At 60.4% G+C, this 56,357-nt stretch carries 56 protein-coding genes (1 of these 56 running past the window's edge); 21 read left to right on the plus strand and 35 right to left on the minus strand.

The genetic code is table 11. The annotated features are described in order from the left end of the window. Positions 1-270: 270 nt before the first annotated feature. From PMI30_RS08730 to PMI30_RS08715, 4 genes are all read right to left on the minus strand, one after another. Positions 271-1,674, minus strand: a complete 1,404-nt coding sequence (locus tag PMI30_RS08730; protein ID WP_008012092.1) for an LLM class flavin-dependent oxidoreductase — start codon at positions 1,672-1,674, stop codon at positions 271-273. Beyond that, positions 1,674-2,111, minus strand: a complete 438-nt coding sequence (locus tag PMI30_RS08725) for an acyl-CoA dehydrogenase (RefSeq protein WP_008012094.1) — start codon at positions 2,109-2,111, stop codon at positions 1,674-1,676. Before PMI30_RS08725 ends, PMI30_RS08730 begins: the two co-directional genes overlap by 1 nt. 10 nt (positions 2,112-2,121) lie before the next feature. Beyond that, positions 2,122-3,324 (minus strand): SfnB family sulfur acquisition oxidoreductase, encoded by a 1,203-nt coding sequence (locus tag PMI30_RS08720; RefSeq protein WP_008012096.1) that lies wholly within the window; start codon positions 3,322-3,324, stop codon positions 2,122-2,124. Positions 3,325-3,480: 156 nt separating this feature from the next. Continuing rightward, positions 3,481-4,044 carry a helix-turn-helix domain-containing protein gene (locus PMI30_RS08715; protein ID WP_008012097.1) on the minus strand — a complete coding sequence of 188 codons (564 nt, stop codon included), beginning with the start codon at positions 4,042-4,044 and terminating at the stop codon, positions 3,481-3,483. Between PMI30_RS08715 and PMI30_RS08710 the strand changes: the two genes are divergently transcribed. The 7 genes from PMI30_RS08710 (at position 4,039) to PMI30_RS08680 (ending at position 11,386) form a co-directional block, all read left to right on the plus strand. Then, positions 4,039-5,064 (plus strand): DMT family transporter, encoded by a 1,026-nt coding sequence (locus PMI30_RS08710; RefSeq protein ID WP_032835788.1) that lies wholly within the window; start codon positions 4,039-4,041, stop codon positions 5,062-5,064. The two genes, PMI30_RS08715 and PMI30_RS08710, sit on opposite strands and share 6 nt — an antisense overlap. A gap of 246 nt (positions 5,065-5,310) precedes the next feature. Continuing rightward, positions 5,311-8,241, plus strand: coding sequence for a monovalent cation/H+ antiporter subunit A (locus tag PMI30_RS08705; protein WP_008012100.1), 2,931 nt, complete (start codon positions 5,311-5,313; stop codon positions 8,239-8,241). Next, positions 8,241-8,585, plus strand: coding sequence for a Na+/H+ antiporter subunit C (locus PMI30_RS08700; RefSeq protein ID WP_007895429.1), 345 nt, complete (start codon positions 8,241-8,243; stop codon positions 8,583-8,585). The genes PMI30_RS08705 and PMI30_RS08700 overlap by 1 nt, the downstream gene beginning before the upstream one ends. Next, positions 8,582-10,267 carry a monovalent cation/H+ antiporter subunit D gene (locus tag PMI30_RS08695; RefSeq protein ID WP_008012103.1) on the plus strand — a complete coding sequence of 562 codons (1,686 nt, stop codon included), beginning with the start codon at positions 8,582-8,584 and terminating at the stop codon, positions 10,265-10,267. Before PMI30_RS08700 ends, PMI30_RS08695 begins: the two co-directional genes overlap by 4 nt. Further along, a complete protein-coding gene (locus tag PMI30_RS08690; RefSeq protein ID WP_008012105.1) occupies positions 10,264-10,752 on the plus strand; it encodes a Na+/H+ antiporter subunit E in 489 nt (162 codons plus the stop codon). Before PMI30_RS08695 ends, PMI30_RS08690 begins: the two co-directional genes overlap by 4 nt. Continuing rightward, positions 10,749-11,027, plus strand: coding sequence for a K+/H+ antiporter subunit F (locus PMI30_RS08685; RefSeq protein WP_008012107.1), 279 nt, complete (start codon positions 10,749-10,751; stop codon positions 11,025-11,027). Before PMI30_RS08690 ends, PMI30_RS08685 begins: the two co-directional genes overlap by 4 nt. Further along, on the plus strand, positions 11,024-11,386 hold the full coding sequence (locus PMI30_RS08680; RefSeq protein ID WP_008012109.1) for a Na+/H+ antiporter subunit G: 363 nt from the start codon (positions 11,024-11,026) through the stop codon (positions 11,384-11,386). Before PMI30_RS08685 ends, PMI30_RS08680 begins: the two co-directional genes overlap by 4 nt. Positions 11,387-11,489: 103 nt before the next feature. On the opposite strand, the gene PMI30_RS08675 is transcribed toward PMI30_RS08680, so the two are convergent. The 4 genes from PMI30_RS08675 to PMI30_RS08660 all read right to left on the minus strand — a co-directional run bounded on the left by PMI30_RS08675 (position 11,490) and on the right by PMI30_RS08660 (position 13,965). After that, positions 11,490-11,927 carry a DUF3995 domain-containing protein gene (locus PMI30_RS08675; protein WP_008012111.1) on the minus strand — a complete coding sequence of 146 codons (438 nt, stop codon included), beginning with the start codon at positions 11,925-11,927 and terminating at the stop codon, positions 11,490-11,492. 228 nt (positions 11,928-12,155) lie between these two features. Then, positions 12,156-13,172, minus strand: a complete 1,017-nt coding sequence (locus PMI30_RS08670) for an ABC transporter substrate-binding protein (protein ID WP_008012112.1) — start codon at positions 13,170-13,172, stop codon at positions 12,156-12,158. Positions 13,173-13,291: 119 nt separating this feature from the next. Next, a complete protein-coding gene (locus tag PMI30_RS08665) occupies positions 13,292-13,495 on the minus strand; it encodes a hypothetical protein (protein ID WP_008012114.1) in 204 nt (67 codons plus the stop codon). Then, positions 13,495-13,965, minus strand: coding sequence for a hypothetical protein (locus PMI30_RS08660; RefSeq protein WP_007907879.1), 471 nt, complete (start codon positions 13,963-13,965; stop codon positions 13,495-13,497). The genes PMI30_RS08665 and PMI30_RS08660 overlap by 1 nt, the downstream gene beginning before the upstream one ends. A 410-nt stretch (positions 13,966-14,375) precedes the next feature. Between PMI30_RS08660 and PMI30_RS31760 the strand changes: the two genes are divergently transcribed. Together PMI30_RS31760 and PMI30_RS08655 are read left to right on the plus strand one after the other, a co-directional pair. Then, positions 14,376-14,624, plus strand: a complete 249-nt coding sequence (locus PMI30_RS31760; RefSeq protein ID WP_008012115.1) for a hypothetical protein — start codon at positions 14,376-14,378, stop codon at positions 14,622-14,624. Positions 14,625-14,781: 157 nt separating this feature from the next. Further along, the gene (locus tag PMI30_RS08655) at positions 14,782-15,012 is read left to right on the plus strand and encodes a hypothetical protein (protein ID WP_008012117.1); all 231 of its coding nucleotides are present in this window, start codon (positions 14,782-14,784) and stop codon (positions 15,010-15,012) included. Between the two features lie 75 nt (positions 15,013-15,087). Here PMI30_RS08655 and PMI30_RS08650 read toward each other — a convergent pair whose 3' ends face one another. Both PMI30_RS08650 and PMI30_RS08645 read right to left on the minus strand, forming a co-directional pair. Then, a complete protein-coding gene (locus tag PMI30_RS08650) occupies positions 15,088-15,666 on the minus strand; it encodes a hypothetical protein (protein ID WP_008012119.1) in 579 nt (192 codons plus the stop codon). Then, the gene (locus tag PMI30_RS08645; protein ID WP_008012120.1) at positions 15,659-16,291 is read right to left on the minus strand and encodes a hypothetical protein; all 633 of its coding nucleotides are present in this window, start codon (positions 16,289-16,291) and stop codon (positions 15,659-15,661) included. Before PMI30_RS08645 ends, PMI30_RS08650 begins: the two co-directional genes overlap by 8 nt. Before the next feature lie 271 nt (positions 16,292-16,562). Between PMI30_RS08645 and PMI30_RS08640 the strand changes: the two genes are divergently transcribed. Continuing rightward, complete coding sequence (locus PMI30_RS08640; protein ID WP_008012122.1) at positions 16,563-16,802, plus strand: DUF2789 domain-containing protein; 240 nt, start codon at positions 16,563-16,565, stop codon at positions 16,800-16,802. A gap of 125 nt (positions 16,803-16,927) precedes the next feature. Here the strand turns inward: PMI30_RS08640 and PMI30_RS08635 are convergent, their stop codons facing one another. From PMI30_RS08635 to PMI30_RS08570, 15 genes are all read right to left on the minus strand, one after another. After that, entirely contained in the window at positions 16,928-18,532 is a 1,605-nt protein-coding gene (locus PMI30_RS08635; protein WP_032835790.1) for a methyl-accepting chemotaxis protein, read from the minus strand. Positions 18,533-18,744: 212 nt separating this feature from the next. Beyond that, positions 18,745-19,149 (minus strand): TraR/DksA family transcriptional regulator, encoded by a 405-nt coding sequence (locus PMI30_RS08630; protein ID WP_007907888.1) that lies wholly within the window; start codon positions 19,147-19,149, stop codon positions 18,745-18,747. A 327-nt stretch (positions 19,150-19,476) separates the two neighbouring features. Then, positions 19,477-20,499, minus strand: coding sequence for an ABC transporter permease (locus PMI30_RS08625; protein ID WP_008012126.1), 1,023 nt, complete (start codon positions 20,497-20,499; stop codon positions 19,477-19,479). A gap of 56 nt (positions 20,500-20,555) precedes the next feature. Next, positions 20,556-22,121 (minus strand): sugar ABC transporter ATP-binding protein, encoded by a 1,566-nt coding sequence (locus PMI30_RS08620; RefSeq protein WP_008012128.1) that lies wholly within the window; start codon positions 22,119-22,121, stop codon positions 20,556-20,558. Positions 22,122-22,190: 69 nt separating this feature from the next. Next, positions 22,191-23,117: a sugar ABC transporter substrate-binding protein gene (locus tag PMI30_RS08615; protein WP_007907891.1), complete on the minus strand. Its 927-nt coding sequence runs from the start codon at positions 23,115-23,117 to the stop codon at positions 22,191-22,193. Between the two features lie 52 nt (positions 23,118-23,169). After that, positions 23,170-23,340: a hypothetical protein gene (locus tag PMI30_RS31540; RefSeq protein ID WP_007907892.1), complete on the minus strand. Its 171-nt coding sequence runs from the start codon at positions 23,338-23,340 to the stop codon at positions 23,170-23,172. Positions 23,341-23,484: 144 nt separating this feature from the next. Then, positions 23,485-24,537 carry a Gfo/Idh/MocA family protein gene (locus PMI30_RS08610; RefSeq protein WP_008012130.1) on the minus strand — a complete coding sequence of 351 codons (1,053 nt, stop codon included), beginning with the start codon at positions 24,535-24,537 and terminating at the stop codon, positions 23,485-23,487. A gap of 214 nt (positions 24,538-24,751) precedes the next feature. Further along, the gene (locus tag PMI30_RS08605) at positions 24,752-25,612 is read right to left on the minus strand and encodes a sugar phosphate isomerase/epimerase family protein (RefSeq protein WP_007939382.1); all 861 of its coding nucleotides are present in this window, start codon (positions 25,610-25,612) and stop codon (positions 24,752-24,754) included. A 123-nt stretch (positions 25,613-25,735) separates the two neighbouring features. After that, positions 25,736-26,761 carry a Gfo/Idh/MocA family protein gene (locus tag PMI30_RS08600; protein WP_008012132.1) on the minus strand — a complete coding sequence of 342 codons (1,026 nt, stop codon included), beginning with the start codon at positions 26,759-26,761 and terminating at the stop codon, positions 25,736-25,738. Positions 26,762-26,793: 32 nt separating this feature from the next. After that, a complete protein-coding gene (iolD, locus tag PMI30_RS08595; protein ID WP_008012135.1) occupies positions 26,794-28,725 on the minus strand; it encodes a 3D-(3,5/4)-trihydroxycyclohexane-1,2-dione acylhydrolase (decyclizing) in 1,932 nt (643 codons plus the stop codon). 147 nt (positions 28,726-28,872) lie between these two features. Continuing rightward, on the minus strand, positions 28,873-29,694 hold the full coding sequence (locus PMI30_RS08590) for a TIM barrel protein (protein ID WP_008012137.1): 822 nt from the start codon (positions 29,692-29,694) through the stop codon (positions 28,873-28,875). Between the two features lie 26 nt (positions 29,695-29,720). After that, positions 29,721-31,223, minus strand: coding sequence for a CoA-acylating methylmalonate-semialdehyde dehydrogenase (locus PMI30_RS08585; protein WP_008012140.1), 1,503 nt, complete (start codon positions 31,221-31,223; stop codon positions 29,721-29,723). A 30-nt stretch (positions 31,224-31,253) separates the two neighbouring features. After that, positions 31,254-32,063, minus strand: a complete 810-nt coding sequence (gene iolB, locus PMI30_RS08580; RefSeq protein ID WP_008012142.1) for a 5-deoxy-glucuronate isomerase — start codon at positions 32,061-32,063, stop codon at positions 31,254-31,256. Next, positions 32,063-32,953, minus strand: coding sequence for a myo-inosose-2 dehydratase (gene iolE, locus PMI30_RS08575; RefSeq protein WP_008012144.1), 891 nt, complete (start codon positions 32,951-32,953; stop codon positions 32,063-32,065). Before iolE ends, iolB begins: the two co-directional genes overlap by 1 nt. A 167-nt stretch (positions 32,954-33,120) precedes the next feature. After that, the gene (locus PMI30_RS08570) at positions 33,121-35,058 is read right to left on the minus strand and encodes a bifunctional 5-dehydro-2-deoxygluconokinase/5-dehydro-2-deoxyphosphogluconate aldolase (RefSeq protein ID WP_008012145.1); all 1,938 of its coding nucleotides are present in this window, start codon (positions 35,056-35,058) and stop codon (positions 33,121-33,123) included. A 311-nt stretch (positions 35,059-35,369) separates the two neighbouring features. Here PMI30_RS08570 and PMI30_RS08565 point away from each other — a divergent pair, with 311 nt between their 5' ends. Together PMI30_RS08565 and PMI30_RS08560 are read left to right on the plus strand one after the other, a co-directional pair. Next, positions 35,370-36,290: a MurR/RpiR family transcriptional regulator gene (locus tag PMI30_RS08565; RefSeq protein ID WP_007907898.1), complete on the plus strand. Its 921-nt coding sequence runs from the start codon at positions 35,370-35,372 to the stop codon at positions 36,288-36,290. An 88-nt stretch (positions 36,291-36,378) separates the two neighbouring features. After that, the gene (locus PMI30_RS08560) at positions 36,379-36,990 is read left to right on the plus strand and encodes a glutathione S-transferase (protein ID WP_008012147.1); all 612 of its coding nucleotides are present in this window, start codon (positions 36,379-36,381) and stop codon (positions 36,988-36,990) included. Between the two features lie 250 nt (positions 36,991-37,240). Here PMI30_RS08560 and hcnC read toward each other — a convergent pair whose 3' ends face one another. From hcnC to PMI30_RS08535, 5 genes are all read right to left on the minus strand, one after another. Next, entirely contained in the window at positions 37,241-38,500 is a 1,260-nt protein-coding gene (gene hcnC, locus PMI30_RS08555) for a cyanide-forming glycine dehydrogenase subunit HcnC (protein WP_008012149.1), read from the minus strand. Then, positions 38,493-39,902: a cyanide-forming glycine dehydrogenase subunit HcnB gene (gene hcnB / locus PMI30_RS08550; protein ID WP_008012152.1), complete on the minus strand. Its 1,410-nt coding sequence runs from the start codon at positions 39,900-39,902 to the stop codon at positions 38,493-38,495. The genes hcnC and hcnB overlap by 8 nt, the downstream gene beginning before the upstream one ends. Further along, positions 39,899-40,213: a cyanide-forming glycine dehydrogenase subunit HcnA gene (gene hcnA, locus PMI30_RS08545; protein ID WP_008012154.1), complete on the minus strand. Its 315-nt coding sequence runs from the start codon at positions 40,211-40,213 to the stop codon at positions 39,899-39,901. Before hcnA ends, hcnB begins: the two co-directional genes overlap by 4 nt. A gap of 393 nt (positions 40,214-40,606) precedes the next feature. Then, positions 40,607-41,557 (minus strand): hypothetical protein, encoded by a 951-nt coding sequence (locus PMI30_RS08540; protein ID WP_008012155.1) that lies wholly within the window; start codon positions 41,555-41,557, stop codon positions 40,607-40,609. Between the two features lie 182 nt (positions 41,558-41,739). Then, positions 41,740-42,042: a hypothetical protein gene (locus PMI30_RS08535; protein WP_008012157.1), complete on the minus strand. Its 303-nt coding sequence runs from the start codon at positions 42,040-42,042 to the stop codon at positions 41,740-41,742. A 182-nt stretch (positions 42,043-42,224) separates the two neighbouring features. Here PMI30_RS08535 and PMI30_RS08530 point away from each other — a divergent pair, with 182 nt between their 5' ends. Together PMI30_RS08530 and PMI30_RS08525 are read left to right on the plus strand one after the other, a co-directional pair. Continuing rightward, positions 42,225-42,908: a response regulator transcription factor gene (locus PMI30_RS08530; RefSeq protein ID WP_008012159.1), complete on the plus strand. Its 684-nt coding sequence runs from the start codon at positions 42,225-42,227 to the stop codon at positions 42,906-42,908. Beyond that, on the plus strand, positions 42,886-44,280 hold the full coding sequence (locus PMI30_RS08525; RefSeq protein ID WP_008012161.1) for a sensor histidine kinase: 1,395 nt from the start codon (positions 42,886-42,888) through the stop codon (positions 44,278-44,280). Before PMI30_RS08530 ends, PMI30_RS08525 begins: the two co-directional genes overlap by 23 nt. A gap of 154 nt (positions 44,281-44,434) precedes the next feature. Here the strand turns inward: PMI30_RS08525 and PMI30_RS08520 are convergent, their stop codons facing one another. Continuing rightward, positions 44,435-44,941, minus strand: coding sequence for a DinB family protein (locus PMI30_RS08520; RefSeq protein ID WP_008012164.1), 507 nt, complete (start codon positions 44,939-44,941; stop codon positions 44,435-44,437). A gap of 215 nt (positions 44,942-45,156) precedes the next feature. Next, on the minus strand, positions 45,157-46,266 hold the full coding sequence (locus tag PMI30_RS08515) for an NAD(P)/FAD-dependent oxidoreductase (RefSeq protein ID WP_008012166.1): 1,110 nt from the start codon (positions 46,264-46,266) through the stop codon (positions 45,157-45,159). A gap of 442 nt (positions 46,267-46,708) precedes the next feature. Here PMI30_RS08515 and PMI30_RS08510 point away from each other — a divergent pair, with 442 nt between their 5' ends. The 6 genes from PMI30_RS08510 to PMI30_RS08485 all read left to right on the plus strand — a co-directional run bounded on the left by PMI30_RS08510 (position 46,709) and on the right by PMI30_RS08485 (position 53,426). Further along, on the plus strand, positions 46,709-47,005 hold the full coding sequence (locus tag PMI30_RS08510) for a hypothetical protein (protein WP_008012168.1): 297 nt from the start codon (positions 46,709-46,711) through the stop codon (positions 47,003-47,005). 299 nt (positions 47,006-47,304) lie between these two features. Next, on the plus strand, positions 47,305-50,025 hold the full coding sequence (gene mgtA, locus PMI30_RS08505) for a magnesium-translocating P-type ATPase (protein WP_008012169.1): 2,721 nt from the start codon (positions 47,305-47,307) through the stop codon (positions 50,023-50,025). 195 nt (positions 50,026-50,220) lie between these two features. Next, positions 50,221-51,876 (plus strand): Na/Pi cotransporter family protein, encoded by a 1,656-nt coding sequence (locus PMI30_RS08500; protein WP_008012171.1) that lies wholly within the window; start codon positions 50,221-50,223, stop codon positions 51,874-51,876. Beyond that, entirely contained in the window at positions 51,864-52,217 is a 354-nt protein-coding gene (locus PMI30_RS08495) for a DUF2493 domain-containing protein (protein ID WP_008012173.1), read from the plus strand. Before PMI30_RS08500 ends, PMI30_RS08495 begins: the two co-directional genes overlap by 13 nt. Positions 52,218-52,254: 37 nt before the next feature. After that, positions 52,255-53,028, plus strand: a complete 774-nt coding sequence (locus tag PMI30_RS08490) for a hypothetical protein (protein ID WP_008012175.1) — start codon at positions 52,255-52,257, stop codon at positions 53,026-53,028. 101 nt (positions 53,029-53,129) lie between these two features. Beyond that, positions 53,130-53,426, plus strand: coding sequence for a DUF2388 domain-containing protein (locus PMI30_RS08485; RefSeq protein ID WP_008012177.1), 297 nt, complete (start codon positions 53,130-53,132; stop codon positions 53,424-53,426). Between the two features lie 65 nt (positions 53,427-53,491). Here PMI30_RS08485 and PMI30_RS08480 read toward each other — a convergent pair whose 3' ends face one another. Further along, complete coding sequence (locus PMI30_RS08480) at positions 53,492-54,424, minus strand: pyridoxal-phosphate dependent enzyme (RefSeq protein WP_008012178.1); 933 nt, start codon at positions 54,422-54,424, stop codon at positions 53,492-53,494. Positions 54,425-54,677: 253 nt separating this feature from the next. Here PMI30_RS08480 and PMI30_RS08475 point away from each other — a divergent pair, with 253 nt between their 5' ends. After that, positions 54,678-55,337: a methyltransferase family protein gene (locus tag PMI30_RS08475; RefSeq protein WP_008012180.1), complete on the plus strand. Its 660-nt coding sequence runs from the start codon at positions 54,678-54,680 to the stop codon at positions 55,335-55,337. 117 nt (positions 55,338-55,454) lie between these two features. Here PMI30_RS08475 and PMI30_RS08470 read toward each other — a convergent pair whose 3' ends face one another. Further along, on the minus strand, positions 55,455-56,123 hold the full coding sequence (locus PMI30_RS08470; RefSeq protein WP_008012182.1) for an HAD-IA family hydrolase: 669 nt from the start codon (positions 56,121-56,123) through the stop codon (positions 55,455-55,457). A 130-nt stretch (positions 56,124-56,253) separates the two neighbouring features. Further along, positions 56,254-56,357 carry the final stretch of a response regulator gene (locus PMI30_RS08465; protein WP_008012183.1) on the minus strand. Its footprint extends 304 nt past the window's final position, so the window shows 104 of its 408 coding nt (coding positions 305-408); the start codon falls outside the window, past its right edge — the gene reads right to left on this strand; the stop codon is at positions 56,254-56,256.

Genomic DNA, 56,357 nt, shown 5'->3' on the forward strand with positions numbered 1-56,357 from the left:
GTGACAGACAACATCGATGTTGGATGTACTGACCTCATCGCGAGCAGGCTCGCTCCCACATTGGATCTTCGCCAGGCGCTGTATTTGTGTACGACCTCAATTACCTGTAGGAGCGAGGCTTGCCCGCGAAGGCGGTGTGACAGACAACATCGATGTTGGATGTACTGACCTCATCGCGAGCAGGCTCGCTCCCACATTGGATCTTCGCCAGGCGCTGTATTTGTGTACGACCTCTTCCCCCTGTGGGAGCGAGCCTGCTCGCGATGGCATCTAGGCGGACGCCACTTTCTTCTCCTGCTGACGCAACCCCACCAGGTCTCGATAACCGGCACCCGGATGGCTATCCGGCAATCGCGCCCCTTCGCCAAACAACTTCTCGCGCAAGGTCCCCGGCGCATAGTCGGTCTTGTACGCCCCACGCTTCTGCAACTCCGGCACCAGCAACTCCACGGCGTCGATGAAGGTTTCGTGAGTCAGCGCATAAGCCAGGTTGAAACCGTCCACATCGGTCTCCTCGACCCACTCCTGCAGCAAGTCGGCGACGGTCTCGGGGCTGCCGACAAACAGCGGTCCGAAACCACCGATCCCGACCCAATCGGCCAGCTCGTTCGGCGTCCAGACCTTGTTCGGGTCCGCCGTGGAAAACGCCTCCACCGCCGATTGAATGGCATTGGTGTGCACGTGCTTGAGCGGTTCATCCGGTTTGAACTGGCTGAAGTCGATCCCGGTCCAGCCCGAGATCAACGCCATGGCGCCCTCATAACTGACCCAGGTTTTGTATTCTTCAAACTTGGCTTTGGCCTTGGCGTCGGTCTCGCCGAGGATCACCGTTTGCAGGTTGAAGATCAGGATTTTCGACGGATCACGCCCCGCCTCCGCCGCCCGGCGACGAATGTCGGCCACGGTTTTCTTCAGCAGCACTTTCGACGGCGCGGCGACAAACACGCATTCGGCATGTTCGGCGGCGAACTGCTTGCCGCGACTCGAGGCGCCGGCCTGATACAGCACAGGCGTGCGTTGCGGCGAGGGTTCACAGAGGTGAATCCCTGGCACCTGGAAGTGTTTGCCGACGTGCCGGATCTCGTGGATTTTGCTCGGGTCGCTGAAGATCCGCCGCTCGCGATCCCGCAGAATCGCGCCCTCTTCCCAGCTGCCTTCCCACAGCTTGTAGCAAACCTCCAGATACTCTTCGGCGAAGTCATAACGGGCGTCATGTTCGGTCTGGGCTTTCTGGCCGAGGTTCTTCGCACCGCTTTCCAGGTACGACGTAACAATGTTCCAACCGGCGCGGCCCTTGGTCAGGTGATCGAGGGTCGACAGGCGCCGGGCGAACGGGTACGGATGTTCGAAAGACAGCGACGCGGTCAGGCCGAAACCCAAGTGCTCGGTGACCAGCGCCATCGGCGGGATCAGTTGCAATGGATCATTGACCGGCACCTGCGCCGCCTGACGAATCGCCGCGTCACCGTTGCCGTTGTAGACGTCATAAATGCCCAGCACATCGGCGATGAACAAACCGTCGAACTTGCCGCGCTCAAGGATTTTCGCCAGATCGGTCCAGTACTCAAGATCCTTGTACTGCCAGGATCGATCACGCGGATGCGCCCACAAACCCGGCGACTGGTGGCCGACGCAGTTCATGTCAAAGGCGTTGAGACGAATTTCACGGGCCATCAAACGACACTCCGAACGCTTGGGGGATGGATGCCGTTGAGGCGGAAGTTGCCAATGAGATGGAGTTTCCAACGCAACGGATCATCCAGCGATCCAGGCAACGCGGTGCGTTGGCCGGTGAGTTCGAATTCGGCATTGCTGACGGCATTTAAAGCATCCGCGCTGGCCAGGCGCGACTCGGCGATGGCGACGCTGATTTCCGTGTCGTCATCAACGCTGTGCAGAAAGTCTTCGGCGCGTTCGAGCAGCGCGGCGGCGACTTCGATGCGGATGTGCAAGTCGCCAAAGCGGCTGATGACGTAAGGATCATCCGTGGCTTGGGTCTGCTGCCGGACGAAACGCAACGTCGCATCGAGCAAGCTGCGAGCGTTGTGCAGGTCGTGCTGAGGCTTGGCCAGGGGCTGTCCGGTAACAATCGGTTGGGTCAAGGCGTTCATGGGTTGCTCCTCAGTTCCAGGCGTGGCGCGCAGGCTTCACGCCGTTGAGCAGGTAGTTGCCGATCAAGTGATATTTCCAGCGCGCCGGGTCGTGCAAGGTGTGCGTCCGGGCGTTGCGCCAGTGGCGGTCGAGGTTGTACTTGCCGAGCACCGAGCGGGTGCCGGCCAGTTCGAAGAGTTTGCTGCTGGTGAGCAAGGCGATTTCGGCAGAGAGGACCTTGGCTTGGGCGACCACGACCGAGGCGTGAGCCACAGTATTTTCACTGGGCTTGAGCAACGCCTGGTCGATGGCCTGGCCGGCCTTTTTGAGGATGGCTTCGGTACCGTGGACCCGCCATTCCAGATCGCCGATCGCGGCGATGCTGAACGGGTCCTGCCAGCCGTGATCCTGCTGGCTGTCGATCCATGGCCGGGCTTCACGGGCGTAGCGCTTGGTTTCTTCCAGGGCACCGACGGCGATGCCGGTGTCCACGGCCGCCTGAATGATTTGCGAGATCGGGCCGTCGGCGGTGGGTTCGTCGAACGCCTTGTGGGCCGGGATCACCGCGCTCAAAGGCACGTTCACCGCCTCCAGAGTCACGCCGCCGCTGGCCGTGGTGCGCTGGCCGAAACCGTCCCAACTGTCGATAACGGTCAAACCGGGTGTGTCGCGCTCGATGAAGGCGATGAAAGCCTTGTTCTCTTCATCGACCGCCACCGCCGGCACAATGTGCGCGAACAAGGCGCCGGTGCAGTAGAACTTCTCGCCGTCGATTTGCGCAGAGTCTTTATCGAAGCGGATACGGGTTTCAAAAGCGCCGGCATTCTTGCTTTTCGATTCGGAGAAGGCGTTGCCGAAACGGTAGCCCTGCAGGACTTTGCCGAAGTAATAGCGCTTCTGCGCTTCAGTGGCGGTTTGCAGCAGGATGTCGAGCACGCCCAGATGGTTTTGCGGGATCTGGCCGAGGGACGGGTCCGCAGCGGAAATGATCTTGATTACTTCGGCGACTGTCACGTAGGACACGCCGGCACCGCCGTATTCCTTGGGAATGGTGATGCCCCATAAACCACTGGCGGAGAACTCGTCGAGTTCGGCAACCGGCAAACGTCGCTCGCGATCACGAGCGCTGGCCTCGATAGCGAAGCGTGCGGCGAGCTTGTGAGCGACGGCGATGGCCTCGGCGTCCGAGTGGATCACATGGGCGGTGCGAGGGGGTTGGGCTGAGGCTGTCATGGGCCGACTCCGGGATTCTGGTGAATGCCCCAGAGCTTTTGCAGGAGTCGTGCCTGAAACTAAATTTGTTTTATTTCAATAACTTAATTAACTATCCGAGAAACACTTGCAGCTTCAAAACAGCAAAGTGCTTATCCAGTGTTGGTCGGTAAACAGTCAGATCACCACATTACGCACAAACCGCGCCGCCACTTCCCCATCGTTGCGATAGGAATGCGGCTGATTACTGGCGAACATGAAGAACTCACCGGCAGCGATTTTCTGCGGCTGATCGCCGAGCATCAGAGTCAGGCAGCCTTCGAACACGTAGATCTGTTCGCTCCAACCCTCCGCATCCGGTTGCGACGGGTAAATTTCGCCCGGTTGCAGGCACCATTCCCATTGTTCCACTTCACGGGTGGCGGTGGCTTTTGACAGTAAAACGGCTTTGCTGCCGGGGATCGTTCCAGCCCAGGCCACTTCGTTGATGCGGCTGGGGTCGCGGGCATCCGGGGCCTGGATCAGGTCGCTGAAGGCGACGTCCAACGCTTCGGCCACGCGGTCGAGGGTGGTCAGGCTGACGTTTTTCTCACCGGCCTCGATGGCCACCAGCATGCGGCGACTGACCCCGGACTTTTCGGCCAGGGCGGTCTGGCTCATGTCGGCGGCGTGGCGCAGACGTCGGACGTTCTGGCTGACGTGCTGGAGGACCGAAGCCCGTTGGGTGGAATCTTTGTGCACTATATTGCTCACTGGGTGGTGTTGCGCAGTATACTGCCCAACTTCCGGCGCATTGTGCGTCTCCCTCAGGTAGCGCGCAAGGTCATGACGTCGATGAACTCCTCCCCTGCTTCCTCCCGCTTCTCACGGTTCAGCAAAGCTGAGTGCGTGTTGGTGCTGATCACCATGGTCTGGGGCGGGACCTTTTTGCTGGTGCAACATGCGATGACCGTCAGCGGGCCGATGTTTTTCGTCGGCCTGCGTTTTGCGGCGGCGGCGAGCATCGTGGCGCTGTTCTCCTGGCGTCATTTACGTGAACTGACCCTGTTCGAACTCAAGGCCGGGGCGTTTATCGGCGTGGCGATCATGCTCGGTTACGGCTTGCAGACCGTGGGTTTGCAGAGTATTCCCAGCAGTCAGTCGGCGTTTATCACCGCGCTGTATGTGCCGTTCGTGCCGTTGCTGCAATGGCTGGTGCTGGGGCGGCGGCCGGGGTTGATGCCGAGCATCGGGATCATGCTGGCCTTCACCGGGTTGATGTTGCTGTCGGGACCGGCCGGTGCGTCGTTCAATTTCAGCCCTGGTGAAATCGCCACATTGATCAGTGCCGTGGCGATTGCGGCGGAGATCATTCTGATCAGCACCTATGCCGGCCAGGTCGACGTACGCCGGGTGACGGTGGTGCAACTGGCGGTGACGTCGGTGCTGGCGTTTCTGATGGTGGTGCCGACTCAGGAAGTGATTCCGGGGTTCTCCTGGCTGCTGTTGTGCAGCGCATTGGGTCTGGGCGCGGCGAGTGCGGCGATTCAGGTGGCGATGAACTGGGCGCAGCAGAGTGTTTCGCCGACTCGGGCGACGTTGATCTATGCCGGTGAGCCGGTGTGGGCCGGGATTGTCGGGCGAATTGCCGGGGAGCGGTTGCCGGCAATTGCGTTGGTGGGCGCGGGGTTGATTGTCGCGGCGGTGATTGTCAGTGAGTTGAAGACCAAGGGTAAGGTTGCTTCGCCTGAAGAAGAGTTGGAGCAGGAAGCACAGGGTTAAGCCGCATTATCTGCGTTGCTTGATAGACAGCCATCGCGAGCAGGCTCGCTCCCACATTTGGAACGCATTACCCCTGTGGGAGCGAGCCTGCTCGCGATGGCGTCCGACGGGTTGACCTCCGTCCATTGAAACAACATGAATCCGGATTTTTCCGTCTATCTTGTAGGATTCTGCGACAGCTTGGCGTTTGGTGATCTGGGGGCTGGCACGTATGATGCTTCACAAACTTCCGCAGATTAGAAGCCTATGTCTCTGATAGTTCTACTGCTTCTGCCTTTTATCGGCAGCTGTCTGGCAGCCTTGCTGCCGCACAACGCGCGTAACACCGAATCGCTGTTGGCTGGCCTGGTTGCCCTTATCGGCACCGTCCAGGTCGCCCTCTTGTACCCGCAAATCGCCGATGGCGGCGTGATCCGCGAAGAGTTCTTCTGGCTGCCAAGCCTGGGCCTGAACTTCGTTCTGCGCATGGACGGTTTCGCCTGGCTGTTCTCGATGCTGGTGCTGGGCATCGGCACGCTGGTTTCGCTATACGCCCGCTACTACATGTCGCCGGACGATCCGGTGCCGCGTTTCTTCGCGTTTTTCCTGGCGTTCATGGGCGCCATGCTGGGGTTGGTGATCTCCGGCAACCTGATCCAGATCGTGTTTTTCTGGGAGCTGACCAGCCTCTTTTCATTCCTGTTGATCGGCTACTGGCACCACCGCGCCGATGCGCGACGTGGCGCCTACATGGCATTGATGGTCACCGGTGCCGGCGGCTTGTGTTTGCTGGCGGGGGTCATGCTGCTCGGGCATGTGGTGGGCAGCTATGACCTGGACAAGGTCCTGGCCGCCGGCGAGCTGATTCGCGCACATGCCCTCTACCCTATTCTGCTTCCCCTGATCCTGATCGGCGCCCTGAGCAAAAGCGCGCAATTCCCCTTCCACTTCTGGCTGCCCCACGCCATGGCGGCGCCGACACCGGTTTCGGCGTATCTGCACTCTGCGACCATGGTCAAGGCCGGGGTGTTTCTTCTCGCACGCCTGTGGCCGTCGCTGTCCGGCAGTGAAGAATGGTTCTACATCGTCAGCGGGGCTGGCGCCTGTACGTTGTTGCTCGGCGCTTACTGCGCGATGTTCCAGAACGACCTCAAGGGCCTGCTGGCCTACTCGACCATCAGCCACCTGGGCCTGATCACTTTGCTGCTGGGCCTGAACAGTCCGCTGGCCGCCGTAGCCGCGGTGTTCCACATTCTCAACCACGCCACGTTCAAGGCCTCGCTGTTCATGGCCGCCGGGATCATCGACCACGAAAGCGGCACCCGGGATATTCGCAAACTCAGCGGCCTGATCAAACTGATCCCGTTCACCGCCACCCTGGCCATGGTCGCCAGTGCCTCCATGGCCGGCGTGCCACTGCTCAACGGTTTCCTGTCCAAAGAGATGTTCTTCGCCGAAACGGTGTTCATCAACGCGACGGCCTGGATCGAGATGACCCTGCCGATCGTCGCGACCATCGCCGGGACGTTCAGCGTGGCCTATTCCCTGCGTTTCACCGTCGACGTGTTTTTCGGCCCGACCGCCACCGACCTGCCGCACACCCCGCACGAGCCGCCACGCTGGATGCGCGCGCCGGTGGAGTTGCTGGTGTTCACCTGTCTGGTGGTGGGGATCTTCCCCGCTCAAGTGGTCGGCCCGTTGCTCGCGGCGGCGGCATTGCCGGTGGTGGGCGGCACGCTGCCCGAGTACAGCCTGGCGATCTGGCACGGCTGGAACGCACCGATGATCATGAGTCTGATCGCCATGTCCTGCGGCATCATCCTCTATCTGCTGCTGCGCAATCAGCTCAAGCGCGGGCGCTTCATGCACCCGCCGGTGATCAGCCACTTCAACGGCAAGCGCCTGTTCGAGCGCAGCCTGGTGATCATGATGCGCCTGGCCCGTCGTCTGGAGCGGCGGGTCAGCACCCGGCGCCTGCAAACCCAACTGTTTCTGGTGGTGCTCGCCGCGGTGCTGGCGGGGTTGATCCCGATGCTGCACAGCAGCCTGAGCTGGGGCGACCGACCGAAGATTCCGGGCTCGATCGTGTTCGTGATCCTCTGGCTGCTGGCGATTGCCTGTGCCCTTGGCGCGGCGTGGCAAGCCAAGTATCACCGGCTCGCGGCCCTGACCATGGTCAGCGTCTGCGGCCTGATGACCTGCGTGACCTTCGTCTGGTTCTCGGCGCCGGATCTGGCGCTGACGCAACTGGCGGTGGAAGTGGTGACCACGGTGCTGATCCTCCTCGGCCTGCGCTGGTTGCCGCGACGGATCGAAGAGGTCTCGCCATTGCCGAGCAGCCTGCGCAAGGCACGCATCCGCCGTATCCGCGACTTGCTGCTGTCGATCGCGGTCGGTGGCGGCATGGCGTTGCTGTCCTACGCGATGCTGACCCGCCAGACGCCCAACCACATTTCCTCGTTCTACCTCAGTCGCGCCCTGCCCGAAGGCGGCGGCAGCAACGTGGTCAACGTGATGCTGGTGGACTTCCGTGGCTTCGACACCCTCGGCGAAATCACCGTGCTGGTGGCGGTGGCCCTGGCCGTGTTCGCCCTGCTGCGACGCTTTCGTCCACCGAAAGAAAGCCTGCAACTGCCGGCCCAACAGCGCTTGCTGGCGCCCGACGTGGTCACCGACCTGGTCAACCCGCGTCATGCCAGCGACACCGCGCTCGGTTTCATGATGGTGCCTGCTGTGCTGGTTCGTCTGCTGCTGCCGATTGCGTTTGTGGTGTCGGTCTACCTGTTCATGCGCGGGCACAATCAACCGGGTGGCGGTTTCGTCGCCGGTCTGGTGATGTCGGTGGCGTTCATCCTGCAATACATGGTCGCCGGCACCCAGTGGGTCGAGGCGCAAATGAGCCTGCGACCGCTGCGCTGGATGGGCACCGGGCTGTTGTTCGCCACGGTCACCGGGCTTGGGGCGATGGCCGCAGGGTATCCATTCCTCACCACCCACACCTGGCATTTCACATTGCCGCTGCTGGGCGAGATTCACATCGCCAGCGCGCTGTTCTTCGACATCGGTGTGTACGCCGTGGTGGTCGGCTCGACGCTGTTGATCCTGACCGCCCTCGCCCACCAATCGGTACGCGGTCATAAAACCAGCGCGCAACCCAAGCCCATGGCCAAAGCGGCTGCCACGCAAGGAGCCATCTGATGGAAGAAGTCATCGCAATCGCCATCGGTGTGCTGGCCGCGTCCGGCGTGTGGCTGTTGCTGCGGCCACGGACGTTCCAGGTGGTCATGGGCCTGTGCCTGCTGTCCTACGGCGTCAACCTGTTCATCTTCAGCATGGGCAGCCTGTTCATCGGCAAGGAGCCAAACATCAAGGATGGCGTGCCGCAGGATTTGCTGCACTACACCGACCCGTTGCCGCAAGCGTTGGTGCTGACCGCGATCGTCATCAGCTTCGCCATGACCGCGTTGTTCCTGGTGGTGCTGCTCGCCTCCCGGGGCCTGACCGGTACCGACCATGTGGATGGCCGGGAGCCTAAAGAATGAATCCGATGGCGCACCTGATCGCAGCCCCCATTCTGCTACCGCTGCTGACCGCCGCGGTGATGCTGATGCTGGGCGAGAAACACCGCCCGTTAAAGGCCAAAATCAATCTGCTCTCCAGCCTTCTGGGGCTGGGCATTGCCGTGATGCTGCTGCAATGGACGCAAACCACCGGCGTGCCCGGCTCCATCGGCGTGTATCTGCCGGGCAATTGGCAGGTGCCGTTCGGTATTGTGCTGGTGGTCGATCGCCTGTCGGCGCTGATGCTGGTGCTGACCGGGATCATCGGCGTCAGCGCCCTGCTGTTCGCCATGGCGCGCTGGGACGGCGCCGGTTCGAGTTTCCACGCGCTGTTCCAGATTCAGTTGATGGGCCTGTACGGCGCCTTCCTGACGGCGGACCTGTTCAACCTGTTCGTGTTTTTCGAAGTGCTGCTGGCCGCCTCTTACGGGCTGATGCTGCACGGTTCGGGCAGGGCGCGGGTGTCGTCGGGTCTGCATTACATCTCGATCAACCTGCTGGCCTCGTCACTGTTCCTGATTGGCGCGGCGCTGATCTACGGCGTCACCGGCACTTTGAACATGGCCGACCTGGCGCTGAAAATCCCGCTGGTGCCGGAAGCCGATCGCGGCTTGCTGCACGCCGGCGCGGCGATTCTGGCGGTGGCGTTCCTGGCCAAGGCCGGTATGTGGCCGCTGAACTTCTGGCTGGTGCCGGCCTACTCCGCGGCCAGTGCTCCGGTGGCGGCGATGTTCGCGATCATGACCAAGGTCGGCGTCTACACCTTGCTGCGTTTGTGGACGCTGCTGTTCTCCGGGCAGGCCGGGGCATCCGCATATTTTGGTGGCGACTGGCTGATCTACGGCGGCATGGCGACCATCGTTTGCGCCGCCGTGGCGATCCTCGCCGCGCAACGCCTTGAACGCATGGCCAGCCTGAGCATTCTGGTGTCGGCAGGCATTCTGTTGTCGGCCATCGGTTTCGCCCAGCCGAACCTGATCGGCGCGGCGCTGTTCTATCTGGTCAGCTCGACCCTGGCCTTGAGCGCGCTGTTCCTGCTGGCCGAGTTGATCGAGCGCTCGCGTTCGGCCAACGAAATACCGCTGTTCGACGACGGCGAGCTGCTGCCACGGCCCCTCGAATCCTTGCAGCCGCCCAAAGGCTTCAACCTCGATGACGAACAGAAAGCCGTGGTCGGACAAGTGATTCCCTGGACCATGGCGTTCCTCGGTCTGAGCTTCATCGCCTGCGCCCTGCTGATCATCGGCATGCCGCCGCTTTCAGGGTTTATCGGCAAACTCAGTCTGCTCAGCGCCCTGCTCAATCCGCTGGGTCTGGGTAATGGCAGCGACGAACCGATATCGAATGGCGCGTGGGCTCTGCTCGCCCTGTTGATCTTGTCCGGGTTGGCCTCGTTGATCGCTTTCTCGCGTTTGGGCATCCAGCGTTTCTGGACCCCGCAAGAGCGGCCGTCACCCTTGCTGCGGCGCCTGGAATGCGTGCCAATCATCGTCCTGCTGGGGCTGAGCATTGCGCTGACGTTCAAGGCCGAACCGCTGCTGCGCTACACCCAAGCGGCGGCCGATGCATTGAACAACCCGCAGCAATACGTGATGGCGGTGCTCGAAACCCGTGTAATTCCAGGCCCGCAAGCCAAGACAGCGCTGCTGGAGGTGCAACCATGAAGCGTCTGTTTCCTGCACCGTGGCTGTCGTTGGCGTTGTGGCTGCTGTGGCTGGTGTTGAACCTGTCGATGAGCCCCGGCAATCTACTGCTGGGCGCCATGCTGGGGTTCTGCGCGCCGTTGATGATGCGCAAGCTGCGGCCGCTGCCGATCCGCATTCGTCGGCCTGGGGTGATCCTGCGTTTGTTCTTGCTGGTCGGGCGCGACGTGATCGTGTCCAACCTCGCCGTGGCCTGGGGCGTGCTCAACGCAGGCCGTCGTGCGCCTCGCTCGCAGTTCATCAAGGTGCCGCTGGATTTGCGCGATGCCAACGGCCTGGCGGCGCTGTCGATGATCTGTACGGTGGTCCCCGGCACGGTCTGGTCGGAATTGGCGCTCGATCGCAGCATTCTGTTGCTGCACGTCTTCGATCTGGATGACGAAAGCCAATTCATCCAGCACTTCAAGACGACCTACGAGCGCCCCTTGATGGAGATCTTCGAATGAGCGCATTGCTGTCGAACGCGATCCTGCTGAGCCTGTTCATCTTTTCGATGGCGATGATTCTGACCCTGATCCGGCTGTTCAAGGGCCCGTCGGCCCAGGATCGGGTTCTGGCCCTGGATTACCTGTACATCATCGCCATGCTGATGATGCTCGCGCTGGGCATTCGTTATGCCAGTGACACTTACTTCGAGGCGGCGCTGCTGATCGCCCTGTTCGGCTTCGTCGGCTCGTTTGCCCTGGCCAAATTCCTGCTGCGTGGCGAGGTGATCGAATGAGGCCTGAACTGTCTTTGTGGGTGGAAATAGCAGTGGCGATTCTGCTGGTGCTGAGCAGCCTGTTTACGCTGATCGGTGCGGTCGGGTTGTTGCGGATGAAGGATTATTTCCAGCGCATGCACCCGCCGGCGCTGGCCTCGACCTTGGGCGCGTGGTGCGTGGCATTGGCTTCGATCATTTACTTTTCGGCGCTCAACTCGGCGCCGGTGCTGCATGCCTGGCTGATCCCGATTCTGTTGTCGATCACCGTGCCGGTGACCACGCTGCTGCTGGCCCGGGCGGCACTGTTTCGCAAGCGCATGGCGGGGGATGATGTGCCGGCTGAGGTGAGTAGTCGGCGCACCGAAAGCGGGAGTTGAATCCATAGGTTTGCGTTGAATTGCAGGACCTCTTCGCGGGCAAGCTTCGCTCCTACAGGTTATGCGCAGACCTTGTAGGAGCGAGGCTTGCCCGCGAAGCTTTTCAGATCCAGGCCACTGCCAGCAATCCAGCCCCCAACACCACACACAACGGCGAATACGCCCACGTATCCAGCCGGGCAAACCTCGAGCCCTTCTCCTGCTTGAAAAACCCCACCAAATTCGAATCGCCAATCGCCCGGGCGAACATCAGCATCGCGATCGCGCTGATCACCCATTGCAGCGACCAGTGATGCACCGTGGGCAGATACAGCCCGACCCGCAGGCACACCAGCATCGCGATCAGCAGTAAACCCACCGCCACCAGCAACGTGGCAAAGCCCGACGGCTTGAACGCAGGCCTTGATGCCTCACCGCCCTCCCCCGGCACGCGCGGCACCGCCGCCTCGCTGCCCCACTTGCCACCTACTGCCCAATACAGGTGGACCAGGCTGATCAATAAAAAGATTGCAGCAATCCATTGCGCGACCAATAGGCTCATATTCAGACATCCAGTGTGAAATGTCGCAGCAGGATGAACTTCCTTGCGCGTTTTTGTAAGGGTATTCGTCATTGACGCAATTCCCCTTGTGGGAGCGGGCTTGCTCGCGAAGACGGCGGCACATCCAACCTGGAGGTGACTGACAAACCGCTTTCGCGAGCAAGCCCGCTCCCACACTGGATTCGCGTCGGCCAGAAATACCGGGATCAATCCAGTCCTCTGCCCCCTCTATTTCAGGGCGGCAGAAACTTTGTCCGCCACATCCTTCGGCACCCAGGCCCGCCACACGTCCGGGTGCGCCTTCATGAACGCCTCCGCCGCTTGACGTGGCGGGGTGTGTTTTTCGCTCATGTCAGCCAGGGCCATGTTCAACGCTTCGATCGGTAAATCGACCTTGGTGAAGAACTCGGCAATCTGCGGGTACTGTTTCTGAAATGGCGTGGACACGCCGATGGACAGCCTCGAGGGCAGCGAGCGAGTCGGTTTCGGATTGGGGTTGTCGGCGTCGGTCAGGGTTTTCCAGGCTTCGGCGTCGAACGGTGGCTCTTGCAACTGAATCAGCTTGAAGCGACCGAGCAACGGTGTCGGCGACCAGTAATAGAACAGGACCGGCTTGCCGCGACGAATCGACGAACTGATCTCGGCGTCCAGTGCCGCCCCCGAACCACTGCGAAAGTTCACGTAGCTGTCGTCCAGCCCATACGCCTTGAGCTTCTGCTTGTTGACCACTTCCGACGTCCAGCCGATCGGGCTGTTGAGAAAACGCCCCTTGCCCGGGGTTTCCGGGTCTTTGAACACGTCCTTGTAGCGTGGCAGATCGCTGACACTGCGCAGGCCCGGCGCCAGCGGCTTGATGCCCTTGGCCGGATCGCCCTTGATCACATACTCCGGCACCCACCAGCCCTCGGTGGCGCCTTTGACCGTGTCGCCCAGGCTCGCAACTTTGCCCTCGGCCTCAGCCTTGACCCAGACCGGGCTGCGACCGGCCCATTCTTCGCCAATGACCTGAATGTCATTGTTGGCCAATGCGGTCTCCAGGGTAATGGTCGTCCCCGGTAAGGTGTCGGTCGGCAAGCCGTAGCCCTTCTCGACGATGATCCGCAGGATATCGGTGATCAGGCTGCCGCTTTCCCAGTTCAGGTCGGCGAAATGGATCGGCGCCTGGGCAGCGAACACCGGAACGGGTGAAGCCAATAAACCGAACGTGGCCAGGGTAGCGGCCAGTAACCGTCGAAATCCCTTCATGCTTTTGCACCTCGTGCTGTTCACAGCAATAGCAGGATGGCCTGACAAAGAAGACCGCAAGCCTCTGGATACTCAGTCAATTGACTGTAGTAGAGGTTCCTGCTTTCGAGGGGACTGGATTACTTTTCGCAAGGTTCCTGCAAGCGCGCAAGCTCTCTTCTGACCATGCTGGCGTACGCCGCCGGACGCAACAGGTAGATCTGTGACGCCACCCAATTCAGCCAGCCCCCCTGCAGAACGGCCTTTTGAGCCAACAGACGCTGCGCCTCGGCGTGGGCACTGGCCTGGTTCTGTTCGTGGAAATCGGCGCGGGTCAGGGTCATTACTCGCTGGCCTTGAAGGTCACCAGTTCGCCCTTGCGCCACTTGGCGGCCTTGGCGGTCACGGCTTTCAGGGTTTTGGTCAGGCCTTCCTGCAATTGTTGATGGGCCGCAAACACCATCACCACGCTATGACCTTCCTTGAACACAATGCCGTGGCCATCGGCGGTGGTCACGAACGCGTAATCCCCCAGCCCGTACACCGTCAGCTTGATTTCGCGGAACTTGATGTCCAGCTTGCCGCCTTCGCGACTGGGCAATACGGAGGCGCTGAAATGATCGCCGACCTTGAGTTTAAGCCCTGGTTTGTCATCCACCACCAGCGCTGATTCAGTGTCGAGCTCGGCAATGTAGATGCCTTCAGCGTTCTGTTCGGTGATGTAGACGAAACGTGACTGGAACTGTTTAACCAGCTTTGCGCGCAAATCACCCAGTACGAACAAAGCATGCATATCGAGATTACTTACTGCCAAGGAAACATCCCCACATCTGAAAATGACGCCGTACGCGGGAAACGCGCACAGCAGAAAAAAGCGGCAATGCCGAGGTGTAGCCAAATGACCCGGGTCGAATCCTGGAATGAGCAGAGGGCCCATTCATCGCGAGGTTTGAGAAGATTACTGGAACATCCCTCACGTCGTCTTGCCTGGCGGTCGTCAGATGTTGAAGGAAAACGCCCTTCTGACGGCCAGATAAAACCGGATTACCAACTTTAGGGAAAATTCTCTTTAAAAAAAGCACTTTTCCGACATATCGCCAGTAAAAAATTGCTTTAGATGGGCACCAATCGCCAACCATTGATGGCGATTCTAGAGCAGCCATGCTCACCGAGACTACCCATAACAACGTACACACGTCGGTAAAACCACGAAAAGGACTTCATATGTGCACACTGACTCACTTTGCCCAGGCTCATACTCGGCACACAAACGGCTCGTCACCTCTGCATTCGATGGTGCTTTGCCAGCAAGACTTCCTGCCCGAAGAGCGTCTGCTTCCACGTTTTCAGGTGGTATTGGCCGGAAACGCCTTTTTTCACATCAGGGAAATATCCACCGGACGTGTAAGAGGTTTCCGCGGCAATCATAACGAAGCCTGCGCCCTTGCCCGTTCACTCGAGGCACGCAGCTGAGGCACCTGCCGCTTTCACTTCTATAGACGTTTCGTCATGCCGGCGACTTAACTCAGCCGCCGGCAGGCAACTACTGCCATACTGCCCGACCAATGAAACCCGTCCACAGGGCGGACGGCGTTCAACACAACAACTATTTCCAAGGGAAGACTGCTACGTGACGGAATTTGATATCGGTGAATTTTTTATCCGGGGCGAAGCCAGAGAGGTCGAAGGCGAATTCCAGGCGGTCATTATCATGCGCGCCAAACCGCCGTTGACCACTGTGACATATCACCAGGTCGAAAAGGATCGCTGGTTCAAGACCGCGGATGTCGCGGCCGTCGCCGCCCAGGAAGCCGCGAAAGCCCTGAAGCTTGCCGTCGATGATGGGGCATTGAAAGCCTGAGATCGGAGGGGGGGAAGAGAGAGGTTTGCGGCGTGCCACCCTTGCACAGATAGCACGCCTTCATTCGATAACCGGTCAGATCAGTTTGCGCTTGACCGCTTCATCCAGCGTGTTTTGGGTCAGGTGCTTGAGCACCGCGTCCCCACGTTCATTGAACGGCAAGCCGACAACCAGCAAAATCTGCATCCAGGTACGCGTGCTCTCCTGTTTGACGATTTTGCCCAACACGTTGCCTTCACGATCCTTGAACACCGTTTCCAGCGTGAAGGTGTTGCTGAACGTTGTCGGAATCACGAAGAACGTGAAGCCGGTCAGCCAGGCACTCGCGACATTCCCCTGCTCGTTGTTAGTCAAAGTACTCGTCACGTACAGGTTCGAGTCGACCTTGTCCGTGGTCACGCTTTTGAACTGCCCGGACTCCTTGAAGGTTTCCAGCATGTGCTGTTCCACCAGCGCCGGATTGCCGACGCCACCCGACAGTTCGCCGTTGAATTGCTGCTGGGTGGTCACGTGCAGATAAGCGCTGGGCTTGTCCTGCCGGGCCTGCGCTGGCGGCCATTCGCCCACCGGCGCCAATTCATGCTGGGAATAAGAAATGCAGCCTGTCAGGGTGCTGCTGATCAACAGCAGCAAAGTCAGAAGGTATTTATTCATGGGCAGCCAGTTCCTTTGAAGGTGTACGCAACTGAGGGGTGGCACTGGCCAGCAATTGAGCGATCAGGGCACGCAACTGGGAACCGCCCAGACGCGGATTGAGATAGTCGGCGTTCCACATGCCGACATTTTTGTCGAGCTTGACTTGCTCGACCGATCTGGCCAGTTGCTTACCTTGACGGTCTTCGATGATCAGCTCGCCCGCGAGGTCATACTTATCGACATAAATCGGCCCATCGACCCAGATCCAGATAGTCAACGTCACCAGCGCGCCAGGGATGTACGCCGGATGCATGGTGCGTTTGCCTGCCAGTGAGGTCAGGTTGAATTTGAGCACCACGTCGTCTTCGCCCACCTTGGCCGGGAACGCCACAATGCGCTTGAAGTAGTCGCTCTTATCGACATAGGCGCTGACCTGCTCGGTCAGTTGCCGGCTGCCGTTGACACGCACCTTGTCGTCCAGGTCCGGGGCAGAAATCACCACGTCGCGGATCTCGGCACTACGATCGAGGGTGGACGGTGCGGGGCTCAAGGGCTCGCCAATGGGCCCCAGCGGCGTGAAAGACACACAACCAGTCAACGACAGGCCTAGTGCGATAGCCATCAGATAAACAAGACGCTTCACTGCTTACATCCTTTTCATGCGGGATCGGGGGCGGGTCGGCTCGAAAGACATCGCGCAAGGAATGGGCAGATCAGCACCGCAAGGCGCTAAACCGGAACAACGACATCCCTGTACGGATTCTTTGAATGACAGCTTGGTGACGCCAAAAAAATGCGATGGCATCGTAAGCGCTGAAACAACAACAGGCAATAGCCTAGTGCCATCATTGGTGGCGAAATCGCAGAAAGCTGCTAAACCCTATCGAACTCTTGAATCCCGCAAGGAGACAAAGATGGATTCCCCCACACATGATTTGAAAGGCTTGTTCGACCAGCTCGGTCTGGACTCCAGCGAGAAGGCCATCGACGATTTCATCGCCTGTCATTCGCCCTTGGCCGATGACAAGAAGCTCATCGATGCCGAATTCTGGACCCCGCAACAAGCCGGCTTCCTCAAGGAACAACTGCGTGAAGACGCCGACTGGGCCCATGTGGTCGACGACCTGAACCTGCGCATGCACCAGATCCACTAGCCAGATTCACTCTGTAGGAGCGAGGCTTGCCCGCGAAGGCGGTGTGCCATTCAACACTGATGCCGACTGACACACCGCCTTCGCGGGCAAGCCTCGCTCCTACAGGTAATGCTGTTCACTTAAGCTCAGCGAGATTTTTGCGGTTTGTAACCCAACCGCAAACCACCCCAATGCCGGCCCTTGAGCATGATCGGCACCGACAGGTCATGCATCAGTTCACCTGTATCGCGGGTGTAGGTCTGCAACAACACGGGTTGCTGATGGCTGCCACAGCGAATCCCGGTGCGGTCGGCGAATTTGCGCTTGGTGCGGTTTTGCAGGGTATCGACCTGCACATCACCGGTCAGCGGCTGACTGAACACGGTGTTGTGGGTCGGCACATAACCCTGCTGCGTGCAGGCGATGGCAAATACCAGGCCCTCATGACGCGGCAACAACGGCTCTTGAATCGCCGGCAATACCTGATCGGTGTAACGGTCGAAGCGGGTCTGGTATTTGGCCGGGCTGGTGTTGGGGATCGCCTGGTAATTGCGATCAAACAGGTCATCGAGGCTGATCCGGCCCTGATCGATATCCGCTTCGAAGCGTGCCGCAATCTGACTCGCCCCTTCGCGGGCCAGGTCATAAATCCGCTGGTGATAGTCATCCAGTCCGACTTCGGCCAGGCGTTCGCTGATGGTTTCGGCCTGCCCCTCCATCTGCACCGCAGCCTGGGCGAGCCGCTGAGTCTGCTGGTCGCTGATCGCCAGATCGCTGCGCATCTGTTCGATGGCGTGGAACAGACTGTCGAGTTGTTCGCGGTTGGTGTCTGCGCCCTGAGCGATTTCCCCGACCTGCCTTTCGACGCCGGCGGCCAGGCGCGCGATGTTTTCCAGGTGCTGCCCGGTGTGCTCGACTTGCGCAACACCGGTATTCAGATCGCTCGCCAGTTGACGAATCTGTTCCACCACTTGCGCGGTGCGCTGCTGAATGTCGGCGACCATCTCCCCGACTTCACCGGTTGCCGTCGCCGTGCGCGCGGCCAGCCCGCGAACCTCATCGGCCACCACCGCAAAGCCGCGACCGTGCTCGCCGGCCCGCGCCGCTTCGATGGCCGCGTTCAGCGCCAACAAATTGGTCTGGCTGGCGATGGACTGGATCACCAGCGTGACCCGCTGGATATCGTCGCTGCGCAGGCTCAGGGCTTCGATCAGTTCGCGGCTGCTGCTGGCACGCTGACTGAGTTGATGCATACGCGCAATGGACTCGACCAGTTCCGTACGCCCTGCCGCGCTGCTCTGATGAGCTTCACTGGCTGCGCTCAAGGCTTCCCGACTGAGTTTCGACGTAGCGTGTTCGGTGGTGATCATCACTTCAGCGCTGCTGACTATCTGCGCCGCGGCGTTGAGTTGCGATTGCAGTTTGTCTGCCAGTTGCTTGACCGAATAGGCCACGCCGGCGGCCGACAAGGCGTTATGACTGGTAGTGTAGGAGAGATCGCGAGTCAATCCGGCGATGGCGCTGGAGCTGTCCGCAGCAGTCGCCTCGGGGAGAGTGCGCGAGCGCAGGCGCGGCAGCCAGATAATCAGCACGGCCAATGGCAGGCCAAGGTAAAGCGACCAACCAGCCAATGCCATGCCGCACAGCAATAGCATCAGGGCGATGCTTTGCAGGGTCGGCGTCAGCCAAAGGTTTTTCGGCAAAAGTACTGGTGCAGGCATTGCCTCAACCAGAGATCCGTCCCTCGTCATCTTCGTCACCCCACGCGTCTTCTAGTTGTTGTGATCGCATTAAACGCCACTACAAAGCCATTATCTATGGTCCGTTAGTAGTGGGGGGTTGAAGCAGATCAATAGACGTGCGTGAAATTTTTTTGGACGACAAAAAGCTTCGCGGGCAAGCCTCGCTCCTACAGATCATATCCGTAGGAGCGAGGCTTGCCCGCGATGGGGGCGCTACTGAATCAGGCCTGACGCTGGTGCTTGTCGATCTGTTCGTGACGCTCTTGAGCTTCGATGCAGTACTTGGTGGTCGGGCTGATCAGCAGGCGTTTCAGGCCGATGGCCTCGCCGCTGTCATCGCACCAGCCGAAGCTGTCTTCCTTGATGCGTTCCAGGGCTTGTTCCAACTGAGGCAGCATGCGCTGGTCGCGATCGATCGCGTTCACCAGCCAGGTGCGCTCTTCTTCGACGGAAGCCGCGTCAGCCGGATCGGCCGGGGTGTCCAGGCTCTCGATGGCGATGCGATTCTGCTCGATGCGCTCATGGGTTTCGACTTTCATGTTCTGCAACAGCTCGGAGAAAAAAGCATGTTGCTCGGCATTCATGTAGTCATCCGCCGGCATGGCCAGCAACTTGTCCTTTGTCATTGATATCTCTATAAAAAAACGTGCATTAAGGCGAATTAGGGAGCGATCCGTTGAACCTGAAGCGGTCATTGGAAAGGCGCCGTTTATTCCAAGCGCCACCCGGCACTCAATTTACGAGGGGCGGCAGTCTAAGGCCGACTTGAGGCCTCAGCAACTGAAAAGACAGCAAATCTGTCCGACAAAGTCCTGAAAATGCTCTATGGCAGGCTTTGAGGCGGTTATCGGAGTGCGTTTATAGCAAGAAATTCAGTCGAGCGGCTGTATATAGAAGACAAACGGCTGCGCCACGCGGGTCAGGCGTGGCGCATTTTCGCGTTTCGTCCGGCTTCAGCGCTTGAGTTTGCGCTTGTTGCGGTACTGGTCGATGACCACCGCCACCACAATAATCAGCCCCTTGATAATGTCTTGAATATAAGCATCAACACCGACAAAGGTAAAGCCGCTGGCCATGACCCCGAGGATCAACGCGCCGATCACGGTGCCGGTGATCCGCCCTACGCCACCGGCCAGGCTAGTGCCGCCGATGACCGCCGCGGCAATAGCATCCAGTTCATAAGACATGCCCATCCCGGCCTGCCCGGTCGCGGCCCGTGCCGACGCCACCACCCCGGCCAGGCCTGCAAGCAACCCGGCGATGCTGTAGACGATCACCAGATGCCGCTTGACGTTGATCCCGGAGGTGCGCGCCGCCTGCATGTTGCCGCCGATGGCGTAGGTGTACTTGCCGTACTTGGTATAGCGCAGGGCGATGTGAAAGATCACCGCCACCACCAGAAAGATGATCACCGGCATCGCGCCGTGTCCGATGGCCGTGTAGGAATCCGAGAGCATGCTCACCGGCTGACCTTCGGTGTAGTAGCGCGCCAGGCCACGGGCCGAGACCATCATGCCGAGGGTGGCAATGAATGGCGGAATCCCGGTGATCGCAATGATGCTGCCGTTGATCGCCCCCGCCAGCAATCCCACCCCGAGCCCGACGATTACTGGAATCCACACCGGCAAGTCAGTCAGGGATGGAAACACCGCCCGGGCAAAGTCCGAGGTCTGGGCCAGGCTGGCGGCAATCATCGCCGACAGCGCCAGCACCGAACCGGAGGACAGGTCGATACCGGTGGTGATGATGACCTGGGTCACCCCGATCGCCAGCAGGCCGATGATCGACACTTGCAGGATCATCAGCACCAGACGCTGAGAGTTCATCAGGAAGCTCTGGTCCCGCACGATCCAGCCGAACATTTCGAAGACCAGGCCGATGCCGATCAGCACCAGGAAGATACTCAACTCGGTCGGAAAGCGCCGGCGACTCTTGACCGGTGCCACTGCAGGCTTGTTTTCCAGTATCGCGTTCATAACCACTCACCCTTCTATTGCGTCGCGACGGCGGCCATGGCCACCGCCAGCATCCATTAGTGAACCGCGGACATGCCCGAGGCCAGTTGCATCACCCGTTCCTGGGTCGCTTCGCTGCGGTCGAGGGTGCCCATCAGGTCGCCCTCGTGCATGACCATGACCCGGTCGCTCATGCCCAGCACTTCCGGCAGTTCCGAGGAAATCATGATCACCGCCATGCCTTCGCTGGCGAGGTAGGAAATAAGCCGGTAGATCTCGGCCTTGGCGCCGACATCGATGCCCCGGGTCGGCTCGTCGAGAATCAGGATGCGCGGATTGGTCATCAGCCAGCGCGCCAGCAAGGCCTTCTGCTGATTACCGCCGGACAGCGTGTCGATGCATTGCTCCAGCGAAGGGGTTTTCACCCGCAGCTTCTTGCACATGTCTTCACACAACGCCCGCAGGGCTTTCTGCTGGATGAAGCCGTTGCCGACGTAATGGGGCAAGACTGCCATTTCCATGTTTTCCAGCACCGACAGGCACGGGAACAGGCCGCTGAGCTTGCGATCTTCGGTCAACAGCGCGAAGCCCTTCTCGATCGCCATGTGCGGATCGCTGATGCGCACCACCTCGCCGTCGAGGCGGATTTCGCCACCGTCACTTGGGGTGATGCCGAAAATCGCTTCGGCGACATTGGTCCGCCCCGACCCCATCAACCCGGCGATGCCAAGGATCTCGCCGGCATGCAGGTCGAAGGAGACGTCCTTGAAAATGCCGTCCAGCTTGAGGTCGCGTACCGACAGCAACAGATCGCCGATCGGCTTCTCGCGCACCGGGAACAACTGGCTCAGCTCGCGGCCGACCATCATTGAAATCAGGCTGTCGCCGTCCATGCTGTCGGCCCGCTGCAAGCCGATGTAGGCGCCGTCACGGAACACCGCCACTTCATCGGCGATGCTGAACACTTCGTTCATTTTGTGGGTGATGTAGATGATGCCTTTGCCCTGGCTCTTGAGGTCGGCAATGATCGAGAACAGATGGGCAACTTCCTTATCAGTGATGGCCGAGGTCGGCTCGTCCATGATCAGGACGTCGGAATCGTAGGACACAGCCTTGGCAATCTCGACCATCTGCCGTTCGGCGATGCTCAGGTTGCCCACCAGCTCTTCCGGGTCGAGGTTGATCCGCAGACGCTCCAGCAGTTTGGCGGTGCAACGGTGCATCTCGCGATGGTCGATCATGTGCAGGCCGTTGAGCTGTTCGCGGCCGATCCAGATGTTCTCGGCGATGCTCATGTACGGCATCAGGTTGAGTTCCTGGTGGATCATCGCGATCCCGGCCTGGAGCGCAGCCAGTGGTGTTTCAAAGACCACCGGTTTGCCCCGCAGGCGCAACTCGCCGGCGTCCGGCTGGTAGATGCCGGCAATGATTTTCATCAGGGTGGATTTGCCGGCGCCGTTCTCGCCCATCAGCGCCAGCACGGAACCGGGACGTACCCGCAGCTGTACGTCGGACAAGGCCACCACACCGGGAAACCCCTTGCTGACGTTGATGATCTCCAGCAGGTACGGCTCATCGACAGGTGTTGCAGTTGGCTGGACACCCATTAACGGGGTGCTCGAAGCAGTCGCTGAAGCGAACATGATCAGGTACTCCATCAGCAAGGTCGCGTTGCAACCTTGCGTGCTTATTGTTGTTATCGAACGGACGGACTATTTGAAGGTGTCGACGTTTTGCAGCGTGATCAGGCGATACGGCACCCACACGGCCGGCTCGACCGGTTCGTTCTTGGCCATTTTCACCGCCGTGTCGATCGAACCGTCCGCCTGACCCTTGGCGTCCTGGAACACCGAGACCAGCAGAGAGCCCTTCTTCACCGCGTTCAAACCGTCGGGCGTACCGTCGACACCGGCGATCAGCACACTGCCTTTGGCGACGCCAGCCTGTTGCAGGGCCATTGCCGCGCCAATCGCCATCTCGTCGTTGTTGGAGACCACCGCGTCGAATTTGCGGCCCTGGGTCAGCCAGTCGTTGACCAGGGTCATGCCCTTGTCCCGTGACCAGATGCCGGACTGCTCTTGCTCGATCTTGATGTTCGGGTACTTGGTCAGCACCTCTTTTACGCCCTTGGTGCGGTTGGTGGTGGAGTTGTTGGCCAAATCACCGAGCAGAATCACGATGTCGCCCTTGCCGCCCATTTTTTCGGCCAGGTACTGCATCTGCATCTGGCCGGCCTCCAGATCGTTGGAGGCGACAGTGACCACGCCTTTGGGCAGGTTCAGGTCATCGGGACGACGATTGACGTACACCAGCGGAATACCGGCCTTGACCGCCGCTTCAGTGATTTTTTTGGTGGCGGCGGTATCCACCGGGTTGACCACAATGGCGTCGACTTTCTGGCTGATGAAGCTTTCTACCTGGCTCAACTGCCTGACCACGTCGCTACGGGCGTCTTCGAACTGCAGCTTGACGCCATCGGGATAGGACTTGGCTTTGGTGTCCATGGATTCGCGCAGGTAGGTCAGCCAGGTGTCATCGAACTGCGACATGCTGACGCCGATCTTCATGTCAGCGAGTGCGGCGCCGCTGGCGAACATCAGGGACAAGGCCAGCGAGGCGAAACGGATCTTGGTCTTCATGAAAAGTCTTTCTCCACATTCTTGTTGGTTTTATGGATAAGGGGTGACGATTTCAGTGAACGGGCAAGCGGACAATCGGTGCACCCGGAATACAGCAGACCAGGGCGCCGTTGCGTTCGACGCAAAGCAAGCGAAAGAAGGAATGAAACGAGACGCGAGGCAGGTCGCGAGAGAGGTGCAGCGCGGAACGTAAAGCATGCAAAGCAGAGTTGAAGGTTTTCATCGACGGTACCTGGCTTTTGTTTCTTGTTTTTGGTGCGTCCTTCACCCGTTCAAGGCCTGCTTGAGCGTGATCGGACGTTGATAGTCGGCAACCTGGAAATGACTTTATTGGAAAATAATTTCTATATCAACTCATTTTAGAATTTTATTCTGATTTTATTCCATGACTGTCGAACGGGCTCAGTGCCACCACTTGATGTCGCTCGAAGCTGAGCCGCGCAGCGTCTAGCACGCGGGTGGTCGCCAGTGCATCACGGGCCTCGACCGGCAGTGGGCCACCGCTCTGTAACGCGGTTTGTAGCTGCAAATAGAACTGATTCCAGCAGCCACGCTCGGACGGCACCCGCTCACGCACCTCGCCCTGCTCGAACCAGCCCCAGCGCCGGTGCTCTTCGACACCCCAGCGCTCGCCTTCGGATTTCGGCGTGAGCCCGGCGAGAGTCGACGCCTCTTGCCCGTCCAGACCGTCGACGCTGTAGCAGCCCTGGGTGCCGGTCACGCGAAAGCGCGGGCCGGGGGTGTTTTGCAGGCAACTGCCGCCCAGGTGCGAGATCACGCCGTTGGCATGGGTCAGGGACATAAAGAAGCCGTTGTCGAATGCCTGGCCTTTTTCGAGGTAATCCAGTTCGGCGTACACCTGGGTGACGGGGCCGAACAAGAGTAGCGCCTGATCCACCAGATGGCTGCCCAGATCGCGCAGAAAACCGCCGCCGCTGCCGTTGTTCACCGACTGCGGCGAATAGCGCTCGATCCGCGATTCGAAACGGGTGACCTGGCCCAGCGCACCGGACTCGATGAGTTTGCGCACGGTGAGAAAGTCCGAGTCCCAGCGCCGGTTCTGGTAGACGCTCAGTTGCACGCCCTGACGCTCGGCCATGGTGATCAGGGTTTGCGCCTGTTGCGCATCAGCAGCGAACGGCTTGTCGCTGACCACCGCCACACCGTGTTCGATGGCGTCGAGCACCAGCGCCGGGCGCCCCTTGAGCGGTGTGGAGATCACCAGCACATCGACCCCGGCTTCGACCAGTTGGCCGATGCTGTCGAAGGCCGGCACACCGGGATGTTCCGCCGCCAGCAGTTGTCGGCGATCGGCGGAACGGGTGACCACGCCCACGAAGGTCGCCGCCGGCAAACTGCTGATCAGCGGAGCATGAAAAAACCGGCCGCCATGGCCGTAACCGACTAGTCCGATACGCATGAAAGTATTCTCCTTATAGAACGCAGCCCCTGTGGGAGCGGGCTTGTGTGGCGAGGGGGCTTGCCCCCGTTCGACTGCGAAGCAGTCGTAAAACCAGTCACTGCTTTCTAAATTCAAGATCGCGGTGATTGGTTTTAGGGGTGCTTCGCGCCCCAACGGGGGCAAGCCCCCTCGCCACACAAGCCCGCTCCCACAGGTTTTGTGTATGCCGGGGTTATTGGCAGAGTTCGCGGGTCACGCGTTCGAGCATCATGCGGTTGGACTCATCCGGCCGGTCTTCCCAGGCGAATACCGAGACGGTCGCGATGCCGTCGAACTTGATCTCGCGCAAAGTGCCAAAAAACGCTTCCCAGTCGACCTCGCCCTGGCCGATGTCCAGATGCTGGTGCACGGTGGCGGTGACGCCCGGCGGGTTGACGATGTAGCGCAAGCCCGAGGACGCCTTGTGGTTGTAGGTGTCGGCGATGATCAGGTGGCTCAGCTTTGAGCCGGCGTACTTGAGCATCGAGGCGATGTCACCGACACCGTCGTCATAGAAAAACGTGTGCGGCGCGGCATAGAGATAGTTGATCCAGTCCCGGTCCAGACCGCGAATGATGTCTACCGACTCGTTATTGCGCTCGCAGAAATCGTAAGGATGGGCCTGGATATCGAGCTTGATGCCTTCGCGTTCGAACTCGGGGATCAGTTCGTCCATGGAGCGCATGAACTGGTTTTCGCACACCAGCGGGTTGTCCGACTGGCCGGTGAACTCGGTGTTGACCAGTTCGCAGTCCATCTCCACGGCAATCTGGATCGCGCGCTTCCAGTTACGCACGGCGGCCACACGCAAACCTTCATCGGCGGCAGCCCAGTGGTACATCGGTAACAAGGAAGAGAGTTTGACCCCAGTGTCGCTCAAGGCTTTGCGAAATTCCTTGATCCGCGCCTTATCGACCCGTGGGGCTTTATAGAACGGCAAGAAGTCTTCCCGGGGCGACAGTTCGATGTGTTCGTAACCGAGCTCGGCGACCTTGTCGACCATCTTGCCCAGGGACAGGTTGCGGTACATGTAGGGATCAAGTGCGATGCGCATGTTTTTTGTTCTCCTTAACCAGAATCGACACCATCCCCTGTAGGAGCGAGGCTTGCCCGCGAAGAGGCCCTCAAGATCGCTAAAAGCTTCGCGGGCAAGCCTCGCTCCTACAGGGGGACGGGGTTAGCCGTAGAAACGGGGGCGGTCTGGCAGGCCGACTTTTACGATCTGGCCGCTGTTCTGTGCTTCGATGCAGGCATCCGCCGCCACCGCTGCCGCAAAACCATCCCATGCCGACGGCCCGCCGACCTGCCCGGCCCGCACGCCATCGATAAACGCCTGCAATTCGACGTCGTACGCGGCGATGAACCGGTCCTTCCAGTCCATCAAAATTGCATTGGACAGCTTCGCCCCGCTGCGCAATTGAACCTGCGACGGTTCCGGCAGTTTGGCGATACCGGTCTCCCCCACCACTTCGCACTGGATGTCGTAGCCGTACTGGCAGTTGACGAACACTTCCACATCGATGCGCGTGCCCTTGGCGGTTTCCAGCAGCACGATCTGCGGGTCTTTCAAATGGGCGTGGGCCTTGCTGGTCTTGCGCGGGAACACCACTTGCACCGACACATAATCGTCATCGAGCAACCAACGCAACACGTCCAGCTCATGAATCAGCGTGTCGGTGATCGCCATGTCGGTCTTGTAGTTTTCACCCACGGTCGGGTTGCGGTGGGCGCAATGCAGCATCAACGGCTCGCCGATCTGGCCGCTGTCGATCACTGCTTTCAACGCCCGATAACCTTCATCGTACGGGCGCATGAAACCGACCTGCACCAGCCGCTTGCCGTGGGCCACTTCGGCCTCGACGATCTTGCGGCAGCCTTCGGCAGTAACCGCCAGCGGTTTCTCGCAGAACACCGGTTTGCCGGCGGCAATCGCTGCCAGTACAAATTCTTCGTGGCTCGGGCCCCAGGAGGTCACGAGGATCGCTTCGACTTCCGGCGCCTTGATCAGCGCATGACCGTCGGGATAGACCTCGGCAGTCAGTTTCAGATCGGAAACGACCTTGGCCGCTTGCTGCAGATTGATATCGGTGACCGCGACGACCTGGCTGTTGAGCAAGGTCTGGCTGCAACGACGGATGTGATCCTGGCCGATGGCCCCGGTGCCGATGACGCCAATGCGCAACGAATTTGAAAGCGAAGACATATAAACACTCCTGTTTGTTCGTTTCAGGGCAATCAGTATTGACGGGCCTTGGCCAGTCGTTCGTTGAGGGTCTTGGCCACCGCATCGGTGCGGGCGCTGGTGGAGACTTGCGCCACGCCGACCCGCCACCACGACAGGTATTTGTGAATCATCGTCTTGGGCAAAACCTTGATATCGATCAGCGTCGACACCGTCTGCAACCGCGCATCCGCCAGGGCGTCTTGTAGTTGCTCGACCGTGTTCACTTTGTAAGTCTTGCAGCCATAAGCCGCCGCGCTCATGGCGAAATCCACCGGCACAAAGCCGCCATCGAGCTTGCCGGTTTCCGGATTACGGAAACGGAACTCGGTGCCGAAGCTGTCCATCCCGTGTTCCATTTGCAGGTTGTTGATGCAGCCGAAGGTCATGTTGTCCAGCAGCACCACGTTGATCTTGCGCCGCTCCTGGATCGAGGTCGCCAGCTCCGAGTGCAGCATCATGTAGGAGCCGTCGCCCACCAGTGCGTAGACCTCGCGCTCAGGCTCGGCGAGCTTCACGCCCAGTGCGGCATTCACCTCGTAACCCATGCACGAATAACCGTACTCGACGTGGTAGGTGTTCACGCCTTTGCTGCGCCAGCTGCGCTGCAGGTCACCGGGCAAACTGCCAGCGGCGGCGACGATCACGGCATCATCGGCCAGGGTTTCATTGAGCACGCCAAGCACCCGGCTCTGGGTCAGGCAGGAGCCGGTCAGCTCGATGAATTCGCGCAGCACCGCCGGGTCCATGTGGTCGTTGATTTCCGGGACGAAATCTTTCGCCTGGTATTCGACCTGATAAATGCGATCGACTTCCTCATCCAGTTGCGTCTTGGCCTGACGGGGCTGATCGCCCCAGCTCGAGCGATAATCGCCCAGTGCTTCGGCCAATGCCTGCAAGCCGGTTTTGGCGTCTGCCAGCAGTTGCACGCCGTCGAGCTTCAGCGCATCGCAAGTGCTGATATTGAGGTTGAGAAATTGCACGTCCGGGTGTTTGAACAAGGATTTCGAGGCGGTGGTGAAATCGCTGTAGCGAGTGCCGACACCGATGATCAAATCAGCGTCCTTGGCCAGCAGGTTCGCCGCCAGGCAACCGGTTTCGCCGATCCCGCCTACGTTCAGCGGATGGCTGGACACCACCACGCTCTTGCCGGCCTGAGTTTCGGCAAAGGGAATATCGAAGCGCTCGGCGAACGCCTGCAACGCTGCATTGGCGCCGGAGTATTTGACCCCACCGCCGCAAATGATCAGCGGCTTGCGCTTGCCTTTGAACAATGCCACGGCATCGCCCAGCATCGCTTCGGTGGCCGGGCGGCGCTCGATGCGGTGTACGCGTTTTTGCAGGAAGTAATCGGGATAGTCGTACGCCTCGGCCTGCACGTCTTGCGGCAAGGCCAGGGTCACCGCGCCGGTTTCGGCGGGGTCGGTGAGCACGCGCATGGCGTGGATCGCCGCGGTCATCAGCTGCTCGGGACGGTTGATCCGGTCCCAGTATTTGCTCACGGCCTTGAACGCATCATTGGTGCTGATGCTCAGGTCGTGGAACTGCTCGATCTGTTGCAGCACCGGGTCCGGTTGACGGCAGGCGTAGACGTCGCCGGGCAACAGCAGCAAAGGGATGCGGTTGGCAGTGGCCGTGGCGGCAGCGGTCAGCATGTTCGCCGCCCCCGGCCCTACCGATGAAGAGCAGGCGTAGATCTTGCGCCGCAGGTGTTGCTTGGCAAAACCGATGGCGGCGTGGGCCATGCCTTGCTCGTTGCGACCCTGATGCACGATCAGGTCGCCGCTGTCCTGCTCCAGGGCTTGCCCCAGACCCAGCACATTGCCGTGGCCGAAAATGGTAAAGATCCCGGCGACGAATTTGCTCTGGACCCCATCGACCTCGATGTACTGGTTATCGAGGAATTTCACCAGGGCCTGGGCCATGGTCAGTCTTGTTGTGGTCATGTCCGATCCTTCAATACGTGAAGAAACCCTGTGGGAGCGAGCCTGCTCGCGATTGCGGTGTATCAGGCAATATCAATGTTGAATGTGCCGCCATCATCGCGAGCAGGCTCGCTCCCACAGTTGATCTCCATCAGTTCGATAACGGTGTCAGGCCAGGGATTTCTGCAGGTGATCCATGCTCGCGCCAATCGCCGTCTGGATATCCGCCAGGCCATGGACGCTGTCAGCGAACGGTTCGAACGACAGGTAGCCGCTGTAGCCGGTCGCGAGCAAGGTCTCGATCTGCGCCGCATTGCCGAGGATGTCGCCCTCGCCCACCAGCACCCGGTGGCCGTCGCGGATGGTCGCCAGCGGCGCCTCGGCATCTTCGACGCCGGAGATGTGCACCAGCCCGGTCAGCTCGGGGAAGAATTCATGTTCGCTGGCCAAGTGATGGTGAAAGGTGTCATGCACCAGACGGAACACATCCAGCCCACCGATGGCCTTGATCGCGTCGACTGCGGTGCGTTTGCGCCGCAGCGAGCATTCTTCGAAACCCAGCGGCTCGATGAAACCGAGGATGCCGTGATCGCGCAGGATCGGCGCCAGTTCACTCAACGCCGTGCGCAGCCCGGAAGCACGCTGCGCCTCGGTTCGTGGATCGGCACGGTCGTTCAACGGGCACATCACCAAACCCTGCGCGCCACAATCACGGGCATAAGCGGCGAGCTTCAGAGCGTGTGCGCGGCGCTCGTCATTCCACACATCGAACGGATACAGCGCGTTGATCGACAGCACGGTAATGCCTTTGGCCGCGCACAGCTCACGCACGTGTTCGGGCGCGGTGCCGTCCTCGATCTCGACACCCTTGAGGTCGTTGCGGATCTCGATGGCGTCAGCCTTGAGGGTCACCGCCAACTCGATGAACGCGGGCAGGGACAAACGTGGGGCGACCATACGGTTCAGGGCGAAACGCAGGGGTTTGCTCATTTTTTGTTGTTCTCCGCACAAGTGAATTATTTGGCTGTCGGCATGCTGAATTCAGGGCCCTTGGCAATACTGTCGGGCCAGCGCTGCATCACGCTTTTGTAACGGCTGTAGAAGCGAATGCCTTCTTCGCCATAGGCGTGGTGATCACCGAACAGCGAGCGCTTCCAGCCGCCAAACGAATGCCAGGCCATGGGTACCGGAATCGGTACGTTGATGCCGACCATGCCCACCTTGATGTTGCGGGCGAACGAGCGAGCAATGCCGCCATCGCTGGTGAAGCACGACACGCCGTTACCGAACTCATGGGCGTTGATCAGCGCCACGGCACTGGCGAAATCCGGCACGCGCACGATGCCCAGCACCGGGCCGAAGATCTCTTGCTGATAGATGCTCATCTCGGTCGTGACGTTGTCGAACAGCGTCGCGCCGACGAAGAAACCATTCTCGGCCCCCGGCACCTTGAAGTTGCGCCCGTCGACAATCAGCTGCGCGCCCTGGGCCACGCCTTCGCCGATAAAGCCCTCGACCTTGGCCTTGTGCTCGGCGGTCACCAGCGGCCCCATGTCGCTGTCGCCCTGCATGCCATTGCCGACCTTCAGTTGATCGATGCGCGGCAGCAGTTTGGCAATCAGTTGGTCGCCGACATCGCCGACGGCCACGGCAATCGAAATCGCCATGCAGCGCTCACCGGCCGAGCCGTAAGCGGCGCCGATCAATGCATCTGCCGCTTGGTCCAGATCGGCGTCGGGCATGACGATCATGTGGTTCTTCGCCCCGCCCAACGCCTGTACGCGTTTGCCGCGCGAGGTCGCTTGCTGGTGGATGTACTCGGCAATCGGTGTCGAACCGACAAAGGAAATTGCCTCGATGTCCGGGTGTTGCAGCAAGGCATCGACCGCGGCCTTGTCGCCCTGGACCACGTTGAACACACCGTCCGGCAACCCGGCTTCGGTCAATAATTTCGCCATCAGCAAACTGGCCGACGGGTCGCGCTCGGAGGGTTTGAGGATGAAGCAGTTACCGGTGACCAGCGCCAGCGGGATCATCCACAGCGGCACCATCACCGGGAAGTTGAACGGCGTGACGCCGGCACACACACCCAACGGCTGGCGCAGGTTCCAGTTGTCGATGCCGCCGCCGATGTTGTCGCTGAAATCGGTTTTCAACAGATTCGGTGCGCCACAGGCGTACTCGACGATTTCGATGCCGCGCGTCACTTCGCCCTTGGCGTCGGAGAACACCTTGCCGTGTTCGCGGCTGATGATTTCCGCCAGCTCGTTGTGATGACGGTCGAGCAATTCCTTGAACTTGAACATCACCCGCGAACGGCGCAGGGACGATTGCTCGGACCACGCCGGGAACGCCTTCAGGGCTGAGGCGACGGCATCGTCCACGGTCTTCTGGCTAGCCAGCCCGACCCGCGCCTGTACTGCGCCGGTGGCCGGGTTGAAGACATTGCTGAAGCGCTCGTTGCCGCTGTCTTGCACCTGACCGTCGATGTAATGGCCTATTACCGGGGCATCGCTCATTGTTCTTGTTCTCCCTTTGAATGTTGAAATTCAGAGATCCAACAGCCAGCTGTGCTGCGGATCGTTGTGGAACTGCCAGACGCGTTTCGGCCCGGCCATCACGTTCAGGTAATACGACTCGTAGCCGTAGGGCACGCTGACCGGGTGATAGCCCTTGGGCACGACGACCAGGTCGCTGTTCTCCACGGCCATGGCCTGGTCAATGCTGCGATCGTCGGTGTAGACCCGCTGGAATACGAAGCCTTGGGGCGGATTGATCTGGTGGTAGTAGGTTTCTTCGAGAAAGCTCTGGTGCGGCAGATCGTCGGTGTCGTGCTTGTGCGGCGGGTAGCTCGACGAGTGTCCGGACGGTGTGCGCACTTCCACCACCAGCAGCGAATGGGCTGGCTCGGTGTCTGGCAGGATGTCGCAGACGTAACGGGTATTGGCACCCTTGCCACGCACGCTGCGTTTCATGCTGTCGGGTTTGATCAGCCGTGGGCTGTGATTTTCGGCGGTCGAACCGGGCGCGGCGCAGACGGCGATCTGCACGTCGCTGAGTGCGACCACTTGCGCCTGACTGCCCGGTGGCAAGTACGCGGCGAACGGCGATTTGTCTTCGAACACCGACTGGCGATCGCCGATGTTGTCCCAATTGAATGCTCCCTGCCCCGGTGCTTCGCCCTTGATGCTGACCCGACCGCTGAGCAGCACCAGACACAGTTCCTTGTCACCGGCGCTGACCGGCAGGGTTTCGCCGAGGCTCAGGCGGTACGCGGCGAAGCCAACGTATTCCAGCGCTCCCTGCCCCAACTCGACCATGGTCCGCCCGCGAGCATTGCTTTTGACCAAAAGGCTCATCACTTAATCCTCTCGTCGAGCAGCGCACGCAGCGTGTCGTAGCCTTTTTTGGCATAGACATAACTCGGTGCTACCGCCGGATCCTGCTCGGCCTCGACCACCAGCCAGCCGTGGTAATCGGCGCCCAGCAGGACGTCGAGCAAGGCGCCAAAATCGATGTCGCCATCGCCGGGCACGGTGAAGGTGCCGTTGATGATGCAGTCCGGGAAGCTCCACAGGTTGTTGCGCGCCAGTTGCACCACCGGTTTGCGCACGTCCTTGAAATGCACGTGGCAGATGCGTTCGATGTGTTTGCGCAGCACCTGCAAGGGTTCACCGCCGCCCATGTAGCAGTGGCCCGAATCGAACAGCAGGCCGACTTCGCTGCCGGTCAATGCCATCAGTTTGTCGATGTCCGTCGGGGATTCGACGTAGGCGCCCATATGATGGTGATACGCCAGACGCACGCCCTGGGACAGGGTGAAGCGTGCCAGTTCGGTGAGTTTGTCGGCGTATTCCTGCCAGGCCTGCTCGGTGTGAAAGCGCGGGCGCTCGACCAGTGGAATGCGCTGACCTTGAATCGAGTCGGCGACTTCGCCATAGACCAGCACCTTGGCGCCATTCTTCGCCAGTAGCTCGACATGGCTGGCGATGGCGTCGATTTCCTCGGCCACGGAGCGGCGGGCCAGACGGCTGGAATACCAGCCGGACACCAGCGCCAGATCGTAGGGCCGCAGCACGTCACCGACGCCTTTGGCATCCTTGGGGAATTTACCGTTGAGTTCGAAGCCTTCGTAGCCGATGTCCTTGCCTTCGCTGAGGGCGGTGCTCAACGGTGTCTCGCCACCGAGGGACGGCAAGTCGTCGTTGCTCCAGGAGATCGGGTTGATGCCAATTCGGATAGCGGGCATGGCTGCACCTTTTATTGTTTTACATAACCATTGAATGCGGCGCGAAACCCTGTGGGAGCGAGCCTGCTCGCGATAGCGGTGTGTCAGGCGACTTTAATATTGACTGTCAGTCCGCTATCGCGAGCAGGCTCGCTCCCACAGGTTCAGTGTTCACATATTGAAAATATTCAACTCCGGGCCGTGCGCCAGGCATCGATCAATTCGACGAACGTGTCCTGCACCTGGCGGATCAGCGTTTCGTCGTCGATTTCACCGGCCATCCACGCGCGGCTCGGCTCCTGGAAAATCGTCCGGCCTACGGCGAAACCACGGCAGGTCTGGCTCTGGCTGGCCTGCTGAAACCCTTCGGCCAACGCTGCCGCCGGTGCATTCAAGCCCAGCAGCACGACACCACGGCAATACGGATCGCGTTCCTGAATCAGCTCGTCGAGTTGTTTCCATTCCTCGGCGCTTTGCGCTTCGATCTTCCACCAAGCCGGGTAGATGCCCAGGTTGTAGAGGCGTTTGAGGGCGCGATACAGCACGTCCGGATGCTGTGATGGGTGATCCTTGGGCGGAATAATCTCCAGCAGCAGTTCATGACCGCTGACTTGCGAGGCCTGATACAAACCCTTGATCTGCGCTTCCTGCTCCAGACGCAACAGCGGCTCGTCATCGGGATGAAATTGCACCAGGCACTTGATGATTTGTTCCTGCGGCCAGGCGATCAGGTTGCTGCCGATCGAGCGACCGTGCTCGAACGCCAATGGCCGCGAGCCCTGCACTTCCACCGGCCGTGCCACCCACCAGCCGCGACCGGTGGCAGCGTTCAGCGAGTCCTGACCGAAACGTTGATCGGCCAGCAAGCCGACGTCGGCGTCGACGCCCTGCTCACGCAAATCCGCTTCGACCCGTTCCACGGCTTTGATAAAGAGTTGTTTGAGTTCGCCAATGCTGCTCAGGTCGCGACCGCCCTTATGGGCCAGCTCCACCAGTTGCCCGCGATGATCGAAGGCAAAGATGAACAGCTGCTTCCACTGTTTGCGCGGCACGCTGACCTGATGCAGACGCTGCAACACGGCGTCCTGATCCGGCCGGGTGATTGGCACCGGGCTGCTGAATAGATAGTCGAGTTCGGCACGGGTCGGCATCGCCGGGGCGCAAGCGTGGCGCGACACCACCAGCCCGCCGCAGGCATTGGCCAACTGGCAGCAACGCTCGTCGCTGGCGTCCTCCAGCCAACCGCTGAGGAAACCCGACATGAAGGCATCGCCGGCCCCCAGCACATTCAGCACTTCGACGCGCACGCCGGGATAGATCGCGCCGTCTTCGAGACGCGCCGGAATCGCTCCATGAATCACCGTGCAGCCTTGCGGGCCGAGCTTGACCACCAACGTCGCCGCGCTCAGGCGCCGGACGTTTTGCAATGCAGTGAGCAAATCCTCGGAGCCCCCGGCAATCAGGAATTCTTCTTCGGTGCCGACGATCAGGTCGAAGCGCGGGAGGATTTTCTGCACGTGCTGGCTGACGTTCTGATCAGCAACGAACCGGGTTTCGCCGTCCGCCTTGCCGGCCAGGCCCCAGAGCACCGGGCGGTAGTCGATGTCCAGCACCCGTTTGACGTTGTGCTTCTCGGCATAGTCCAGCGCCTGGATGCTCGCCTTGTAGACGCCGTCGGTGGAGAAATGGGTGCCGGTGATCAGCAAGGCTTTGCTGGAGGCGATAAAGGCTTCGCTGATGTCTTCGGCACGCAACGCCATGTCGGCGCAGTTTTCGCGGTAGAACACCAGCGGAAAGGTTTCGCGGTCCTTGAGGCCCAGCAGGACCATGGCGGTCAGGCGTTCCGGATCGACCTTGATGCCGCTGACGTCGCAGCCTTCGCGGGTCAGCGATTCAACGAGGAAGCGGCCCATGTGGTCGTCCCCTACCCGGCTCAGCATCGCCGATTTCAGACCCAGCCGAGCGGTGCCGAAGGCGATGTTGGCGGACGAACCGCCGAGGTATTTGGCGAAGCTGCTTACATCCTCCAGCCGCGCCCCGACTTGCTGCGCATAGAGGTCGACGCCTAGGCGCCCCAGGCAAATCAGATCCAATTGACGCCCACTGGCAAAACGAGTCTGGCCCATGCTGGCTCCTGTTATTTTTATCAGCCTGCGTTCGGGGCGATGAAGGCGCCGAACACTCTTGGTGGATGCAGACTAAAACGACCGGGACCGAACAATCAATAATTATTCTAAATATTTTTTACGTGGAATATTTTTTCCAATAAACTTTTACACAAGCGTTCCAGACACAGTGCATCGTTTCAGCAGACCCCATGGCGGGCGCAAGCTCAAGATTTTATTCCGGCCTACCCTGTAGACTGCGCACAGCCAACCTATTGTCAGGGGATGACGCGACCTGTCATCTCTATAAGCACAAGCCAGAAGGATTCCTTATGTCCCGCACCGATCAGCCGGCTACGACCGAGAGCACGCCCGACAGCGATCTCGCCAGCCCTCCGATCAATGCCGAGCGTTTGTTGCAGCTGATCACCGATGAATACGAAAGCCTGCCGCGCCAGCTCAAACGCATCGCCAGCTACATGAGCCAGCAGAGCGACCGGATCATGGTCGACCGCATCAGCGACATCGCCCGCGAATGCGAAGTGCACCCGTCGGCCATCGTGCGGTTTTCCCAGCGCTTCGGGTTCAGCGGTTTCAGTGAAATGCAGGCGCTGTTTCGCGAGGCGTACACCCACAAGACCACGCCGGTACAGAACTACCAGCAGCGCATCCGCAGCATGATCGCCAACAAGTCGCAGAAAGCCAGCGGCGGCGACCTGGCGCGCGAATGCATCAATGCCACCCTGTCGGGCATCGAACGGCTGGGGCTGGAACTCGATGACCAGGCCTTCGACAAGGCCGTGGACCTGGTGGTGAATGCCGACAACATCTACGTGGTCGGGGTGCGCCGCTCGTTCGCGGTGGCCGACTACCTGGTCTACAACCTGCAACACACCAACAAACGCATCCACCTGGTCTCGGGCCTGGGCGGCAGTTACCGCGAGCAGATGCGCAGCGTGCGCGCCAATGACCTGGTGATCGCCATCAGCTTCACGCCCTACGGCAAGGAAACCCAGCACTGCCTGCGTATTGCCCAGCACCATCAGGCGAAAACCCTGATCATCACCGACAGCAACCTTTCACCTTTGGCCAAGCGCGCCAACACCGTGCTGCTGGTCAACGAAGGCAGTTCGTTTGCCTTCCGTTCGTTGAGTGCGACCTTGTGCCTGTGCCAGGCGCTGTTTATCGCCGTGGCTTACAGGCTGGAATTGAAGGTTGATGAGATTCATGAGCAGGTAGGCTTTGAGGATTAGCCTTTGAGGATTAACGCGAGGCTGTTTGCGAGTTGCTGAACCTCAGCTAAGGTTGTCCATCCCCCAAGGACCGTCGAGGAGAGGCTCAATGAAACTGATCGGCATGCTGGATTCGCCCTATGTGCGGCGCGTCGCCATTTCCGCCAAGTGCCTGGGCATAGCGCTGGAGCACGAGTCGGTTTCGGTGTTCAGAAACTTCGAGCAGTTCCAGCAGATCAATCCGGTGGTGAAGGCGCCGACCCTGGTGCTGGATGATGGCGAGGTGTTGATGGATTCGACGCTGATCATCGACTACCTGGAAGCTCTGGCCGCGCCGGGTAAAAGCCTGATACCCAACGATCTGGAGCAGCGCTTGCGCTCGCTACGGCTGATCGGCCTGGCGTTGGCGGCATGTGAGAAGTCGGTGCAGCTTTACTACGAACGCAACCTGCGGCCGGCGGAGATTCAGTACGCGCCTTGGGTGGAACGGGTCGAAGGGCAATTGGCCGCGGCATATTCGGCGCTGGAGCGGGAGCTGGAAAAACAGCCGCTGAAGACCGACGGTTCGATTGCGCAGGACGGGATTAGCCTGGCGGTGGCCTGGAGTTTTACCAACCTGGTGGTGCCGGATCAGGTAGAGGCTGCGCAGTTTGCGCGGATCAGCGCGTTCACGGCGTATGCCGAGGGGCTTGAGGTGTTTGTCGGTACGCCGATCGATTGAGAGCTGTGGCGACAGGACCGTAGCCATCGCGAGCAGGCTCGCTCCCACAGAGGGCTGCGTCGGATGCAGAAATATGCGACCGATGGAGATCAATTGTGGGAGCGAGCCTGCTCGCGATAATGGCCGTTCAGTCGATGGAGATGTCGCCTGACACTCCGCCTTCGCGGGCAAGCCTCGCTCCTACAGGTCATGCGCCAATCATGCGGGCACTGATTAACTGTAGGAGCGAGGCTTGCCCGCGAAGGCGTCCTCAAGCCATTTCCATTGCCTTCGGTTCAACCTCCGGCACCCCTGCAAACCGATCCGCCAGAAACGGTGTGATGTCCAGCGGCAACGGCTCGTTGTTCACCAGTTTGTCCAGCAACACGCCGGTGATCGCCGACGTCAGGATGCCGGTGCGGAAATGTCCGCAGGCATTCAGGTAACCCTCCACCCCTTTCATCGGCCCGAGAATCGGCAGCTCGTCCGGCGAGCCTGGACGCAACCCGGCCCAGCAGCGCTTCAGGTTGATGTCGGCGAGCGCCGGAATGCAGCGCACCGCGCCTTGCACCAGACCGCTGATTTCCGGGTAGGTGGTGGTCACATCGAAACCCTTGTCTTCAGTGGTGCTGCCGATCAGGATTTCGCCGTTGTCTTTCTGCGCCACATAGCAGTCGCTGGTGGTCAGGCACCCGTGCAGGATCTTCGGCATACGCTCGGTCAGCAGGATCTGGCCCTTCACCGGGTTCACCGGAATGCGAATGCCGGTGGCCTGCTCGCTGAGGTCAGCCGCCCAGGCACCGGCGGCGTTGATCAGCGTGTCGCAATGGAACACTCCAGCCTCGGCGGTCTGCACGCCGCTGACCCGCGAGCCGTGGTGCAACACGCCGGTGACGTTGGTGTTGAAATACAGATCCACACCGTTCTGCCGTGCGCCTTCGGTGTAGGCATCGGCCAGGCGGAACGGGCTGACCTGATGGTCGCAGAGAAACTCCAGCGCCCCCCTCGCCTCATGGCTGACACTCGGCTCGGCTTCACGCAACGCAGCTTGATCGAGCCAGCGCACCTGATCCGCCAGGTGCGGAATACAAGCGACGATGTGTTCGGCGTAGAGGCGGTCTTCATCGTCATAGATCACGAACTTCAATCCGGTCTTTTCGAACTTGAAATCCATCCCGTGATTCTCCTGCAACTCCCGATGCAAGTCCGGGTACATCGCGTTGGACTGCAAGGCGAAATCGAAGAACGACTGCGGCAGGATGTGCGGCGTGCTGGAATCCACCGCCACGGCCGCGCCCTGGGCTTCGCGCTTGCGATTGGCCGACATCATGCGGAAGAAAATCACCCCGCAGCCCAGCCCCACTGACTCGCCGATCGCCCACAGACCGCCGGCCGAAGCGCGGGTCGCGTTGCCCGGACGCTTGGCGTCGATCAACGCGACTTTCAGGTGTTTGTGCTTGGACAATTGATAGGCGCAGGACGCCCCGATTACACCGCCGCCGGCGATGACCACGTCGTAGAACTTACTCATGGCTTGCGGCCTCCGTGCCGACAGACTGGAACGCGGAAAAAGGAATGGGGTCGACGGGAAAACGCGGTCGCAACCAGCCCACGTCCTGCCGGCCGGTGGCTTCGCGCAAACGGTCGGTGCAATAACCCACGCACATCCGCCCCTGACAATCGCCCATGCTCACACGGGTGCGCATTTTCAGGCTGGCCAGGTCTTGCACGCCCTGCTCCAACGCCCGATCGATATCGGCGCGGGTTGCGTGTTCACAGCGGCAGATCACCGTGTCGGCAGCCGGCAATGCGGTCTGCCCGGCGCCGCGTTCGGTGTAACGGTCGACGGCGGCGCGAAAGCGCACGATGGACTTGAGTTTCGACAGGTAACGGTCACGCCTGACAAGCGCCAGTTCCGAGCCCAGCACATCGCGTTGCAGCAGGATCGACACCGCCGCGATCCGTCCCGCGAGCATGGCCGCCTCGCCACCGCGAATCCCGCCCATGTCACCGGCCAGGTGCACGTGGGGTTCGCTGCTTTGCTGCCAGACATTGGCGCTGGCCCGCAGATAGCCGTCGTCGCTGAAACCGTGATTCAGGCCCATTTGCTGGCTGAGTTGGGTGCGTGGAATGAAGCCGTAACCGACCGCCAGGGTCTGCGCGGCAACCTGCTCGGCGCGACTCAGGTCCGGCTCCCAAGTGCTGGAGTATGGCGCGACGGTCACCGCATTCAACTCGCCCTCGCCCTGTGCCTCGACCACGCCCCAGCCATAGTGCATGGGGATGCCATGCAGTTTCAGGTACGCGAGCATGCTCAAGCCATCGAGAAACAGCTGTGGCTTGTTCAACAGCGCGAGGCTTTCCCGAGCGATTTTGCCGAACGCGCACGCCTCGTAAACCCCGGCAACGCTCACCCCGGAGGTGTGCAGCTGGCAGGCCACCAACGGCAACAACGGACCGGTGCCCGCGATCACCACCGGCCCTTGCGGTTTAACCACGCCGCTCTTGATTTGCAGTTGCAGACCACCCAACAGAATCACGCCGGGCAAGGTCCAGCCGGGAAAGGGCACGCTGCGTTCATGGCAACCGGCAGCCAACAGCAACTGTGAATACTCGATCTCCTGCAAGCGCTCATCAGCGTCCAGCGCCACCAGTGCCCGCGTCCCTTCGGCCCCCACCACGCGGTGGTTCAAGCGCACCTCGATCAGGGCCGACTGCTCCCGGAACTCTCCATGCAGTTTGGCCAGCGCTTCTGAATAGCGTGGCCCCAGATAATCCAGTTGAACGTTATCGCGCAAAGGGCCGCGATACACCACGCCGCCAAGCCGAGAGGCTTCTTCAAGCAAAGTACAGCGCACACCGTGCCGGGCCAGTTCAATGGCTGCAGCCATACCCGCCGGCCCACCGCCAACGATTACCGGATGCAGACTCATAACACCTCCTGCCCGGTGATGCGGTTTACCCGGGTTTCGACGCTCATGCCCTCACGCACGATCGTCTGGCAGGCACGACGCTTGTGTCGACCATCTATTTTCACCAGGCAGCATTGGCACACGCCCATGCCGCAATAGGCACCGCTGACTTGATCGTGATCGTTACGGGCCACTTGGCGAATGCCCAGTGATTGAATGACCGTCAGGACGGTTTCGCCGATGGCGGCGTTGACGGTTTGGCCATTGATGCGCACAGTCATGTCTGCCTGCACCAGTGGCTGGATATCGAAGGTTCTGTCTTGGCGTTGCATGGCGAAGTTCATCCTTGAAAAGTTCAGGTAAGGGTTGTTCAGCTCCATGTTGCACTTGCACCCTGCCGGCCAACCGGACAGCGCAATCGTTGCGCGGTGAAGCACTGTAGCCAATGCTGCAGGAGGGCCTGGATCTTTTATGTTAGGGAATATCGCCAAGGGAAATATTGATCCAGGCCAGTGAAAGCGTGTCCTTTCACCCTGAGTGCCTGACAGAAAGCTTTCATCGAATCGCTACCGGAGCCCAAAAGCAAAACGCCGCTTCTACCTGAGATAGAAGCGGCGCAGGCAAGTGCCTCAAAGGGCTCACGTCAGCAAGGCAATCAGAATGATGATCGGGATCGGTACGCCAAGAAGGAACAGCAATATAGAGCGCATGGGGGTTCTCCCGGGTTAGCGAACAGGTGGCAGCATCGTGGTTGTGGTGGTGGTCACGTAGGCATCGGTTTCCAGGTACTCCACGGCATCCCGGCGACGACCGCCGAAGATCGCGGCGAGGCTGGCAAAAAATGCACCGGCCAGCAGCGCGACGAACATCCACAACGCCGTCAAGGCTGCTACTTTGGCTGCGGTATCGGCCGCTTGTTGCGCGGCCAGTTTGGCGTCGGCGACGGCTTTTTGGGTGCGGGCATAGACTTCATTGACACGGCGTTCGGCGTCCGCTTGAGTGAGGTTGGTCCGCTGCGCGACCAGTTGTGCCAGGTAAGTCCGATCCTCGGACGCCAGTTGACCGTCGTTGCGCAGGCTGCGCGCGAAGATTCGGGTGACGGTGCCATTGACGGCGTCCTCGCTGACAGCGACTGGCCGATCATCGCGAAACAGGCTGTCGACGAAGTAACCGTACGGGTCATTGTCGGTATTACCGACCGCGCTGCCGGCAGCCTGGGTCATGGCGCTGGCGGCACCGCCGGCGACCGTTGCACCGGCCTGCACGCCGCCGCTGACGATGTTGCTGACCGAGCCGACCACCAGCGTCGCAGTCACCAGCGTCGCGATACACCAGGCCAGGAAGCCATGGGCGGTGTCACGGAAGTAGACCTCATCGCCGTGCAGGTAGGCCCACCTCACCCGTAGGCGACCGGCGATGTAGCCGCCGAGCCCGGACGCCACGATCTGAGTAAAGGCCAGCCAGACAATCGTCGAGATACCCAGGCTTTTGGCGCTGACGCCTTCATGGGCCCACGGCGAAACCGCCGAAAAACCCAGGCCAAAACCAAGCAGCACGAGGATCAGCGACAACGCCGCAGCCGCCGCGGCCCCGGCGAAGATCGCGGCCCAGGACACGCCCGAGAGCGTGCTGAACTCATCTGCGACAGGATAAAAACCATCAGAGGATCTGTTCATTGTTGTAGTGCTCCAGGCAGGTGTTACAACTCGTCAAACGAGCAATTGCAGTCAACGTGCCAGTCGCACTACTTAGATAAATCTTTCTATTTCAATGAGTTGAAAACAATGAACTTCTCAGGGTCATGCAGTTTGCAAGGAGCCGGCCATATCGGCGGGTTTTATGCATTGCGCTAAACGAATTACTTGCGCTTGTAGCTCTTGTTGCCGCTGGGCGTCAGGCAATACACCCCGCCTCTTGGCCCGGTGCAGAAGGTACCGGTGCCGCAGGCGCAGCCATCGGAATCCTGTAACAGCGTCTGCGGACGTGCCTGGCTTTCACCACCAAACATCGCCGAGCAGCTTTTCTTCGAACCACTGATGGAACCGTCATTGCACAGGAACAGATCGCCGTCGCAACGATCGATTCCGCCCTTATTCCCCGAACATGGCGTGTTGGCAGCCCAGGCAGATGAGCCGAACATGCACAACAACAGCAAAAACATCGGCATCCAGCCACGAACCAGTAAAGTGCGCACAGTGCAGCTTCCCTTTAGAGTTATGGCCGGATGATATCAACGTTCCAGCCAGGCTCACGAGGCAACATGAAAGTTAATTTAAAAAGCCGCGCGTAATTCTTGGCAAAATGAGCCCCACTTCGCATTGAACCGATTATCAGGCAAGCCCTATGACCCGCATCTTGACCATCGAAGACGACGCTGTGACCGCCCGGGAAATCGTCGCCGAACTGAGTAGCCATGGCCTCGACGTGGATTGGGTCGACAATGGCCGTGAAGGCCTTGCGCGCGCGGTCAGCGGTGACTACGACCTGATCACCCTCGACCGCATGCTGCCGGAGCTCGATGGCCTGGCGATTGTCACCACCCTGCGCACCATGGGCGTGGCCACTCCGATCCTGATGATCAGCGCCCTCTCCGATGTCGATGAACGGGTTCGCGGCCTGCGCGCCGGCGGCGACGATTACCTGACCAAACCGTTCGCCACCGATGAAATGGCCGCCCGGGTAGAAGTCTTGCTGCGCCGGCAAAATACCGTGACCGCCCAGGCCACCACATTGTGCGTGGCCGATCTGGAGCTGAACCTGATCAGCCACGAGGCCAGCCGCGACAGCCAGTTGCTGACGCTGTTGCCCACCGAGTACAAGTTGCTGGAATTTCTGATGCGCAACACCGGGCAGATTCTGTCGCGGATGATGATTTTCGAAGAGGTCTGGGGTTATCACTTCGACCCCGGCACCAACCTGATCGACGTGCACATCGGCCGTCTGCGCAAAAAGATAGACCCGCCCGGCAAAGTCCCACTGATTCGGACCGTGCGAGGCTCGGGTTATGTCATTGCTGAACCCCTCTAAGGGCTGGCGCTCCTCCAGCAGCCGCTTGCTGGCGCTCTACAGTTCGCTGTTCGTGGCCTGGAGCGGGATTCTCATGGGGGTCATGTACTACGAGGTGTCCAGCTACCTGGACACCCTGGCCAAGCATTCGCTGATGCAACGTCAGCATCTGTTTTCTCGCTTCCAGGGCGAGCAACTGGAGGACGCCCTCGCCGCCAGCGTGACCTTCGACATTCGCGGCATCGATGCCTATGGCCTGTTCGATGACCAGCGGCGTCACCTCAGCGGCCCTTTGCGCCAGATCCCCCAAGGCCTGCCGCTGGACGGCAAGATTCACATCCTCAGCGATTGCGTCGACGCCGACGACCCGACCTTGCCCGCCGACAGTTGCGATGCCGCTGCGACCCGGACCCTGGACGGACGCTGGCTGGTGCTGGTGCGGGACAACGGTTCGTTGTTTGCCGTGACCCGGATCATCCTCCACGCGCTGCTGTGGGGCGTGTCGCTGACCATTCTGCCCGGCATCGCCGGCTGGCACTTATTGCGACGGCGCCCGCTGCGGCGGATCCGGGCAATCCAGGCCAGCGCCGAAGCCATCGTCGCCGGTGACCTGACCCGGCGCCTGCCGCTGTCCAACCGCCGTGACGAACTGGACATGCTCGCCGCCATCGTCAACGCCATGCTCGAACGCATCGAACGCTTGATGAACGAGGTCAAGGGCGTGTGCGACAACATCGCCCATGACCTGCGCACACCGCTGACGCGCCTGCGGGCGCAGCTGTACCGGATTCAGCAACAGGCCGATGACGGTTCGACGCTGGCCGTGCAACTGGATTCGGTGCTCGGCGAGGCCGATACCTTGATGGCGCGCTTTCGTGGGCTGTTGCGGATTTCCGAACTGGAGGATCGCCAGCGCCGTTCGGGTTTCGTGCAACTGGACCCGGTGCCGTTGCTGCAAGAGTTGCATGACTTTTATCTACCGCTGGCCGAAGAAGGTGAACTGACCTTTGAACTGCAACTGCCCGAGTCCCTGCCCCGGCTCAACGGCGACCGGGCGCTGCTGTTCGAAGCGGTGGCGAATTTGCTGAGCAACTCGATCAAATTCACGCCACCGGGTGGCAAGGTGATTTTGCGTGGGGTGAATGATGCAGGCCATACGCGAATCGAAGTACTCGACTCCGGCCCCGGCATTGCGCTGGCCGAACGTGAGGCGGTGTTTCAGCGTTTCTATCGCGCCGAGGGCGGTAACCCGCAAAGCGGATTCGGGCTGGGCCTGTCGATCGTCGCAGCGATTGTCAGCCTGCATGGGTTTACGCTGGAAGTGGGCAGCAGCGAACTGGGTGGGGCGTTGTTGGTGCTTGATTGCCGGCAGAGTTTGATTCCTCAGGCCTGACCCTCATTCACTGACTACGAAGCCCCCTGTGGGAGCGAGCCTGCTCGCGATAGCGGCCTTCCAGTCAACATTGATGTTGTCTGACACTGCGCTATCGCGAGCAGGCTCGCTCCCACAGGGGATTTGTTTGGGCCGGGAATTGGTGGAATTCGACTCAATACCCCGGAACCTCGCTCAGAAATACCGGCAGATCTGTGATCGGCGGCAGGGCCGGAATCTCGACGTACATCTGGACCACCCAGCCTCGGTGATAACTGGCGTGGTTGACCACATGCAACAGCATCGCGCCGGCGCTCATGACCCCGCTTTCCCCCGCGACGGAGGTGAATTCGATGGGTTGATCCAGCGAGTCGTCGGTCTGGGCCGAGCTCCACCCACAGAACCATTGATCGATCTCCTGTTGCGCCATTCGCAGTTCGGGGAGTTCGGTATGGAGCAGGTCATGGGAGGTTTTGAAGTCGTGGCCTCGGCCCTCCAGGTGGGCTTGCCAGATGCAGTCCACCACGTAGATGTGGTTCAAGGTGCCGATGATGTTGCTGAACACCGACACCCGTTTACGGTTGAGCTCTTCCGGTGGCAGCGCCATGAGGCTGTCGAAGAGTCGCTGATCGGCCCAGCGCCTGTAATCGGCGAGCATACGGGCAGTGCGTACGTTGATCATCAGAGGTCTCCCATGACGATGGGCGCATTGCCAAGAATAGCCCCCCGCTGATCATCGGTCACGCCGTACGCGACCTTGTAGCCGCAGGCCCAATGTGGGAGCGGGCTTGCTCGCGAAAGCGGTGTGTCAGGCAACATCATTGTCGACTGACAGTCCGTATTCGCGAGCAAGCCCGCTCCCACATTGGGCCAGCGGCTACAGGATTTCGTCGCGCATCAAATCAGGATCAGACGCTGCACCACCCGGTCGGCCAGCGCCAGGCAACTGGTCAGCCCCGGCGATTCGATGCCGAACAGGTTGACCAACCCCGGCACGCCATGCACATCCGGGCCGCTGATGACGAAGTCAGCGGCGGGCTCGCTCGGTCCGGCGATTTTCGGGCGAATACCGCTGTAGGCCGGTTGCAGGCTGTTATCGGGCAACGCCGGCCAGTAGCGCCGGATCGCCTGATAGAAACCTTCGCTACGGCGGGGATCGACGCGGTAATCGACCTGATCGACCCATTCGACATCCGGCCCGAAACGCGCCTGACCGCCCAGGTCCAGGGTCATGTGCACGCCCAGCCCGGCGCTTTCCGGTGCCGGGTAAACCAGATGCCGGAACGGTGCCGGACCGCTGAAACTGAAATAACTGCCCTTGCACAGCCAGGCCTTGGGAACGTGCTGCGCGGGCAAGCCTTCGACCCGGCTCGCCACTTCAGGCGCGGACAATCCCGCGCAGTTGATCAACTGACGACAGCTCAACATCATCGGCTGAGCGCCACCCATGTGCAGTTCGAAACCGTGCCCGGTACAACGGGCCGATTCCAATGGCGTGTGAAAGGCTATCGAAGTACCGCACGCTTCAGCATCTGCCTGAAGCGCCAGCATCAGGGCATGGGAATCGATGATGCCGGTGGACGGCGACCAGAGCGCGGCAACGCAGGACAACGCCGGTTCAAGCGCCCGCGCCTGCCCGGCATCCAGCCATTGCAGATCATCGACACCGTTGCGCCAGCCCTGCTCCAGCAACGCCTGCAAGGCAAGGCGCTGACGGTCATCGGTGGCCACGATCAGCTTGCCGATACGCTGGTAATCGACGCCGCGTTCATCGCAGAAGGCGTACAGCCGATGCCTGCCCTCCACGCACAATTGCGCCTTGAGACTGCCGCTCGGGTAATAGATGCCAGCGTGGATCACTTCCGAATTGCGCGAACTGATGCCCACGCCAATCCCCTCGCCTGCCTCGACCAGAATCACTTCTCGCCCGATCCGGGCCAGGGCCCTGGCCACCGCCAGCCCGACCACGCCAGCCCCGACCACCACGCATTCGATATCGACGCTCACCTGCCCTCCACCCACTCAAGCCATCCCTCGTTTCCGATGATCGATCAGGCTGAAGAAAATCACCAGCCATGACGATTGCATACGGTCTGCTGCGTTTCATCCAACAGCCATCAAAACGGCAATTAACTGTCTATTAGCTGAACCACTACACACTTCAATAACCGAATCCCGTTTAACCAACCATTAAGCGGACTTTTACGATTGACTTCACAAGCCTCGCTGAGTAAATTGCCCGGGCCGGTAACAACGGCCTTTTATCAACTCACAAAAGAATCCAATGGACACAGTATCTAGTCGCTGTCGGATGACTGCAGATAGGCAGGATCTGGCACATAACCCAGACAATGACGGGACTCGACTTTTCGGTCCGGTGAGCTGCGCTAGAGCCTGAGGCTCCACCGTAACTTGCCTCACCGGAATCAGTCCGGCCCAGAGGCATGTTATGAACTTCAAAACCACTGTAATGCCAGGCGTACGCGCCTTTGCATCGACCATGCGGGTCAAGCTTTGCCGTGAGCGTCTGTTGACGACTCGGCCCAGTGCCCCGTTTTCCGCCCCCTCTGCCCACGCCAAGGCACAGCCTCGTGCCAACTGGCGCGTCTGCCCGACAACGGGCCGGCTTCAGCAACGCTGGAGCTTCGACGAAAGCCAGGACCCACCGAGTCGGCGCATCGCGCGCCTCTTCCAGCAGGCGAGCCTGATGCTCGGCCTGTCCGTTGGGGTACGCACTTTCAATTAATTTGAAGGCGCTTTTGATTTTAAGGAGCGTCCAAAGTCCTTCCTGAACGGTTTTCCTAAAACGAAATCCGATAACTTCTTATTGCCTGTTAAAAACAATTTTATTGGAATCAAGTTATGGACGAGGCCAGTAGTCGGTTCGCTGCCTGTCACGTGTTAGTTGATGGACAGCGAACGTTAAAACATCAAAACACAACTATCCGACTCGATCGCTTATTGGCGGCTCGACATACGTGCGCTCGTCTTTGATTAGCTGAGTACCTGTGTGTCGTGCCGCAAGACTGCGGCAGGAGCACAGCAATGACCTTAGTAAAAACCGCAAAGAAAACCACCCGCGGCGCCTCCAGCGACAACGCCAAGCTGTCGATGCGCGCCGCCCGGGAAGCGCAAAACGGCCTGGCCGTCACCCTCACCAACCTCAACGCCACCGCTGACGGTTTGACCGAGCTGGAAGCCGAAGGCCGTCTGGCTCGCGGGGGTTACAACGAAGTTGCCCACGACAAGCCGCCTCACGCCATCGTTCAACTGCTCAAAGCCCTGAACAACCCCTTCATCTATGTACTGCTGACCCTGGCCGGCATCAGCTTCTTCACCGACTACTGGCTGCCGATCAGCCAGGGTCAAGGCGACGACGCCGACCTGACCAAGGTCATTATCATCATGACAATGGTCAGCCTGAGCAGCCTGCTGCGGTTCTGGCAGGAATACCGTTCAGCCAAGTCCGCCGAAACCCTTAAAGCCATGGTACGCACCACCGCCACCGTTCTGCGTCGTCAGCAAAAGGACCGCCCGCCAGTGCTGCGCGAAGTGCCGATGCGCGAACTGGTAGCCGGCGACATTGTGCAGCTCAGCGCCGGCGACATGATCCCGGCGGACATCCGCCTGATCGAATCCCGCGACCTGTTCATCAGCCAAGCCGTGCTGACTGGCGAAGCCTTGCCGGTCGAGAAGTACGACACGCTGGGGGACGTGGCGCAGAAGTCAGCGACCGGCAGCGCGACCGATCAGTCCAACCTGCTCGACCTGTCGAACATCTGCTTCATGGGCACCAACGTGGTCAGCGGCACTGCCAAAGCGGTGGTGGTCGCTACCGGTTCGCGCACCTACTTCGGCTCGCTGGCCAAAGCCATTGTCGGCTCACGGGTGCAAACCGCGTTCGACCGTGGGGTGAACAGCGTCAGCTGGTTGTTGATCCGCTTCATGCTGGTCATGGTGCCGATCGTGTTCCTGCTCAACGGCTTCTCCAAAGGTGACTGGAGCGATGCGTTCCTGTTTGCACTGGCAGTGGCGGTCGGCCTGACCCCGGAAATGCTGCCGATGATTGTCAGCGCCAACCTGGCCAAAGGCGCCATGGCCATGGCCAAGCGCAAAGTGGTGGTCAAGCGCCTCAATGCGATTCAGAACTTCGGTTCGATGGACGTGCTGTGCACCGACAAGACCGGCACCCTGACCCAGGACAAGATCATTCTTGAGCACCATGTCGACATCAATGGTCAGCGCGACGATTCGCTGCTGGAACTGGCCTGGCTCAACAGCCATCACCAGAGTGGCCTGAAAAACCTGATGGATCAGGCGGTGGTGCAGTTTGCCAATCGCAACCCGACATTCCGCGTGCCATTCGCCTACAGCAAGGTCGATGAATTGCCGTTCGACTTCGTGCGTCGGCGCCTGTCGATCATCGTCAAGGACAGCCGTGACGATCACCTGATGGTGTGCAAAGGGGCGGTCGAGGAAATGCTGACCATCGCCAGCCACCTCCATGAAAACGGCACTGTCGTGGCGTTGGATGATCAACGTCGCCAGGCGCTGCTGGCCCTGGCCAACGAGTACAACCAGGACGGCTTCCGGGTGCTGTTGGTCGCCACCCGTGAGATCCCGAAGGCACAGGCGAAAAACCAGTACGCAACCACTGACGAACGCGAGCTGGTGATTCGCGGCTTCCTGACCTTCCTCGATCCACCGAAGGAAACCGCCGGCCCGGCAATCGCCGCGCTGCGTGATATGGGCGTGACTGTCAAAGTGCTGACCGGCGACAACGCCGTGGTGACCTGCAAGATCTGCCGCGAAGTCGGTCTGGAACCCGGCACACCGCTGCTCGGCCAAGACATCGAGAAGATGGACGACGCCACCCTCCAGGCGCGGGTCGAGGAACGCACGGTGTTCGCCAAGCTCACCCCGCTACAGAAATCCCGGGTGCTCAAGGCGTTGCAGGCCAACGGTCACACCGTGGGCTTCCTCGGTGACGGCATCAACGACGCCCCAGCCCTGCGCGATGCCGACGTTGGCATTTCGGTGGACAGCGGCACCGACATCGCCAAGGAATCGGCCGACATCATCCTCCTGGAAAAGAGCCTGATGGTGCTCGAAGAAGGTGTGCTCAAGGGCCGCGAAACCTTCGGCAATATCATGAAGTACCTGAACATGACCGCCAGCTCCAACTTCGGCAACGTGTTCTCGGTACTGGTGGCCAGTGCGTTCATTCCGTTCCTGCCGATGCTGTCGATCCACTTGCTGCTGCAAAACCTCATGTACGACATCTCTCAGCTGGCACTGCCGTGGGACAAGATGGACAAGGAATTCCTGCGCAAGCCCCGCAAGTGGGATGCGAAGAACATCGGCCGTTTCATGCTGTGGATCGGGCCGACCTCGTCGGTCTTCGACATCACCACCTTCGCGGTGATGTGGTACGTGTTCGCCGCCAACAGCGTGGAAATGCAGGGCCTGTTCCAGTCCGGCTGGTTCATTGAAGGGTTGCTGTCCCAGACCCTGGTGGTGCACATGCTGCGCACCCAGAAAATCCCGTTCTTCCAGAGCACCGCCGCCTTGCCGGTGATTCTGATGACCGGGCTGGTGATGGTGTTGGGCATCTACATTCCCTTCTCGCCACTGGGCACGCTGGTCGGTCTGCAACCGCTGCCGTGGGCGTACTTCCCATGGCTGGTCGGCACCTTGCTCAGCTACTGCGTGTTCGCGCAGGTCATGAAAACCCTCTATATCCGCCGCTTCAAGCAATGGTTCTGATGGCCTGAACACCGTAATCCATGTGGGAGCGAGCCTGCTCGCGATAGCGGACTGGCAGGCAACACAAGTGTTGAATGTACAACCGCCATCGCGAGCAGGCTCGCTCCCACAGGTTTTTGTGTTCGCCGCATCTTTGCACCACCCTCCGGCTTCCGGGCCGTCAATAAATGCAACACGCAAAAAGGGAGAGTCCTCATGTCGGGAACTACTCTACTGATCAACCTCGCAGGCTCCATCGCCCTGTTGTTGTGGGGCACCCATATGATTTCTTCGGCGCTGTTGCGCGGCTTCGGCACGCCATTGCGTCAGTGGCTGGGCCACAACCTGAACAACCGCTGGATGGCTTTGCTGTCCGGCATCGGCATCACCGGCGTCCTGCAAAGCAGCACCGCCGTCAGCCTGATGGCGACTTCATTCACCGCTGCCGGGACGCTGGGACTGGCGCCGGCACTGGCGGTGATGCTCGGCGCCAACATCGGTTCGACCCTGGTGGTGCAACTGCTCAGCGCCGATGTGTCGATGCTCACACCCATTGTCTTGCTGGCAGGCCTGATCGTCTTTCGGCTGCGTGATGACTCGCGCTACGAAAGCGTCGGTTGTGCGTTGATCGGCTTGGGGCTGATGCTGCTGGCCCTGCACATGCTCGGTTCGACACTCGCCGAAGTGGAAGGCACGCCGATCTTCCAGCTCATCATGCAAAGCCTTGATGGCGACCTGCTGATTGCACTGCTGGTGGCGCTGATCCTCACCTGGCTCTGTCACTCCAGCGTGGCCGTGGTGCTGCTGATCGTCTCGTTGGCCGCCACCGGCATGCTCTCGGCCAGCACGATTGTCGCGCTGGTACTGGGGGTGAACATCGGCGGTGCGCTGCCTTCGGTCATCAATGCCGGTTCGAGCGTTGGCCGACGCCTGCCGCTGGGCAATCTGCTGGTGCGGGTGGCCGGTGCCCTGGTGGTCTTGCCGTTTGCCGGGTTGCTCGCTCAGGCGCCGCTCGCGCCCTCGACACTGGTGGTGTGCCTGCACACCGGTTTCAATCTGCTGCTGGGGTTGGTGTTCATCGGCCTGACCGATGTGCTCGCCAATGCCCTCACCCGACTGTTGCCGGCGCCTGAGCGGGATGTCGACCCTGGCATGCCGCACTACCTGGATGAGGCCGGTCTGGAAGTGGCCAACATCGGTTTGTCGAATGCCGCCCGCGAAGCGTTGCGCATGGCCGACATGCTCTCGGCCATGCTCGGCCGGATGCTTCAGCTGTTCCACACATCGCTACCGAGCTGCGCCGATGACGTGCGGCGCATCGATCAATCCCTGGACCTGCTCAGCGCGGCGATTCGGGCTTATCTGGCCGACATCGGCAAGGAAGGCATCAGTGACAGCGATGCCGATCGCTCCCAGGAAATCCTCACGTTCGTGATCAACCTCGAACATGCCGCGGACATTCTTTCCAGCAGCCTCGCGCAGCTGGCCATGCGCCGCTTGCGCCGGGGTGAACAGTTCTCGGCCTTCGAACTGGGCAACATCGCCCCGCTGCACGACGCCGTGCTGGAGAGTTTGAGCCTGGCGATCACCGTGTTCCTGCGCGAAGACATCGGCGCCGCGCACCAACTGATTCATCGCAAGGAGATCGTCAGAAGGCTCGAAGCAGAAGCCAGCCGTGAGCACTTTCGCCAGTTGCAGGAAGACAAAAGTACCTGGGCGGAATCCGGCGATATTTTCCAGCGGGTGCTGCGTGATTACCGGCGTGTGCATCACCACATCGCCGCGCTGGCGTATCCGCTGCTCGAACGTGCCGGTGAGCGCTCGATCGAGAGCATCGACCAGGCAAAGGAAAACCCGTCATGCGCCTGCTGATCTGTGCCGGGCGTCATTACGCCGACAGCCGTCTGTGCCGACGGGTACTCGACGCCTTCCAACGCATGCACCCGGTGCATGTGCTGATTCATGGCGGCAACCGCTTTCTGGGTGGCGAAATTGAAGAGTGGGCCCGGGAACAAGGCGCCGACATCGTGCGCTACCCGCCCAATTGGCAGCGACACGGCAAGTCGGCCGAACGCCTGCGCAACCACTTCATGCTGCTCGACAGCCGACCGGACGTCGTGATCGCCCTGCCCGGCGGCGAAGACACCGAAGAACTGCTCGCCCAAGCCCGGGTGGCCGGTTTGCAAACTTTATCGGTAGGAGATCGGAGCTGACCCGCTGCCTGCCATCGAAGACTTCAAGGTAAACCTCATGCAAAAACCAACACGTCACTTCATGTCCCTTGTACGCAGCCTGCCGCCATCGCAAGGCCGGAGGGTGCGGCGCAATCTGTTGTTCATCAGTATCACCCTGGGCCTGATCACCCTCCTGACCGTGATCTCCAAGGCCAACGCGGCCGGCGGTGCGTACGTGGTGGACGACGCCGCGATCAATGCGCCGGGAGAATGCAACATCGACGCCTGGTACCAGAGCGGTCGGCATAATCACTCATCCAGCAACGCAGTGCTGTCCCAGGACTGCACGCTCAAGGGGCTGCCCAACCTGCAACTTGGCGCGGCCATACAGCACAGCCGCGATGACGGGGATTCGGAAACTCAACTGAGCCCGCAGTTCAAAACCCTACTGTTCTCCCGCGAAGACCTCGGCATTCAATTGGCGCTGGCAGGGTCAGCGCATTTTGCCTTCCATCGTGACCACACCTTCGATGGCGCCGACCTGAACCTGCCATTCACCTACCAACCGATTGAAGCATTACGCCTGAACGTCAACGCCGGCTGGGCCCACGCCTATGACGACGGCGAGCAAAACCATCGCTGGACCTGGGGCACCGGCGTCGAGTATGACCTCGCCAGGTCCTTGACCCTGGTCGCCGAACGCTACGGCCAGCAAGGGGGCGAACAAGCCTGGCAGGCCGGGCCGCGTTTGCACATTGGCGAGCGGGTCGATGTCGATCTGGTGGTCGGCCGCGACCTGGCGGGCGAGCGTGATCAGTGGCTGACCACTGGGGCTACCGTACGGTTCTGAGCGCTCGCCTGTGCCTATATCGAATCGGCAGGGAACTCCTGAGCACCGTCAGGCATCCTAAATTATGTGTTACTTCCTTTACGCCTTAGGAGGACGCCGTCATGCGCCGTCTGTTGCTCATATCTTCACTAGTGCTTTGTTTGCCCGTTGGTTCGGCCATGGCCGATGTAGATGCAAAAGATGTCGCCACTTCGGCCGGGGTCTCCGCATCGCTGTACTCGACGTTCAAGGACGACAAAATCGTGATTCCCGCACGGGATGACGCCTCTAGCTTCGTGGCGAGTGGCGGTACGATTCGCGGCGTTTACCTGGAGTCGGTGTTGAAGGAAATTCGACAAAATCATCCCGACCTCAAGGCAAGCGACGAGGACCTGGCCAAAGCGATCCTCGCTCAATAAGGTCCAGTCGCTGAACCTGTAAAAGTCAGCCGTGGGGCTCGCAACACCGAGAGGGTGTTCGAGCCCTAGGTTGCTTGCGCCCCAGCCGACAGGCGTGCCCAGCCGGCGACCAATTGCGCGCTGATGCTGACACCGCCGCACACCACTATCACCACGTCATGGGCCTCGGCAATCGCCGGATGGTCCAGGTACGCCACCGCCAATGAAACGCCACACGCCGGCTCGACCAACTGACGCAGGTCGTTGGCGTAACGAACCACGCCCATGATCGCCTCATCATCGCTGAGCACCACGCATTCGTGGGCAAAGTCGAGAATGTGCTGCACCGGCCAGGCCGCCACCTGCGCCGCGCCAAGTGACGTGGCGACGGTATCGATGCGCGGCAATCTGACCGGGTGGCCGGCACTCACGGCGGCCGCGAAAGACGCTGCGCCCTGGGTTTCGCACGCAACGATTCGACAATCCATGCGCTGATGACGGATCAGTCCAGTGAGCAGGCCCGCCAGCAAACCTCCGCCGCCCACCGACGTCACCAACACATCGACCTGAGGACAGTCCTCGAGGATTTCATCGACCATCGTGCTGTGCCCTTCCCACAATACCGGATGATCGAAGGCTGGCACGTATTCGGTGTCCGCGCCCTTTGCGAGCTCTTTCGCCCGTTGATTGGCTTCGTCCCAGACCTTGCCGTGGACGATCACCTCGGCACCGGTTTTCCTGATCCTGGCGCGGGTGGTTTCCGGGGTGGTGTTCGGCACCACGATGCAGGCTTTCAGCCCAAGGCTGGCGGCGGCCACGGCGGTGGCCAACCCGGCGTTACCCCCGGAAGGACAAACCACTTTGCGCTTGCCCTGCTCCGCCGCCTGACTGCACAGCAGACCCATGCCGCGCAGTTTGAACGAGCCGCTGGGTTGCAGGTTTTCCAGCTTGAGCCAGATCCGTCGGGCCGGAGTCGACAGGCCCGGGTGCAGAATCAGCGGCGTTCTGATGTGAAGCATCGTGTGCTCCTTGTGACGCTCCCGGCTCGTCGAGATGTTCAGCGAGCAGGGAGTGGATAGATAGAATCATCCTTATCCAAGCTTAGTTCACCCTGCCCCGCGGCTGTCGTCCTGGCGATAACGCGCCGCCCCGCGCAGGAGCTGCCGCAGGCTGCGATCTTTTGATTTTGATTGACCCATCATTTAAAGATCAAAAGATCGCAGCCTGCGGCAGCTCCTACAATGTTTCATATGTCTTTTGGCGAAGTCAGTCATGAAAATCTCGGCCAAACTCGCGTTTTTCACCCTTGTCAGCACCCTTGCCTACCTCGCTCTCGCGGTGTTCGGGCTGGGCGGGTTGGAAGCTTTTTTCTCGCACCCACCGTTGGTGGTCATTGCGCTTGCAACCCTGGTGATGGCAATCGTGTCTTTGTTCAGCGAGGGCAACCTGAGCTCTGGCGAGCGCGAAGACCGCGCCAATCGCTGGGTGCTGCCGGTTTTCGGGGTGCTCGGGTTGTTGAGTGGGTATCTGCCAGCCTATACCGACCGGATCGACTTCTGGACCTTCGGTGGCGAGGGCGTGCGTTGGCTGGGCGCGCTGCTGTTCATCGGCGGCGGCGCGCTGCGGATGTGGCCGGTGTTTGTGCTGGGCAAACGCTTCAGCGGCCTGGTAGCGATTCAGCCGGGGCACCGCTTGGTCACCGACGGGATTTATCGGACCTTGCGCAACCCCAGTTACCTGGGGCTGCTGATCAATGGCGTGGGCTGGGCGCTGGCCTTTCGTTCCGGGGTCGGGTTGCTGCTGGTGGCGCTGATGTTGATCCCGCTGATCGCCCGCATTCGCTCCGAAGAAGCGCTGTTACTCACGCAATTCGGCAGTGAATATGAGGCTTACTGCGCCCGTAGCTGGCGATTGATTCCGGGGATTTACTAACCACCTTCGCGGGCAAGCCTCGCTCCTACAGGAATCACCGCTACCCCTGTAGGAGCGAGGCTTGCCCGCGAAGGCGGCGGCACATTCAGCATTGATGTGACTGAAAGCCCTCCCACATCAGAGTGCGTACAGGCTGATTTGGCTATGGAGATCCACTCGCGCCTCGACCGAGTCATAACTGGCCAAAGTGGCATGCGGGGTCTGGAGCGGATGAACGTGTGTCGCGGTGATGACCATGACATTGGCACCCGCCGCTTCGCCCGCACGAATCCCCACGGCGGCATCTTCAAAGATCAGGCACTCGGTGGGCTCGACCCCTAGCCGACGAGCGGCCAGTCGATAGCCCGCAGGGTCGGGTTTGCCGGCACTGACATCTTCGGCAGTGACCATCACCAAAGGTTCGGGAATGCCTGCCGCCGCCATTCGGCGCAGGGCCAGCGCCCGTGGCGCCGAGGTGACGATAGCCCATTGATTGGCGGGCAGCGACTTGAGGAAACTCGCCGCGCCGGCCACCTCGACAATCCCTTCCACATCCTCGATTTCCGCCTCGGTGATCCACGCGGCTTCAGCTTCGGCGTCCACCCCGGGCAAGGCCAGACGAGTGATAGTGTCGATCGCGCGTACGCCGTGGATGGTCGGCAGGAAGGTATCGACATCGACCCCGTGGCGCAGGGCCCAAGTGGTCCAGATCCGTTCGGCGGCAGCGATGGAATTGAGGACAGTTCCGTCCATATCGAACAGAAAGGCGCGGTACGACGTGTTGAACACGGAGGCTTGAACGGACAAAGGGCGATTTCCAGAACCAGGCGAATGTTGTCAGGCAATGTACATCACCCACGCAGGAGCTGCCGCAGGCTGCGATCTTTTGATCTTCGTTCTAAAAGCAAAATCAAAAGATCGCAGCCTGCGGCAGCGCCTACGCGGTCCGGTTCGAATGCAAGGCATTTTGCACACAATCGAGCAACTGCCCCACCGCCCAAGGTTTCTTGATGAACGCAACCCGATGCTTGACCCCGGAGC

It is taken from the genome of Pseudomonas sp. GM50, assembly GCF_000282375.1.
Taxonomy (GTDB): Bacteria; Pseudomonadota; Gammaproteobacteria; order Pseudomonadales; family Pseudomonadaceae; genus Aquipseudomonas.

Excerpts from the sequence above, each read along its gene's own strand:
- PMI30_RS08620 (WP_008012128.1), bottom strand. The coding sequence starts at position 22,121 with ATGTTCGCTTCAGCGACTGCTTCGAGCACCCCGTTAATGGGTGTCCAG.
- PMI30_RS08540 (WP_008012155.1), bottom strand. The coding sequence starts at position 41,557 with ATGAACAGATCCTCTGATGGTTTTTATCCTGTCGCAGATGAGTTCAGC.
- PMI30_RS31760 (WP_008012115.1), top strand. The coding sequence starts at position 14,376 with ATGTGCACACTGACTCACTTTGCCCAGGCTCATACTCGGCACACAAAC.
- PMI30_RS08565 (WP_007907898.1), top strand. The coding sequence starts at position 35,370 with ATGTCCCGCACCGATCAGCCGGCTACGACCGAGAGCACGCCCGACAGC.
- PMI30_RS31540 (WP_007907892.1), bottom strand. The coding sequence starts at position 23,340 with ATGAAAACCTTCAACTCTGCTTTGCATGCTTTACGTTCCGCGCTGCAC.
- PMI30_RS08635 (WP_032835790.1), bottom strand. The coding sequence starts at position 18,532 with ATGACGAGGGACGGATCTCTGGTTGAGGCAATGCCTGCACCAGTACTT.
- PMI30_RS08480 (WP_008012178.1), bottom strand. The coding sequence starts at position 54,424 with ATGCTTCACATCAGAACGCCGCTGATTCTGCACCCGGGCCTGTCGACT.
- PMI30_RS08625 (WP_008012126.1), bottom strand. The coding sequence starts at position 20,499 with ATGAACGCGATACTGGAAAACAAGCCTGCAGTGGCACCGGTCAAGAGT.
- PMI30_RS08525 (WP_008012161.1), top strand. The coding sequence starts at position 42,886 with ATGTCATTGCTGAACCCCTCTAAGGGCTGGCGCTCCTCCAGCAGCCGC.
- PMI30_RS08585 (WP_008012140.1), bottom strand. The coding sequence starts at position 31,223 with ATGAGCGATGCCCCGGTAATAGGCCATTACATCGACGGTCAGGTGCAA.
- PMI30_RS08560 (WP_008012147.1), top strand. The coding sequence starts at position 36,379 with ATGAAACTGATCGGCATGCTGGATTCGCCCTATGTGCGGCGCGTCGCC.
- hcnB (WP_008012152.1), bottom strand. The coding sequence starts at position 39,902 with ATGAGTCTGCATCCGGTAATCGTTGGCGGTGGGCCGGCGGGTATGGCT.
- PMI30_RS08685 (WP_008012107.1), top strand. The coding sequence starts at position 10,749 with ATGAGCGCATTGCTGTCGAACGCGATCCTGCTGAGCCTGTTCATCTTT.
- PMI30_RS08510 (WP_008012168.1), top strand. The coding sequence starts at position 46,709 with ATGAACTTCAAAACCACTGTAATGCCAGGCGTACGCGCCTTTGCATCG.
- PMI30_RS08610 (WP_008012130.1), bottom strand. The coding sequence starts at position 24,537 with ATGCGTATCGGACTAGTCGGTTACGGCCATGGCGGCCGGTTTTTTCAT.
- PMI30_RS08605 (WP_007939382.1), bottom strand. The coding sequence starts at position 25,612 with ATGCGCATCGCACTTGATCCCTACATGTACCGCAACCTGTCCCTGGGC.
- PMI30_RS08695 (WP_008012103.1), top strand. The coding sequence starts at position 8,582 with ATGAATCCGATGGCGCACCTGATCGCAGCCCCCATTCTGCTACCGCTG.
- hcnA (WP_008012154.1), bottom strand. The coding sequence starts at position 40,213 with ATGCAACGCCAAGACAGAACCTTCGATATCCAGCCACTGGTGCAGGCA.
- PMI30_RS08720 (WP_008012096.1), bottom strand. The coding sequence starts at position 3,324 with ATGACAGCCTCAGCCCAACCCCCTCGCACCGCCCATGTGATCCACTCG.
- PMI30_RS08520 (WP_008012164.1), bottom strand. The coding sequence starts at position 44,941 with ATGATCAACGTACGCACTGCCCGTATGCTCGCCGATTACAGGCGCTGG.
- iolB (WP_008012142.1), bottom strand. The coding sequence starts at position 32,063 with ATGAGCCTTTTGGTCAAAAGCAATGCTCGCGGGCGGACCATGGTCGAG.
- mgtA (WP_008012169.1), top strand. The coding sequence starts at position 47,305 with ATGACCTTAGTAAAAACCGCAAAGAAAACCACCCGCGGCGCCTCCAGC.
- PMI30_RS08570 (WP_008012145.1), bottom strand. The coding sequence starts at position 35,058 with ATGGGCCAGACTCGTTTTGCCAGTGGGCGTCAATTGGATCTGATTTGC.
- PMI30_RS08535 (WP_008012157.1), bottom strand. The coding sequence starts at position 42,042 with ATGTTTTTGCTGTTGTTGTGCATGTTCGGCTCATCTGCCTGGGCTGCC.
- PMI30_RS08630 (WP_007907888.1), bottom strand. The coding sequence starts at position 19,149 with ATGACAAAGGACAAGTTGCTGGCCATGCCGGCGGATGACTACATGAAT.
- PMI30_RS08640 (WP_008012122.1), top strand. The coding sequence starts at position 16,563 with ATGGATTCCCCCACACATGATTTGAAAGGCTTGTTCGACCAGCTCGGT.
- PMI30_RS08500 (WP_008012171.1), top strand. The coding sequence starts at position 50,221 with ATGTCGGGAACTACTCTACTGATCAACCTCGCAGGCTCCATCGCCCTG.
- PMI30_RS08590 (WP_008012137.1), bottom strand. The coding sequence starts at position 29,694 with ATGAGCAAACCCCTGCGTTTCGCCCTGAACCGTATGGTCGCCCCACGT.
- PMI30_RS08650 (WP_008012119.1), bottom strand. The coding sequence starts at position 15,666 with ATGAATAAATACCTTCTGACTTTGCTGCTGTTGATCAGCAGCACCCTG.
- iolD (WP_008012135.1), bottom strand. The coding sequence starts at position 28,725 with ATGACCACAACAAGACTGACCATGGCCCAGGCCCTGGTGAAATTCCTC.
- PMI30_RS08615 (WP_007907891.1), bottom strand. The coding sequence starts at position 23,117 with ATGAAGACCAAGATCCGTTTCGCCTCGCTGGCCTTGTCCCTGATGTTC.
- PMI30_RS08690 (WP_008012105.1), top strand. The coding sequence starts at position 10,264 with ATGAAGCGTCTGTTTCCTGCACCGTGGCTGTCGTTGGCGTTGTGGCTG.
- iolE (WP_008012144.1), bottom strand. The coding sequence starts at position 32,953 with ATGCCCGCTATCCGAATTGGCATCAACCCGATCTCCTGGAGCAACGAC.
- PMI30_RS08490 (WP_008012175.1), top strand. The coding sequence starts at position 52,255 with ATGCAAAAACCAACACGTCACTTCATGTCCCTTGTACGCAGCCTGCCG.
- PMI30_RS08730 (WP_008012092.1), bottom strand. The coding sequence starts at position 1,674 with ATGGCCCGTGAAATTCGTCTCAACGCCTTTGACATGAACTGCGTCGGC.
- PMI30_RS08665 (WP_008012114.1), bottom strand. The coding sequence starts at position 13,495 with ATGACCCTGACCCGCGCCGATTTCCACGAACAGAACCAGGCCAGTGCC.
- hcnC (WP_008012149.1), bottom strand. The coding sequence starts at position 38,500 with ATGAGTAAGTTCTACGACGTGGTCATCGCCGGCGGCGGTGTAATCGGG.
- PMI30_RS08680 (WP_008012109.1), top strand. The coding sequence starts at position 11,024 with ATGAGGCCTGAACTGTCTTTGTGGGTGGAAATAGCAGTGGCGATTCTG.
- PMI30_RS08600 (WP_008012132.1), bottom strand. The coding sequence starts at position 26,761 with ATGTCTTCGCTTTCAAATTCGTTGCGCATTGGCGTCATCGGCACCGGG.
- PMI30_RS08670 (WP_008012112.1), bottom strand. The coding sequence starts at position 13,172 with ATGAAGGGATTTCGACGGTTACTGGCCGCTACCCTGGCCACGTTCGGT.
- PMI30_RS08675 (WP_008012111.1), bottom strand. The coding sequence starts at position 11,927 with ATGAGCCTATTGGTCGCGCAATGGATTGCTGCAATCTTTTTATTGATC.
- PMI30_RS08475 (WP_008012180.1), top strand. The coding sequence starts at position 54,678 with ATGAAAATCTCGGCCAAACTCGCGTTTTTCACCCTTGTCAGCACCCTT.
- PMI30_RS08700 (WP_007895429.1), top strand. The coding sequence starts at position 8,241 with ATGGAAGAAGTCATCGCAATCGCCATCGGTGTGCTGGCCGCGTCCGGC.
- PMI30_RS08725 (WP_008012094.1), bottom strand. The coding sequence starts at position 2,111 with ATGAACGCCTTGACCCAACCGATTGTTACCGGACAGCCCCTGGCCAAG.
- PMI30_RS08485 (WP_008012177.1), top strand. The coding sequence starts at position 53,130 with ATGCGCCGTCTGTTGCTCATATCTTCACTAGTGCTTTGTTTGCCCGTT.
- PMI30_RS08495 (WP_008012173.1), top strand. The coding sequence starts at position 51,864 with ATGCGCCTGCTGATCTGTGCCGGGCGTCATTACGCCGACAGCCGTCTG.
- PMI30_RS08705 (WP_008012100.1), top strand. The coding sequence starts at position 5,311 with ATGTCTCTGATAGTTCTACTGCTTCTGCCTTTTATCGGCAGCTGTCTG.
- PMI30_RS08530 (WP_008012159.1), top strand. The coding sequence starts at position 42,225 with ATGACCCGCATCTTGACCATCGAAGACGACGCTGTGACCGCCCGGGAA.